Here is a 56,273-nt window from a genome sequence, read left to right as displayed (position 1 = left end):
GCTATTCAGCGCCAGCACGATCTGAAGATTGTGTACACGCCCCTGCATGGTACGGGCATCACGCTGGTGCCCCAAGCACTAGCTCAACTGGGCTTCACCAATGTGCACGTGGTACAAGGCCAAGCTACCCCCGATGGTAACTTCCCCACGGTACAGTCGCCAAACCCGGAGGAAAAGGTAGCCATGCAAATGGCTCTCGACGAAGCAAAAGCCCTTGATGCTGACTTAGTTATTGCTACCGACCCCGACGCCGACCGCGTAGGTATTGCCGTGAAGAACGACAAAGGCGAGTGGGTACTAGTGAATGGCAACCAAACGGCAGCCTTGCTCACTCACTACCTGCTCTCAGCCCGCAAGCACGCCGGCAAGATGACGGAACAGGATTTCATCGTGTACACCATCGTTACCAGCGACGTACTCGGCGACGTGGCCCGGGCCCACAACGTAACGGCCTACCAAACCTAACGGGCTTCAAGTACATTGCCGGCATCATCCGCGACTTGGAAGGCCAGCAGAACTACATCGGTGGTGGTGAGGAAAGCTACGGATACATGATTGGCTCCTTCGTGCGCGACAAGGACGCCATTTCGGCCTGCGCTATGATTGCCGAAATGGCGGCCGTGGCCAAAGACCAGGGCCGCACGCTCTACCAGGAAATGGTGCAGATGTACCTAACCTATGGTTTCTACAAGGAGAACCTGATTTCATTAACTAAAAAGGGCCAGCGCGGCGCCGAGGAAATTCAGGAAATGATGCGCGACCTGCGCGCCAACCCACCCGCTACCATTGCGGGCCTGGCAGTGGCAGAATTGCGGGATTACAAAACCGGCAAAATCCGGAACCTACATACCGGCCTTGAAACTGAAACCGGCCTGGAGAGCAGCAATGTATTGCAGTTCATTCTGGAAGATGGTAGCAAGATTTCGGCCCGTCCCAGCGGCACCGAGCCCAAGATCAAGTTCTATTTCAGCGTGCGCCAGCCCTTGGCCTCTGCCGTAGACTTTGACCTAGCAGATCGACTCGCCGGTGAAAAAATTCAAGCCATCATCGACGACATGCAGTTGAAGTAGCACAGCTTACTTATTTGATAAAGAAATGCTCGCTGTGGAAATGGCGAGCATTTCTTTATACATACAGTTCCATTATTGCTGATTCCTTAACTAGGTTGCACTGCCTATTCGAGGGCCTCTCATTCTTTTAGCTTATTGCTGCATTGAAAATACCTATACTACTATCTATTCTTGGATTGGCTACCTTACCTGCCTTTGCCCAACGCTCAGCGCCCGACTACATAGTGACAACGGCAGGTGACACGCTACGCGGCCGGATTCAGATTTTTGGTCCTCAAAACCAGATGGTGCGGCTGTTCCGGGAAGGCGCTGCAACCGCTGAATTCTCACCAACTGAAGTACGCAGCTATGGCGACAGATCTGGTCAGCTTGGGGTAAGCATATCCGTAGGGCCCCAAGGGGCTCCGCAGTTTGTCGTTCCGCTTGTGCAGGGGTACGTCAGTTTGTATTCAGGAGAAAATGAGCGGGGTAAATCCCACTTTTTTCTGCAACCCGCCGACTCCGCCTACCTTGTTCCGGTACCTCCAACTACTGCTCGCCTCGCGTACTTACGGGTGCTGTCTGGCTGCCCATCTTTGGATTTCGCGTATAGCACCACCGAAAAACGCTATCCATACACCGAGATTGGCTTAAAGCGGCTAGTAACTGCCTACAACGAATGTCGGCAGCCCCAGCAAACTAGCCGTACGCTACGAAATACATCTGCCCGCGTGGCTGTTGGCCTGAAGGCTGGCCTGAATTCCTCTAGCTTCAAGTACGCAGATGACCGCTATGTGGGCTCCCACACAAATACCATAGGGTATCAAGCGGGTGTGATGTTTCATCTAGGGTCCAAAACTCAGTTTTCGGTGCAAGGTGAAGTTTCGTACGTGGCACTCCGCAGCGTATATGGCCCCGTTAACTTTCCCAACGGCTATGCGGCCTACACAACCCTACGTACCCTCACTGTCCATTACTCACAGATTCAAGTACCGATACTATTTCGGTACTCCTTCGGCCACCAGAACCTACGGCCTTATGTAAATGCTGGCCCCGTGTACGGACTCAACTTTCAGAACAAATCAACGGACAGCTACCAAGACTCCGATAAACCTGCGCCGAATACTCGCGCTTACACCGTTGCTGGCAGCAATAGTTTTGGCTTGAGTGGTGGTGCCGGCTTGCTTTGGCAGGGCACTTCCTTTCCCAACTTGAGCTTAGAAGTGCGCTATGAAAAGATGCTAGATGCTACTGGCTTTTATAGGTCGGCCCCCTCGCACGAGTCGTTGCGTCTCGACTTAGGCATATGGTTTTGATGTAGTAAGAACGCCGGGGTTTCTCACTCCCGGCGTTTCTCTCCTTTCGAACCAAGAATAAACAGGATGAGCAACAGGAATGCGGCCACTCCCAAGCTATACCAGGTCACGAGGGGAAGGCCGCGGTAGTAACGCATCTGGCCCGCTGGGTAATGGCCGAGCAGACTCAGGCCGGCAAACAAGATCATGGCTACTGCCACGGCCGCTAGAATGCCCCGGCTGACCAACTGATCAGCCTTGCGCAGTAGTAAGTGGTAGCCGCTTAACTCCACACGTACGCGCAAGTCGCCCCGGGATATTTTGCGCATGATCTGCCGCACATCCGTGGGCAGCGTTTGCAGGAGAGCCAGCAGTTGCGTGCCCGTGTACAGGGCTTCGCTCTGGATGTTCTCTGCCGAATATTGCTCGGCAATAATGCGGGCGCCGTAGGGCCGCACGAACTCGAACGTGTTGAAGCGCGGGTGCAGCACCTTGCCAATTCCTTCCAGAATTACGAGGGCTCGCAAAATCAGGAAAACCGCGCCCGGCACTTGCAGCTTGTAGCGGTAAATAATGCCTTGCAGAGCGTCGGCCAGGTCCGACATGCTCATGTCCTTCACGTCGAGTGTAGCGAAGTCGTCAATGAGCTGCGTCAGGTCGGTTTCGAAGGCGCGCATGTCGGATATTTCTGATGTGAGGGCCAGCCGCCGAAAGTTCAGAGCCATACTGCGCGCGTCCTGCCGGGCCATGCCAATAAACACGCCGGCAAAAGCATACTTCTGCTGGCGGCTCAGGCGCCCAACCATGCCGAAATCAATCAGGACAATGGTACCATCGGGGCGCACTAGCACGTTGCCGGGATGCGGGTCGGCGTGGAAGGCACCAAACTCGAAAATCTGCGTCAGGTAGATGTCCATTCCCGTTTCGGCGACCTTTTCGGGGCTCAGGCCCCAGGCCAGCAGTTGGGGCTTGTCGGTGATTTTGCAGCCGCTCACAAACTCAATGACCAGGATTCGGCTTGTGCTAAGCTCCCGGTAGGGCTGCGGAATATAGAACGTATTGTAGTTGGCGTACAGCTTGCGAAACTGCTCCATGCTGCGGGCCTCCGAGTTGTAATCCAACTCTTTGGTCATGCTGCGCTCAAAAGCATCTACAATGTCCTGGGGATTAGCCAGGCCTTGCTTGCGCAGGAACGGGGCCGTGAGGCGCACGAGTTCGTGCAGCAAGCTCAGGTCGGTGCGTACTTTTTCCTCTACTCCCGGCCGCTGCACCTTTACTACTACCTCCTCGCCCGTCAGCAACCGGGCCCGGTGCACCTGCCCAATGCTGGCAGAGCCCAGCGTCACTTCATCAAACTCGGCAAATACCTCCTCCAAGGGCCGTCCTAGCTCTTGTTCAATTATCTGGCGGGCCTGCGCCACCGGAAAAGGTAGCACATTGCTTTGCAGCTTCTCAAACTCATCAATAAGAGGCTGGGGCAGCAGGTCGGCACGGTTGCTGAGGGCTTGGGCCAGCTTAATGAAGGTAGGCCCGAGTTCCTCAATAATCATGCGGATGCGCTGCCACCGGGTCGTCTCAAACACAGCCTGCTCCCCATCTTGCCACGATGCCTGCCGGCTTTTGGGCACCAGCCGCCGCAGGGCGGTGCTGGTTACTACATCCTCAAAGCCGTAGCGAATTAGTACTTCCGCTACCTGCCGGATGCGTGTAAGGTTAGAGATTGTGTTTTTAAACATGCCTTGCAAAATCGGAATAAAACCCGGACTACCCTACCCCGCGGACAGGAGATGTTAGCTTAGCAGCTTGGTTCTTCCCCACGCACCCGCTAAGCTGCTACCATACCTACAACAAAACCCCGCCTGCAGAGTGCAAGCGGGGTTTAGTAACAGGTAAGGCGCAGGAAACTACGAGAGTTGGCTGCCGCTGCTGGAGGTGTTATCGTTAGGGGAAATAGCCTTTTTAGCGGCTATCTTCTTGGCTTTGTCTTCGGGGCTGTCGGTTTTGCTAATGGTTGGCTTGCTGCTCTTGCTCTTGGCTACCTTGGTAGCAGCGGCTGTGCTAGCCGCCGTGGTGTTGTTGCGCACGGAAGTGGAACTAACCTTACCAGCGGCCGGTGAGGTTGCTTCCGCACTTTTCGAGTTGCCCTTTACGGTGCGCTTAAGCTCTTCCACGTCGTCGTTAGATGCCACTCCTGCCCCTTTCATCAGGCGCGACGCAAGGCCTTGAAACTGCTTTTCTAGCTCTTTGCGCTTGCTGTCCGTGTTCTTCTTCAGCTCGTCCATGATTTTGGCGCCTTCCGATTCTGACAGCTTGCTTTCCTGCACCAGCTTATCTATGGTGCTTTGAACTCGGTCGTTGGTAAGTGATACGAAGCCCACGCCGGCATTGATGAACTTCTTAAACAGATCTTCCATAACGCTGAATGATTAAAGGGAAAGGTTGGGTGAGAAGAGAGAACTGCACAAAAGATTCGGGGCGGTGTGCTGGTAGCCGTCAACTCCGAGCCCAGCGTTCCGCCCTACGCAAATAATACGCGGCTGCGGGCAGAAAGTAACGCATAATGCATAAATACCAAGACCACAACCCACTAGTGCTTAGCTAGTTTACGGGTCAAGCAGCCTGCTTGCTAGCTAGTTGCGCCGCCCAGATCGTATGCGTGAAATTTGCTACGCGGTCGAGGGCCAGGCGGGCTTCGGGCACGAACCGCCAGAACAAATGCCACCAATGCACTAGGCCTTCAAATACCTGCAACGTAACCGGTGTTCCGGCGGCGCGGGCTTTGTTGGCGAAACGGACTACATCATCGCTTAGTACTTCAGCGTCGGACACCTGAATGAGAAGGGGCGGTAGGCGGTGTAAATCTGCGTGCACGGGCGAGAGCAACGGGTGCGCCAAGGGTGTCTCGGCGGCGTAAAGCGGGCCCCAGCCCCGAATCTCGAAGGCTTCTAGCACCTGGCTTTCCTCGTGCGTTACCCGGCGCAGCACGGGCGGCGGCAGGGCCAGGTCCGTCCAGGGTGAAAGGCCAATGACGGCAGCCGGTAGGGCCTCCTGAGCGTCGCGCAGGGCCAAGGCCAGGGCAAAAGCTAAGCCTCCGCCCGCAGAGTCGCCGGCTACCATAATGTTATGCGCCGCGTAGCCTTGCTTCTGCAGCCACCGGAAAGCTAGGAGAGCGTCTTCAAGCGCAGCCGGAAAAGGATACTCGGGAGCTTTCCGGTAGTTGATGGCGAGCGTAGCAAGCTCGCAACGTTGGGCGAGGGCTCCTACCAAGCCGCGGTGCGTATTGAGCGAGCCGAGTACGTAGCCCCCACCGTGCAAGTACAGTAGCACCCGCTCGGCCTGGGCCGCTGCGGGCCGGGCCCACTCGGCGGCCATTCCATCCACATTGGCATCTTCCAGAAACACATTCCACGGCATCACCTGCCCCAACGACAGCACTTCAAACCCCAGGCGCATAGCGGCCAGCTTTGGCACCTTACCGGTTAGGGTGCCCGTGGCCGAAGCCAAAAGCTGTTTGAGAAGCAAATGTTGGGTAGACGGCATGGAGAAAGTAGTTAGAAAGCAGTGTGGCAATGCAGCGCACTAACAGTTTAGCCGGTGAACAGCAAGGGTAGCTGAGTACTAACCTAGCGCCCAGTAAAACTTACTTTTTAGTACGTAGCCGGTGGCCTTTGTAGCCCCGAATAGCAATAGGAATCCATCCTAATACGGGGATGAAGAAGGTGAGGGTAAACGGATTGCGCCATATCATGCGCCAGTACGCTCCGGGGCGGCGCAAGTCCAGGTCGAAGGCGCGGTGGCCGTTGCGTACGTACCGGCGTTCAAACTCCTGGAATAAGGCAGGCCACGACCACGGCAGGAAAAACGGGAAAAACCGCCAGTTTTCTTTGATCCGCTGCCATAGCTCCGGCCACCGGTAGGGCTGCCGTCCGTATTGCTGTACGGCGGCGTCTAGCTCGGTTTGCATGCGGGCCCGAACTTGGTTGGAAAGCTCCTCATAATCGGGACGGGTAAGCTCGGCAACGGGTTTGGTGGTCAGTTCATAGGGCCGAATGCGGGTGCCCAGCACAAACGTGAGCTTAGCCGGAAACGCCATGTAGAAAAACCACGGCTGCAGCAGCACCAGCAGCAGAATGGGCCCCACAGGAATAAAGGGAATACCTATTTTCTTACTTAGCCGGTTCACCCAATCCCAACTATAGGTGTAGGGGTTTAGGTATTCTCCGTTGATGGTATAAAACGGAATGATATCGGTGCGATGCTGAATGCCCAGCCGCACGGTGCTGGTAGCTAGGCGCTGAAACTGGTATTTGCGGTTAAAGCCCTTTCCGATGCCCGCCACGCCCTCCGGGTAAAGCATGAGGTTATGGTCGTTGTAGTGCATCATCGTCTCAAAATTGAGCGTGGTAGCATCTACGCAGCCCGCCTTCTTCCAGAAGTTTTTGACCAGAAAGGGGTTCATCAGCGCCGACTGCGACAACATGGGGGCCGACAACGGGCGGGGTAAGTCGCGCTTGTCGGGTAGGCGGCGCCACAGATGCGACAGGGCCACGATGGCATCCCAGGGGAAGGCCATGCCCGAGTGGTTGGAGGCGAAGATGAGAGGCTTATCGGGGTTGTTGCGCTCGGGATACTGCTCGAACCCTACCAGCTCAGACCGAAACCATACCCGATCAAGCAACTGCAGGATATTGCGGTCAAGTGTTTCTACGAACTCCTCGTCGAAGTGCTCGGAATAGATATGCTGATTAGCCTGAATAGCAGGTGGAGCAGAAGGATCGAGTGAGGCCGTGGACATTGGGCGGGAATACGGCAAACGAGGCTAAACGGGCGGGTAGGGCGCCAAGGTACCATTTTTGGTAACACTACTGCTACGCAACGGGGCGCTACCGTAGTTACAGGCGCCCCCTCAGATCTGACGCTTTAGCCGAATGGTGGTGGTGAACAGCTCCCCGTTTTCGCGGCGTACGAGCAGCAGCAGTGTGCGCCCATCGGCAGAATGAAACATGCGGCTCACCTGGGTCAGATTGAGCTGGCTGGCGGGCAGCAGGTTGATGGACAGCAGTTCGTCGCGAGGGCGCAACCCTGCCGCTTCGGCCGGCGAGTGGGGCTGAACTTTCATCAACAGGTAGCGCCGGTAGTTTTCGCCCGTGGCCATAATGTCCAAACCGCACATATCATGCTCGAAAGGGTCGCGAAATAGCCCATTGGGCCGCAGCAGCAGTTGGTTGCGGGGGTAGTCGATGATAACAACGAACCGCTTGAGCAGCTCAAAGCCCAGGTTCCCATTGCGGTACACATCCGTGCGCAGGGCCACGTCGGCAGCATCGGGGAAAGACGTAAGCAGGGAAGGCACTTGGTAGCGCCCGAGGCGTAGCGCCGCCACCCGGCCCAAGTAGCCATTAATGTAGCCACTCAGCCCCCGCCCCAGCTGGGTCCGCAAGCGCGTGGGTGGCACCCGCAAACGAGGGCTGGAAGTGGTTTCTAGGGAAAGCGCGTGGCCCGCACCGGTATCTAGCACCAGCTTCAGGGGCATGGTCAGGGAATCAGACAAAACTACTGGTACCGTCAGGTAGGGCTTGCTATTCTCTATTTCAAGTGGAATGCTCACCCACCGTTTGCTGCGGGGCCGGCGGTAGCGCGTAGGATGGCGAAAGACCAACTGCTCCTTCTCAGGCTGTACTTCCACGGCAAAGCTGCGAAAGATGGCGGACCCTAGCAGCCCGTGAATAGGCATGCCCACATAACCCGAGAGGTTGAGAATGTCTTCGGAGAGCACCAGAAATGAGAAGTTGTCGCTTGCACGCCCCGTAGCTCTACATTCACGCCCTCCACCTGGTACGCCTCTAGGGGAGCTTCCTCGCCGGCACCCGCAATTTGGAAACGCTGCCCCAGCCTAAGCCCCAGTTGGCGCTGCAACGAGATATCCGTAATGAGGCTGCTGTTGATGCCCGTATCCAACAAGAAGTTGAAGGGCCCTTGCCCGTTCAGCTTTACCTGCACTACGATAAGATTCCGCTGTAGGAAAAAGGGCACTAATGCTTGCTCTTGGCGAGGCCGCTTAAACTGAAAAGGCGCAGACTTTTCCTGGGCATGGCCCGCTACTACAACCAGTAGTAGGCCCCATAAGCACAGCGGCGCCCTCGCCCACGGGCGTAGGGAAAACAGCCAGAGCAGTGCGCAACGGAGCAGCATGGTGGGGAGGTGGTGGGCTTGGTAATTTACGCAAAAAACCTAGCCAGCACACCTACTCCCGTGCGCCTATTCTACTGTTTCCCAGCTTTCTTGGGGTAGGTAAAACAGGTGCCCATTGCGGATGTGCAACGGGGCCCCTATGTTGTTGTGGTAAAGCTGCCCCGTACCCAATCCTTGCGGAAAACCGGGGGCAGCATATGCCCCTGCCAGCTGGCTCACGGCGTTCAGGCCCACGTTGGATTCTAGGGCTGAGGTAAGCCACCACGCAATGCCCCGGGCTTGCGCCGCAGCCATCCACTCCAAGCTGGCGCCAAGGCCACCTACCAGGGTAGGTTTGAGAATAATGAAGGCTGGCTGTACGGTAGCCAGCAATTCTTGCTGTTGGGCTGGGTCCGTCACACCTATCAGTTCCTCATCCAGCGCCACGGGCACGGGGGAGTTGCGGCATATGGCGGCCATGGCGGCCCAGTTGCCAGCCCGAATAGGCTGCTCAATAGAATGTATCTGGAACGCCGCCAGTTGCTCTAGCTTGCCCAAAGCCTCTTCGGGTGAGAAGGCACCATTGGCATCTACCCGCAGCGTGAGCTGTTCAGGCCCGGCTACAGCGCGTATTTCACGTAGGAGCGCCAATTCGGTTTCAAAATCCAGGCTGCCTATCTTGAGCTTAAGGCAAGCGTAGCCTTCTGCTAGCTTCTTCTCAATTTGTTGGCGCATGAAGGCAGCATCGCCCATCCATACCAGCCCATTGACGGGAATGCCTGCTTCACCCCGGCCGAACGCGGTATTATACAGCTGCCGACGCCCGCCGTGCTGCAAGTCCAGCGTAGCCGTTTCGAGGGCAAACCGCAGGGCGGGCCACTCTGGCCCTACCAAGCTGGCCGCTTCCTCAGGTAGCAGTTCGCGTAGCTGCCGCCGGTTAAACTCGCGACAGAAGCCTTCCAGGGTGCTTTCGAAATCGGGCCGATGATCGGGGCTAAGCCCGGCTAGCGGTGCGGCTTCCCCTAGGCCCTCTACCCCCGACTGGGCAGTGTCCGATAAATGGAGGTAGTGCGCAACGTGCTCGGTGAGGGCGCCGCGGGAAGTACGAGCGGGAAAGTTGAAGCGGAGCGTACGCTGGGAAGTGCGGAGTTGAAGCATGAATGGGAATACGAACGCAAGCGTCAGAGAGGTACGTAGACAGAGCACTAGTAACAAGGTAGGCACAGAATTGGCTGCCTTGGCCTCAATCCTAGCGTAGGAGAGGGGCTGCCGCCTACCCCCAAACGCAACGCAGCCTCCGCACTCAGTGCGAAGGCTGCGTATGTAAGGCGAGCAGGAAGGAAACCCACCCTTCTCGTCTTCTTCAGAAAAGCGAATTAGCTAACGGCAGTGCCCTGATTACCGCGCCCACGGCTAGCTTGGCCCCCTTTTCGGCCGGCAGCACGTGCTTCCTCTGAAGTAAAGCGGTGGCCCCGACCACTCTGGTGCGAGGCACGTCCACCTTCGCTAGCAATGCGACGTTGCTGAGCGGGGTCCATGGCGGCGAAACCACGTGGACGCTTAGGGGCAGGAGTTTCTGCAGGAGAAGTGCTGCGCGAAGTGGTTGATGTCCGGTTGGTGTTCATAGCTCTACAAGAAATGTAGGTGGAAAAATGGTCGATGGCACTTAGCTCCTCTAACGGGCAGTGCCTCATCTAAGATGAGCTATTAGACCTTAAAAACCGCTTCTACACGTCAAAATACCGTTTTCTACCGAACAGCTCGTCCGTAGTAATACGCAACCATACGCGAAATACTGACGACCTTACCGGCGAAGAATTGGACAACCAGATAGGCCAGTACGTAGTTATACTCTGGTTCTTCCTCTCTCGTTTCGTATGTCTGTAGCTCCCCACTCCGCCGCCACTGCTGTGGCTTCTCCCTCTTCTTTGGCCGACCGCTTTCAGATGGTGCGCCAGCAATCAGAGGCCCTGTGCCGCCCGCTGCTCCCTGAGGATACGGTAGTGCAGCCCACCATTGATGTGAGCCCGCCCAAGTGGCACTTGGCTCATACCACTTGGTTCTGGGAAACCTTTTTACTGCGCGAGTACCTACCCGGCTACGAAGTATATCACCCCGACTACGCTTTTCTTTTTAACTCCTATTACAACTCTCTGGGCTCCCGCGTGAACCGCGCCGACCGGGGCACCCTCTCGCGCCCACCATTGCGCGACGTGTACGCCTACCGCACCTACGTCGACGAACACATGGCGCGCTTACTGTCCCTAGCAGATACTTTGCCCCCCACCGTTGGCGAGCTAGTAGAGCTAGGACTACAGCACGAGCAGCAGCACCAAGAACTGTTAGCCACTGATATTAAGTACATTCTAAGCACTAGCCCGCTCGCGCCGGCTTACCTGGAACCTACCCTTGCCCCCGCCCCCGCCATACTGGCGCCAGCCTCTTGGCTACCCGTACCCGGCGGCATGCACCGCATAGGGTTTGAGGGTGAAGGGTTTTGCTTCGATAATGAGTTGGCCCCGCACGATACCTACGTAGCGGACTTCGAACTACAAAATCGCCTCGTGACCAATGCTGAGTTCCTCGAATTCATAGAGGCCGGCGGCTACCGCGACTTCCGCTATTGGCTAGGGGAAGGGTGGGACCTCGTAAATTCCCAAGGCTGGGAGGCTCCTCTCTACTGGACTAAGCAGGCTGGGAATTGGCAGCGTTTCAGCCACCACGGGCTACAGCCCCTAAACCTGGCGGCTCCGGTCACGCACATCAGCTTTTACGAGGCCGATGCGTACGCACAGTGGCGCGGCTGCCGCTTGCCCTCCGAGCAGGAGTGGGAAATTGCGGCTCGTCACTTCGGCGCCACCCCTACGGGCGGTACCTTTCTGGAAAGCAACCTCTACGACCCACAACCCCTGCCCACTGATGCTGACCCCACTCAGTGCCACCAGCTCTTAGGTGATGCTTGGGAATGGACTTACTCAGCCTACCACCCTACCCCGGCTACCAGCGGGCGGCGGGCGCGCTGGGCGAGTACAACGGCAAGTTTATGATAAACCAACTGGTGCTGCGCGGGGGCTCCTGCGCCACTCCCGAAAGCCACATCCGTATTACCTACCGTAACTTCTTCCACGCCGACAAGCGCTGGCAGTTCACGGGTATCCGGCTGGCGCGCTAGCCTTGCCTGCTAGCTGTGGTGTATCCTTCCGTTCGTGCTTTCTCTCTGCCGATGATTTCTTCGCCTCTCTCGCCTGCTGCACCTACTACCGCCCCGCCGTTGGCCGCCGACCTCAGTCCTTTAGCCCAGCACGTGCGCCAAGGCCTACAGCAACCGTTCAAGACCTTGTCGTCAATGTATTTCTATGATGACGAGGGCAGCCGACTGTTCCAGCAGATTATGGCGTTGCCGGAGTACTACCCCACTCGCACCGAGTTTGGACTACTAACCGAGCACCAGGCGGCCATTAGTACTGCCTTACGGCCAATGGCTGCGCAGGAGCCATTTTATTTGATTGAGTTGGGGGCTGGTGATGGGTTAAAAACCAAGATTCTACTGCGTCAACTACTCGATACGGACGCCCGGTTTACCTACGTACCCGTTGACATTTCGGCAGGGGCCTTGGAAGGACTGATTGCCGCCCTGCAAGCAGAACTGCCAACCCTGGCCGTAGAGCCCGTTGTAGCTGACTATGCCGACGCCCTAACCCTTATGGCAACGCGCCCAGGCCGAAAAGCCGTGCTCTTTTTGGGTTCTAACATCGGCAACTTTCTTCCCTCCGATCGGCACGCTTTTCTGCGGCGCTTATGCCAGCCACTCACCCACGACGACCGACTGCTCGTAGGGTTCGACTTGCAGAAAGACCCTCGTTTTATTCGTGCCGCCTACGACGATACCCAGGGCGTTACAGCCGCTTTCAACCTTAACCTACTCCGCCGACTAAACCGGGAGCTAGGCGCCAACTTTGACCTGGACCACTGGCAGCATTACACCGACTACGACCCGCTTACTGGGGCCGTGCGCTCCTTTCTTGTTAGTACCCGCGCCCAGACGGTGCAGTTTGCCGCGTGGAAAGGCGCAGTGGACTTCCGGGCGTGGGAAATGATTCATACCGAAAACTCCTACAAGTTCACGCGCTTGGCATCACGCAGCTGGCCGTTGAAGCCGGCTTTGAAGTGCAGGAATTTTTCACGGACGGGCAGGAATTCTTTGCCGACGTTATCTTGGCTCCCCAAAGCTAAGCAGCATTTCCGCAGGGGCGAGTTGCTTGGCTACCAGTAACTCGCCCCCGTTTGTTTCATGGCTGATCTTATATCACTGGCTTCTGGCTACGGCTCCTTTCTTCCTCCACCGGCGGCCGTTGAAGCAGCTACCCAGCTTTGCAGGCCGTCCAACTGCCCGTGGCCCATATTGCGGGCTTGCCGGCCCTGCGCCAAGCATTGGCAGAGCGCTACCAAGGTGCAGCGGCCATTTCTTCCGACCAAGTAGTAGTAACGCCGGGCGCTAAGTCGGCGCTGTACGCCTTACTTGTCATGCTGCTCCGCCCTCAAGACGAGGTAGTACTCCCTACACCCAATTGGTTTGGCTTCGATAAGCTCTTGGCGCGCACTAGCGCCACTGTGCGCCACGTACCACTATCCGGGGCCGACAATTATGCCTTAACGCCAGCCGCACTACGGGCTGCTCTTACCCCACGCACTCGCATCCTGCTACTTTCCAACCCCAACAACCCCACCGGCCGGGTGTACCACCGGGCCGAGCTGGCCGCTTTGCTGGAGGTGACGCGCGAGTTTCCCGACCTCTACGTGCTATCGGATGAGATTTACAACCTTATCTCCTTTGGTGCCGAGCCAGTACCTTCCTTACTTGATTTCCCTGACCCGGCCGGACGCCACGTGGTAGTCAATGGTTTCTCCAAGTCGTTGGCTCTGATAGGTTGGGGCATAGGGTACCTGGTGGCCCCTGCTGCCCTAGCCCAAGCTTGCGCCGAGTGGCAATTTGCCACGAGCGTTGCCGTGCCAGTGCCTGCTCAGCAAGGCGCACTAGCTGCCACGCACGATGCTACTTCAATTGCAGCAGAACTTTGTCACCAGCTTCACCTCACCCGCCCGCTTTTACTCAACTACCTGGGCAGCTTGTCCCGCGTACCAACATTATTGCCGGAGGCCACCTACTATGCTTTCCCTGATTTGCGCGCTTATCTCGACCCGGCTCTCCCGCTCGCCAAGCTTCGGCGGCCCTAGTAGAACGCTTCAAGGCAGGCGGAGTAGAGGTAGTAGATGGCGGTACATGCCACGCACCTGGGTTCGTGCGCATCTCGTACGCCGTGCCCGAGCCACAGCTGCGGGAAGCCCTAACCCGGCTGAGCACTGTTCTTGCGCAACACGCTTGATAGTATAACTGTCGCTCGGGGCTGTTTGCTCGGCAGCAAGCAGTTATTGGGAGTGCTTCCTAGCTGATAGGTCCGCTTTTGGCAGAAAGGCCGGAACAGGAGTCGTACCTTTGCGGCGTTTTTTAGCTGCTACTATGCCTCTTTCCGCCCTACGCCCCCATCTGCGACCTACGCTAGCACTCGCTTACCCCGTGATGCTCAGCCAGCTCGGTCACGTGCTCGTAAACGTGTGCGACAGTATGGTGGTGGGTCAGACCGGCAAAGTAGCGCTGGCGGCGGTTTCCTTGAGCGTGAGCGTGTGCACGGTCGTTATGGTGTTTGGCATGGGGCTAGCCATGGGTATCACTCCGCTAGTTGCCGCCGCCGATGGCCGCCGCGACATTGCTGCCTTAGGACGCCTCCTGGTAAATGGCGTGTGGCTAACAACGGCCGCCGGCCTAGTGTTGGGCGGCTTGGGCTTGCTGCTGCCCCCCCTGTTGCCCTACCTGCACCAGCCGCCCGCCGTGGTAGCCCTAGCCGCCCCCTGGATTCGCGTCATTTTCTTGTCGCTGCTGCCGCTCATGGTATTTCAAGGCTTCAAGCAGTTCGCGGAAGGCTTGGGACTTACCCGCCAGGCTATGCTGCTATCAGTGCAAGCCAATCTGCTCAATGCCTTTCTGTGTTACGCGCTGGTATTCGGCAAATTTGGCTTTCCAACCATGGGCATGATGGGCGCGGCATGGGCTACTCTACTGGCCCGCGGACTCATGGCCGTGTTAATGGCCGCCTACGTGTTGATGGCTGTGCGCCTGCGCCCCTACCGCCAAGCTGCTGCTCACCGCCTGTTGCCGGATGCGGCAGGCGTGCGCTACCTTGTGGGCTTTGGGTCGCCTATTGGGGTGCAGATGATGTTTGAGATGGGCGCGTTCAGCTTCTCTGCCATCATGATTGGCTGGCTGGGGGCCACGGAGCTAGCGGCCCACCAGATTGCCATAAATGTAGCCTCCGTTACTTACATGGCGGCTAGTGGTATTGCGGCGGCGGCTACCATTCGGGTGGGCAAGCAGCGCGGCCTGGGCCAGGCCGAAGGTGCCCGGCAGGCTGGCTTTGCGGCCTATTTAATCACGTTTGGCTTCATGACCCTAATGGGCTTGCTGCTCATTGTGGCCCGCCACTTTATTCCGCAGTACTACAACGACGACCCTACCGTGGTAGCCCAAGCGGCCGGTCTGCTCTTGATTGCCGCCGCTTTCCAAATTTCGGACGGCGTGCAAGTAGTAGGGCTAGGTGCCCTGCGCGGCTTGGAAGATGTGAAGGTGCCATCGGTGGTGGCATTGCTAGCCTACTGGGCGGTGGCCCTCCCGCTGGGCTACGTGCTGGCATTTCCGCTGGGCCTGGGCGCCGTGGGAGTCTGGCTAGGCCTGCTCACGGGCCTTACGCTAGTAGCGCTGCTGCTGCTGCTGCGCTTTCGTTTTCGCAGCCGCGTACCCGCGCCGCCTCATCTGAACGAAGTAGCCTTGGCCGTACGTTAGCCGAGCACCAGCTGTCTTTGCCTAGGGAGGCGCCTACCCGTCGGTACGGCCCATTTCTTGCACGGGCAGCGTGCTAGCCCGCTTTTCCTGTATTTCAGATGCTGACCATCTTCTCGCTCCCTCTCTTCCTGCTGAGCCTACTGGCTCCTGCCGCCCAAGGCCCCACTACCCCAGCCGCGCCTGCTCCTCCTGCCCCCGTGGAGTGGCAGCCCAACCGCCCCCTTACCTGCTGATTTCAAGGCCCGACCCAACACCGACCGGCTGGCGGCCCTTACCTCATCTACCATTGATGCCAAGGTAGGCTGCATTGATTATCAGTTCTCAGCCAAGGTGCGAGCCGTATTTACGCCTACTGAGTCGTGGGTGCGCTACCCCGCTACGGCTACGGCAGCCTTGCTGAAGCACGAACAAACCCACTTCGACCTTACAGAATACCATGCCCGCAAACTGCGGCAGAAGCTTAGCTTAGTAAAGCTCGATTGCGAGCATTTGCAGCCCGCTTTCAACAACCTGACGAAGGTAGCTTTCCTGGAATGGCAGCGCGAAGAAGCCCGCTACGATCAGGATACTAACCACGGCCTGAATACGCCACGGCAGCTTTTCTGGGAGCAACAGGTACAGCAAAAGCTGCAGCAACTGGAGGCGTTTGCCGCAAAATAAATCCACTAGTCTCTCAACATCTGCCTTAGCTGCGCACGACTAATTCGTGCTTACCCAGTAGCTGGGGCGGGTGCCAAGCTCTGCATCAGGTGCATTTTGTCGCTACTTCTTGTAGGCTGGGTGCTACCTTCGCTAGCTCACCCTACTGCATATGGACTCTTCTGCTACAATAACCTGGTCCGATTTTGAACGGGTTGATATTCGAGTAGGCACCATTCTGGAAGCTCGGCCTTTTCCGGCTGCTCGCAAACCTGCCTATCAGTTACTACTTGACCTGGGGCCAGAAATTGGCTTCAAGAAGTCTAGCGCGCAAATTACGCATCACTACCAACCTGCCGACCTTGTTGGGCGGCAGGTGCTATGCGTGGTCAACTTTCCTCCCCGGCAGATAGCCAACTTCATGTCGGAGGTGCTGGTGACGGGAGCAGCGGATGCCGGAGGACACATTGTTTTGACGGCGCTAGCCGCACCAGTCCCCAATGGTAGCCGCTTAGTATAACACTGCGCCCACACCTTACGGGTGGCTGGGTCCTGGCTGAGTGCCACCCTGCCGCACTTCGCGCAAGCCCAGCGTATCAATCACTACCCCGTAAATTTCGTCCAGGTCTTTGCCATGCACGGCGTAGTAGCGGTAGCTTTGTTGAAAGCTAGAATCGGTGACCTGGTAGCGCCACAAGAGGCTCTTTTGCTGCTGCACGTACATGGCCCGCGCCGAATCCATGGGTAGGCCCGTAGCATCAATGCGGGCTTCTAGCGTATGTAGCTCTACCAGCAGTCCTGCCATCTTGTCCTTCGGGACAAGTTGCGCGGGCGGCACGGCCTCATCAGGCTTCTCGCAGGCCGTAGCCAGCAGGGTAAGCAAGAGAGATAAAAAGACGAAACGATTTTTCACGGTCGCAAAGTTAGGAGGAACGCGTAGTTTTAGGCCCCATGAATCTTGCTCCTTCTTCACCCTTTCAGCAGCTTGTCCGGCGCCTGCGCCAGATGGAAATACGCATTCTAAAAGCGGTGGATGCGCAGTTGCAGGGCGATTTTCATTCCGTATTCAAAGGTACTGGCTTGGAGTTCGACGATGTGCGCCTTTACCAGTACGGCGACGAGGTGCGGGCCATTGACTGGGCCGTATCCAGCAAAGGTCACGGCACGTTTGTCAAAACCTATAAGGAGGAACGCGAGCAGCAGGTACTTTTATTGCTCGATGTGAGCGGTTCCCAACAGGTAGGCGCGGCCACGCGGCGTAAAATTGACGTAGGCCGCGAAATTTGCGGGGTGCTGGCGCTGGCCGCCGCCCGTCAAGATGCGCAGCTAGGCATTCTTGCTTTTTCTGATCAGAAAGAACTGTTCCTTCCCCCCGGCAAGGGTATTCGCCACGCTTACGCCCTCATTAAGCGGCTTTTCGCACTGGAACCTCAGAGCAAGCAAACCGATGTAGCTGCCGGCATTAAGCAGGCCTTGGGGCTTCTGAAGCGCCGCACCATTGTGTTGCTCATTTCTGACTTCATTGATACTCCTTACGAACGGGAGCTAATCATGCTGGCGCGTAAGCACGACCTAGTGGTGCTGCAACTGCTGGATCAGCGGGAACGAGAATTCCCTCCCCTAGGCATCATTCCTCTGCACGACCAAGAATCGGGGCGCACGGTGTGGGTTAACACTTCCTCGCGCGCCTTTCGGGCCCGGTACCGCGCTACGTACGAGCAGAACCGGGACCAGATTAGCCAGATCTGCCGGCGCCACCGCACGGAGTATCTTTCCATTGCCACCGACACTGACTTCGTTCCGCAGTTGGTGAACCTATTCCGGCGGCGCAACCAGCGTGGAGGCCGTGGGTAAGCACCAAGGCTGGTACTGGGTAGGCCTGGCTGCCCTGCTACGAAGTTCAAGCGCCGCGGCCCAGGTACCAGCCGATACCCTTCCGCGGGGCCGCTTTTTGCATCCCACCACGCGGGTAGGCGAGCTGGTGGAATATGAGTTGAGCTACCATCATGCCCCAGCGCTGGAAGTTATCTTCCCTGATTCGGCCGCCAAGTTTGGACCGTTTGAGTACGCAGACCGGCAATTCTTTCCTACGTTCACGCGACAAGGCCGGAGCCTCGACCGCACCGTGTACCGGCTGCGCACCTTCTCCCTAGACTCGGTACAGAGCTTGAGCCTACCCATTACAGTACTGCACGGCGCCGATACGCTTACTATTCCCACGGAACCAGCACCGTGCGACTGGTACGTACGGCCCCTCCCATAACAGCCGGCCAAGTACCGGTACTCCGGCAGAACCTGCGGTTGCAGCCCGTGGAGCCTGAGTTCAACTACCCATACTGGCTAGCCGGGGCGGCGCTGGTACTGGCAATTGTGGGAGGCGTGGTGCTGGGATTTCGGCGGGGCTTACGCCTGCGCTACCGCCGGTACCGCCTGCGCAAAAACCATGTGTACTTTCTGGCCCAGTATGCCCGCCACGTGGAGCGCTTCAACTTATCCCGCTCGCTCACCAATATGGAGCGAGCCATTACACTCTGGAAGAACTACCTCTCGGCCCTTGAGGATAGCGCCATCAGTAGCCTGACTACCCGCGAAATTGTGATTCATTACCAGAACGACGCCGATGTTCGACTGGCCTTACGCCTAGCCGACCGGGTTATTTATGGCAATCAGTTTTCGGAAGATGATACTGAAACTGACCTGGCCTTCGTGCTCCTACGCGACTTTGCGGAGCGGCGGTATTCCTTGGTGATGGATAAGCTCACCGTTGGCCGAAAGCAGCTAGCGTAACCTACTACTCCACGAGGAACGGGCGCCACCGGGAGGGCGTTAGCATTTGCCCCTTGTGCTACTCGGTTCTCCTACCTGTTCCCTTATGGCGCGGCCGAGCAACATAACCGATACTTTTGCGCTTTCTTCATTATACCGCACGCTATGCAACAACTCTGGGAGCAGCTTCTGGCGCCGATTCTTGATAGTGTGCGCTATGCCACGCTGGCTAGCTACACTTGGGAACAGCCGCGCCTACTGCTGCTCTTGCCGTTGGTGCCGTTGTTGTTTGTGGGGCGTTGGCTGCTGGCACAGCGGCGCCGCTCCCGCTTGGGCGTTGCGTTCGTGCGCGGACAGATACCTCGTGACTGGAGTACTTTGCTGCGCTTTTTACCCGATTTGGTGCTGGCCCTTAGCCTGGCGTTTGGTCTCCTAGCGTTGGCCCGCCCCCAGCGTACCGACGAGCGAGTAGTGCAAACCGGCGAGGGTATCGACATCCTGTTGGTGCTCGACGTATCGGGATCTATGGAATTGCAGGATCTGCGGCCCAACCGCTTAGAAGCCGCCAAACGAGTAGCGCGTGAGTTTATTGACGGGCGCCACGGCGACCGGATTGGGCTGGTCGTGTTTGCTGGCGACGCCTACTCACTGGCTCCACTGACCACTGACTACGATTTGCTGCGCGACAACTTGCAGGGTTTGCGCCTGGGCATGATTCCTAACGACGGCACGGCCATTGGCACAGCCCTAGGCGTGGCTACCAACCGCTTGCGCGACTCCCATTCTCCCACGAAAGTCTGCATCCTGCTCTCCGACGGTGAAAACACGGCTGGCAGCCTCGACCCACTCACGGCGGCCCAGTTAGCCCACGTCTATGGGCTCAAGCTCTATACCATTGGGCTGGGCCAAGATGGCATTGTACCCTACGGCAAGGACGAAGCCGGCCAACCCCGCTTTGTGGAAACCCGCCTCGACGAAACGACCATGCGTCAACTGGCCCAAGCTGGCGAGGGACAGTTTTTTCGGGCTACCGACAACGCTGGACTACGCCAGGTATTCGGCCGCATCGACCAGTACGAGAAGTCCGAAATAAAGCAGACCCGCTACCGCAATACCCGCGACTACTACCGCATCTACTTGTTCTGGTGCGTTGGGTTGTGGCTTGTATGGCTGGGGCTGAAAAACACTTTCCTTACCAACGCGCTGGAAGACTAGGCATTTACCAAGTTGCCTGGGAAACGCTAGCTTACTTTTTACTCCATGTCCATAGCCGACAATCTTCACCGCATACAACAAGATATAGCGGGTACGTCTGCCCGCCTAGTTGCCGTTACGAAAACCCACCCAGTGGCGCTGTTACAGGAGGCGTATGCTGCCGGCAGCCGCTTATTCGGGGAGAACCGAGTGCAGGAAATGGCGGCCAAACAACCCGAGCTACCCGCCGATGTAGAGTGGCACCTCATTGGTCACCTGCAAACCAACAAGGTGAAGTACATTGCTCCGTTTGTGCACACTATTCAGAGCATTGATAGCCTGAAGTTATTCGTGGAGATTGAGAAGCAAGCTGCCCGCCATCAGCGCGTCATTGAAGGCCTGCTCCAATTTCATATCGCCGCCGAGGAAACCAAAACGGGCCTTTCCCTTTCCGAAGCCGAGGTAATTCTTCAGTCAGCAGAGTTTCGAGCTGCTCAACATGTGCGCCTTACCGGCGTGATGGGCATTGCCACCTATACCACCGATGAAGGTCAGCTTCGCCAGGAGTTCAGAGAGCTACGCGGCTATTTTGAACACCTGAAAACCCAGTACTTCGCCGATGCACCCTTCTTCCGGGAAGTATCCATGGGCATGAGTTCCGACTACCGTTTGGCATTGGAAGAAGGTAGTACGCTTATCCGGGTCGGTAGCGCTATTTTTGGTGCCCGATAACCTTTTCTCTGTAGCTCGCAGCCTGGGAGGTCCCCCTTGTCGCCTGCGCTTTGCGAGTACCCTCACTTACCACACCTAAGTACTTTTATGACAGCTCGACTCATCATCCAACTGGCCGGCCTTTTAGGCGCTCTTAGCGTAGGCATCGGTGCTTTCGGGGCCCACGGTCTGCGGGCCATGCTCACGGTCACCAACCGTTTAGAGACCTTTGAAACGGCCGTACGCTACCAGTTTTACCACGTGCTGGCACTATTGGCTATCGGCATTCTTTATCAGGTGCGGCCGGAGCTACGAGGCTTGGGCACGGTAGCTTGGCTGTGGTTGGGGGGCATGCTCATTTTCAGCGGCTCACTTTACGTGCTTTGCCTCACGGGCATTACCAAGCTAGGCGCCATTACTCCCATCGGCGGGCTGTTGCTTATTGCAGGATGGGTGATGGTATTTGTAGTAGCTATGCGCCAGCTGTAATAGTGACTTACAGAGCACCTCATACAAAAGGCGGCTCACCCTAGGGTGAGCGCCTTTTGTATGAGGTGCTCTAGCTATGCAAAAGCTTAGGAAGCCTTCTTCTTTGCTTTGATTTTGCTGTCACCGATTTTGACTTTTTGCTTAGCATCTTTCGTGTCGGCGGGGGCCGATACGTCTGATGATGCTTTGGGGGCGGTCATCATGCTAGCATCAGCCGTGGCAGCATCCTTCACGTCGCCTACCAATGAAACCATAGCGTTGCCGCTAGCTGAGTTTGACTCGATAGTCAGCACTTTGTTCTGCATGCCGATTTTGCCGGCGCTGTTGAACTTGGCCGTAATGATGCCCGATTTGCCTGGCATAACGGGCTCTCTGGTCCAGTCGGGGGTAGTACAGCCACAGCTTACACCAATGTTAGAAATGACCAGGGGCTGAGTACCCGTGTTCTTGAACTTGAAAGTATGTTCAACGATGTCACCCTGCTTAATGGAGCCGAAGTCAAACTTCATTTCCTCAAACTGGATTTGCGGACCGGCTACTTTGGCTTGCGCATTAGCAGGTTTTACGGCGGCCGTCTGGGCCTGGGCCGCGAAACCTGTCACCGACAGCGACAAGGCCAGTAGGAGTACTTTTTTCATGGTCAGGAATATTGAATGCGTTGGAGTAAACAAAACTACGATTTTCGACTGCGGGGGCAAGTTAAGTGCCATTTTTTCACTCCTAGTGGGAGGGGCTCATGCAGCACAACCCCTAGCCCCCCTACTTTTGTTCGGTTAAGCCTTTGATTTTCTGCGCCCACAGGCACAAAACTTAGTCAGCAGGCTCGTCGCCAATGAGCTTGGGGTTAAAGTTGAGCAGAAACAGCTTCTCGGAGGAGCGCGTGACGGCGGTATACAACCAGCGGGCAAACTCCGAGTTGACTATGTCCTCCTTGAGGAAGCCGTGGTCAACAAATACCGCTTGCCACTGCCCGCCCTGTGCCTTATGGCAGGTAAGCGCATACGCAAACTTTACCTGAAGCGCGTTGAGAAATGGGTCTTTGCGCAGAGCGGCCGTGCGGTCTTTTTTGGTTTCGAGGTGGGCGTAATCTTCACTCACGGCATCGTACAGCGCCTTGTTCTGATCAGCCGAGAGGGCTGGACTATCAGTATGCAGCGTATCTAGCAGCAGCTTCACCTCCATGTCGGGCTCGTCGGGGTAGTCTACTAGGCGCACGCGCGCATCGGCAAAACGGAACCCAAATTCCTCGGTGCGCCGAATGATTTTTACTACCTGCACGAAGTCACCGTTGGCCAAAAAGCCTATTTCCGAGTCTTTGGGCAGCCAGAAGTAGTTGTTGCGCACCACCATGAGGTAGTCGCCCGACTCTATTTCATCTTCGGCCTCAAACAAGATGCGCCGGATGTACTGGTTGTACTGGTTGGCGTTCTTGTTGGAGCGGCAAATGATGGTGCTATTTTCGTGGCCGAAGTTCTTGTAGGCCCAGCGCAGTCCGTCCTCTAGCTTGTCGCCTTGCATAGAAAAGATATCGGGGTAGCCTTTAGTGAAGAACTGAATATGAGGTTCTTCCTCCCGAAGCTCTTCACGCAAGACCGTAGCATTCATCAAAATACCCGACTCCTCGGCCTGACGCATTACCTGACGCAGCTCCACTGAAGCTACATCGGCCCGGAAACGGTGGCGCAGTATTTCAGGATCGAGTGCTGGGGACACCAACTGCCCCACCGGGGGCAGCTGAGCCGTGTCGCCGATAAGTAGCAGGCGGTTGGTCGGCTTCTCGAAAACGTAGTTGAGCACATCGTCGAGCAGGCCGTTTTGACCAAACGCCTTTTCATCAGAAATCATGGATGCCTCATCCACAATGAACAGCGTATCCTGGGCCCGATTGGGCTGGCGCTGGAAAGTAAGCCCCTGGCTGGGCGTACCGCTGGTTTGGCGGTAGATCTTTTTGTGAATAGTGCTGGCCGCAACCCCCGAGTAGGTACTCATTACTTTGGCGGCGCGTCCTGTGGGGGCCATGAGCGTGTATTTGCGGCCCATGCGGTGTAGCCATTGCACCAAGGCACTCACCACGGTAGTCTTGCCCGTACCAGCGTATCCGCGTAGTACAAAGGCTTTGCGGCCGGGAAGCTGGTCCTTCAGGAAAACATCCAATTGCTGAAACAGCAACGCTTGGTCCTGGGTGGGCTCGTAAGGGAAATAGTCGCGGACGGAAGGGGTTCTGACAGAAAGCATAGCAGTGTAATCGGTAGAACAAAGCTACGCTGGTTTAAGCTCCGACGGCGCCTCCTGAATTTTTCTCCCCAAATCCTCCTAGCGGCGCTGGCGCTGCTAAGTTCTTACTTTACGGAGTACGTGCTGGCAGTACCTGATGTAGCTACGGAAGCTACTCTTCGCCACTTCGGGGGGCCGTTAGGCAGGGAGGCGTACCACAAATTCGGTGTACTCCCCTTCCCGCGAAGCTACGCTGAACGTACCGCCGTGGGCCTTCACAATGTCGTGGCTGATGGACAGCCCCAACCCAGTGCCTTCTCCAATGGGCTTGGTAGTAAAGAAGGGCTGAAACACCTTCGCTTGCACTTCCGACGCAATACCGGGGCCATTGTCGCGCACCCGCACTTCTACCCATCCTGGCTCAGCGTGAGTACTAAGGCTAATGGTAGGCTGGTAAGTAGAGTCGCCGGCCAGTTGGTGCTGGCACACGGCATACAGGGCATTGGTGCATAGGTTTAGCAACACTCGGCCCATATCGGCAGGTACTACGGGCACCAGCGGCAGATTGGAGGTCAGCTGCATATCAAACACAATGCTATCTACTTCTTCGGCAGGTACGTGGCTTTGGCGGGCTAGCTGCAGGTATTCAGAAATGAGTGCATTCAGGTTAGTAGGCTCGCGCTGTCCAGTGCCGGCCCGGGAATGCTCTAGCATGTCTTTGATGATGGAGGAAGCACGCATACCGTGCTGACTGATTTCTTGTAGGTTCTGCCGCAGCCCCGATAAGATTTCCTGCTCTAGTCCCGCGTTCTTTCCTGCGTCTCGGTGGTTTATATCATCCACCATACTGGTACTTACCTCGGCAAACTTCTTCATGAAGTTGAGGGGATTTTGCAGTTCGTGGGCAATACCGGCCGAGACCTCGCCCACGAAAGCCCATTTCTCGGACTGGACCAGCTGGTTCTGCGTCTTGCGCAACTGCTGTAAGGTCTGCTTATGTATTCGCAACTGCCAGTAAATGAAGCCCCCCAAGCTACCTACTACTACCAATGCAATTAGCGAAACCGCCAGTAGTATGTTGCGCTGCTGTAGGCGTACTGCTTGCACTGCCCGCTCCTGCCGCAGATTGGCTATTTGCGCATTCTGCGCCTTTTCTATCCGCTCGCCGTCGTACTGCGCAACGTTGTAGCTGCCCCGGGCGGCATTGAGCGTATCAGAAAGAATGAGGTAGTCGCGGGCGTATTGCTGCGCAACGGCATCTTGCCTCCGCTTACCATAAAAATCAAACAACCGGCGCATGTAGCGCCACTTCAGCACGGTGAGCTTAGCGGCCGTAGCTTCCTGTAACGCCCGTTGCCAATACTTTTCAGCTCGCTGGTAATCGTGGATAGATTCGTAATACTGCGCCCAAGCAGCATCCAGCTCAAACTCGCCTTGGCGGCGTCCCGTAATAGTCATGGGTAGGGAGTCTGCTAGATGCTGTGCTTCTTGCAGTACCAATACAGCTGGCTCAGGGTTGTGCATGGCCACTAATACCACGCTTTTCTGCACCAATCCGTAGGCTTTTTCCTCCTGCCGGTTTAGGGAGGCTCGCCCCCGCACCGACAAGCCAGATTGGCGTATTCAAGCGCTTTGGTGTAATTCTGCTGGAGTAAGTAAAGCTTAGAAATATTACGATAGGTATAGGCATCTACCCCTCTGCCACCCTGCTTGGCATACTCCTGCGCCAGCGTAATAGACTGCAATAAGTACTCTAGCGCCTTGCTGGTATTGCCCCACTCAGCATAATTGGCCCCGGCTACCTTCAATTCACTGATGTAGTAGCTGCGGTTAAAGTTTTTAAACAGCTCGGCCGACTGCAAAAAGTTACTGATGGCCTGATCGTAGGCCCCCTTACGGCGGTAGTACCCCGCCACGGACACGTAGCAGGCCGCCATGTTTTCTTGCGCATTATGAACGCGGTAATACGCTAACTTATCACGGTAAAATTCAAATCGCTCTTCTATTTGATGGAGGCGGTTGAAGAGTGGTGCTATTTCAATGAGGATGGTAGGAATAGGATGACCAACGCGGTCAAATAGCTGTACGGCTTGCTTCACGTGGTGCAAGGCCTTGGCATTAGATTCGGGAATATTTTCGTCCCAATAGCGCATCGTCAGCTCCAACTGGCGGTACGGAGCGTCGTCGAGAGCGTGCAGCTGACGATTGAGCTTGTACAGTTCAGCAAATACGCCCAAAGCCTGCCGCCGCTCCCGGCTTTCATCCAAGCGGGTAATGTCGAGCAGATGTACAATCGTGCGTAGGCGGGCTGTATCGGTGCGTTGAGTAGCTAGGATATGATAGATAGAATCGGTTTCGGCATCCCAGTACCCGCGCTGTGCCAACAAAGGAATGCTGACTAGTAATAATAAAATGGTAATGAGATACTTCATACGCGAGAATATCGACCAGTGCTATCACGCCACACCGGCAAGCACGCTAACTCGTATGCCGACGCTACTGAGGCATACAGAGTGCAAGCACTAGCAAAAGTACTATTTTTCTCCGTCTTTACCCGCTGACTCTACTACTGCCATCGTGGCCGTAGCTTTGGCAATCAGCAGATTGTCGCACCACACCTCCGCCTCACAAAAATGCAAGCGGCGCCCCGCTTTTAGCACCCAGCCCACTGCCCGAAGGTGCTTCCAATACCGGGACGGAGGTAGCTGGTCTTAAGTTCTGCTGTCACTACCCCCGTACCATCGGGAACTAAGGTTACGGCGGCAAATCCAGCTACCAAATCAGCCATGGTAGCTACTAGTCCTCCGTGCGTAAACCCACTGTGCTGCTGATGCTGCTGCTGTAAGGTAAGGGTAGCCTCCACGCGGCCGGGCTCAATCCGAGTGAGGTCGGCCCCAATATGATGCATAAAATGCTGGCGCTGCAACTTGAGGCGGATACGAGATTCTAATGATTCGTTGGGAGAAGCGGATTGTAAATCAGTCATACCTCGTAAAGATACTGGCCTAGGTGTAGGCCCACCAAATGCTGGGTTTGCGTATCTTACTAGGGCCTAGCAGGAATATTGTTTCCCTGCGCCGCTTCAGTTCTTCCCACGTATTTTGCTACTGCCTTTCTCTATGGAACAGTTCGATTATCTGCTGGCTGTTGCCCTGGGGCTGGGGCTGGCTGCTTGCAGTGGCTTCCGGGTATTTGTGCCCTTGCTGGCTGCAAGCTTGGCGTACCGCACAGGTTACCTGACGCCTGCGGCGGGGTTTGCCTGGCTAGGCAGCTGGCCGGCCGTGGCAGCACTGGGCACAGCCACTGTGGCCGAGCTTCTAGGGTACTACGTGCCAGTGGTCGACAATATTCTGGATACAATTATGGGTCCGGCATCTTTTATTGCGGGCACTATCCTCATGACGTCCGCGCTACCTGACATGGCACCCATGGTACGCTGGAGCCTGGGTATCTTGGTGGGCGGCAGCACCGCGGGCCTTATCCAAACGGGCACTACGCTGCTACGGGCAGGATCTACGGCCACGACTGCGGGCCTGGGTAACCCCGTCCTAGCCACCCTAGAAAACATACTGGCCATTGTGGGGTCCATCTTAGGGTTGCTGCTGCCATTGTTGATGGCCGTGTTGGCACTTGCGGGGGTAGTATGGGTAGGGAGCCGGCTGCGCCAATGGCGCCGACGGCGGGCGGCCCGCAGGCGTCGGCAGTGTATCCGGAGCCAGCAGGCTAAGCATCTAAAGTGTGCTATATTTCAACCCGATGCCCCACCTTTGCCGTACGCAGGGGTCCGGCACCTGCATACTATAGGCCGGCCACTGCTTACTAATGGCTGACTTTCCTCCTTCTTCCCCCGATTCTTCTCTATTGCGTGCGTATGCCGGCCAAGCCCGGGTGCGCGTTTGTGGACTACTGGTGCGCGATGGTGCACTACTGCTAACTGCTCACCGAGGCATGCTGCACAATAATCTTCCGTTCTGGTCTCCGCCCGGTGGAGGGTGGCAATTCGGAGAAACCCTGCAAGAATGCCTACGCCGGGAGTTCCGCGAGGAAACTGGCCTGGACGTGACGGTAGGGCGCTTTTTGCACTTGCACGAGTTCCGAAGCGCCAGTCTTCAGGCATTGGAGCTTTTCTTCGAGGTACTAGCGGTAGATGCTGCCGCGGTTCCGCAGCTAGGAACTGACCCTGAGCATACTACCTCTGACCAGCTACTAACCCAGGTAGAATTCGTTCGGCCCCGGCACTTAGGGCTGCTACTGCCTACCCAGGTGCACCCGGTTTTGCGCGACATTATCAGCCCCGATGACGTGTTCATTCCTCAGCTACGCTTTCAGTAGCCTAACGGGCAGCGGCCCTGATTCTGTGTTCTAGCAGGCCTCCTTTGCTGGGCTTTTGTACCTTTAGCGGCCCGTTATTCGCCTGCCATCGTGTCTGTGTCTGCTTTTCCCGTTGCTCCCATGTCTGCTGCTGTTTCCTTGCCTGCTGCCTTATACCGCTTGCGCGATGAAACGCTGGCCCCTGATCAGCTAGCTGCGTACAACTTATATCTTACGGCTGGCCCCACCGGACTGCGCGTGGGTGTGGCCGATGTGCGCCGTAATAAGTTCGTGGTACTAGAAGATTACCCCGCCGTACCGGCCGTATCATTGGCTGCGCAGCTGCAAGCCCTTGCCACGCAGCACGACCTAGTAGGGCAAGCTGGCTGGAACCGCGTACGGCTGGCCGTGCAAAACCGCTATTTCACGCTGCTGCCCGCGCCTTTGTTCCGAACTGGTGATGAGAGTGCCTATTTACAGCTCCACCACACTCTCGATACCCAGCACGAAACTGTAGGGCACTACACCCACTCCAGCCTCGATATCGTCAGCATTTTTGCGGCGGAGAAAGCCTTGTCAGAGTGGTTCCACTACACCTACCAAGCGGGCAGTTTCTACACCAAACCAGTGCCTTGCTTACGGGCGTAGTACACCAGAGCGAGCAGGCTGCCCCGCGGCGCATTTACCTCAGCATTGGGCAGCAGGAAGTGACGCTCCTGGCCGTGCGCGATAAGCGCCCGGAGTTCTGCAATGTCTTCCCGTTCAGCACGGCCGAGGACCTTATTTACTACACCATCTTGGTTATGCAAGAGCTACAGCTCAACCCCGACCAAGATGCAGTAGTAGTCTGGGGCGACCTGATGCACGACTCGGAGCTGTTTACGGTGCTGCGCAAATACATTCGCAACATACGCTTCGGCAATCGTCCCTTCGACGTAGGCTATAGCTACCGCCTCAACGACGTTTTTGAGTACCGCTTTTTTGAGCTATACGCCTTGCATCTGTGCGAATAACTTATTAGCACGAAAAAGATCTGCGGCCTCTGGCATCAGCCATTAGTACTCTTTTTTCACTCCCTCTCCCTTTCTGATGCGTATCGCTCTATTTCCCGGCTCCTTTGATCCTTTTACTAACGGGCACCTTGATGTAGTGCGACGTGGAGTGACGCTGTTCGATGAGGTAATTGTAGCCATTGGCAACAACAGCAGCAAACAACGCTATCTACCTATCCAGCAAATGGTGGGGTTGATTGAGGGAGTATTTCATAACGAGCCTAGAGTGGCTGTACGCACGTACAAGGGACTCACCGCGGACTTTGCCCGTGAAACTGGAGCCCGGTTCCTGCTGCGCGGCCTGCGCAACACCACCGACTTCGAGTATGAGAATACCATTGCCCAGGCTAATCGGCACGTAAACCCGGAGCTAGAAACGGTTTTTCTGATTACCTCACCTGCTCTAGCGGCCATCAGTAGCACAATTATCCGCGAGATTCATCGGTTCGGGGGCAACGTGAACGACTTTGTACCGTTTTCGCTCCCTGCCTTCCAGCAAGACAACTAGCAGTAGGTAGCGGCAGCTGCTACCTACTTGCGGGCGACTATCCGCACCCCCAAAATAGCCTGGCTACTCTCCGGGTGAGCCACGGGCAGGATGATATAGTCTGGGTCCGTGAGGCTCAGATTGCCAGCGCGTAGCAGTTGGTCTTCGTCACTGCCAATGAGCACTAAGTCGCGCACTTTACGGGTGCGGGCATTAAACGTGACAACGATTGTGAGGCCATTGCGCTCGAACGTGTTGACCCAGTCTTCCCCGTTCGTCTTCTGCATCTGCTCACTAGTAGGCTCTATGCCAATTTCCTGATCCTTGGTTTCCTTCGGCGGCCCGAGGGAACGGCGCACTTGGTCAATGGTGTGCCCAATGAGCAGGGGCACATCAAGTGTAGCCGCCCGGGTCGATTCTGTACGGGTAGAGTTCGGGTTGTTGTTCTCGGTTTTGGTTTGTGTGCCTGTGCAGGCGCCCAAGCCAGCTAGTAACATTAGGGGGGAAAGGTAATAGCAGGGGCGCATAAACAAACAACAAAACGTAACGCTACTTCATGGACTCGTGGTCGGCAGGGGCTTGGCCAGCTGTTTCGCTGAGGTAATGCCGTACGACCAAGGCAATGCTGGCATACGACTCGTCTAGAACAGCTAGTGCCTGCTGAGGCGTCATCCACCGCACTTCCTCAATGTACTCTTCAGCTTGGGGCTTCATCAGCGAGTCGTCTAGACACCGCATGATATACCAATTCGTTTTTTTGAGAATTTTGTTGCCGTTGTAGGCGTAGGAATGCCAAGTACTAGGCAGCTTTTCTCCTAATTCAATCTGAATGTTGCATTCCTCCTCTACCTCGCGCAAGGCGCCTAGGGAAGGATCCTCTTCCTTCTTAAGCTTGCCCTTAGGCAAATCCCACTTGCCAAGGCGAAAAATCATCAGCACTAGGCCATCTTTCACTACCAAGCCACCAGCTGCCTTCACAATCTTGAACTGATCCTTCAGGTGCAGGATCAGGCGGTTTTTCTTGCGGGCCAGCAGCGTCAACGAGCGTAGCTTTTTCAGCTTCTTCACTTCCATTAGCCGTAGCAGCCGGTCAATGAATACGTCCGTAACGTCACGTACGAGCACATCCCCTACTAAATCCTTGGAAATAAACTCATCCTCCGGATTTAGAATCAGGTCGTACTTGTGCTTGTATATCTTCTCGCTGTTCTTTTTGATAATCAGCGGAATATCGTTGATGAAAACGTTCATCGCGGGGGTAATCTGGAGGGCAAAAACTAAGACCGGTCTGCTGCAAAGCACAGCATATTTCCCCGAAAACGAAAACGTCTACTGGGTCGGGCAAGATACGGGATGTCTGCCGTTGTGTTGTGTAGATGTTAAGAGGAAGTGCTAAGCCAGGAAATGTAGCACTAAAGGAGGCTGCTTTTGGAGGTCAGGCGTAGCACTTTTGCGCCGCCAGCAACCCACTACTGCTCACCCCATAGCCTAGTATACGCGTATCCAGCCACTCTACCTGTTACCTACGCTGCTTGCGTATACCTTCACTCATGAAAAAAATTGGCCTGCTCTCTGACACTCACAGCTACCTCGACGACCGGATTCTGCATCATTTGCGCGAATGCGACGAAATTTGGCACGCCGGTGACTTCGGAACGGCCGCCGTGGCAGAAGAATTAGCCGTCTTAGCGCCCCTGCGCGGGGTATATGGCAACATTGATGGCCGCGACGTGCGCCTGACGCAGCCCTTGATACAAAACTTTGAGCTGGAAGGCCTGCGGGTACTTATGACGCACATTGGGGGCTATCCAGGCCGCTACAGCCCCGAGGCGAACCTACTGGTGCGGCAAGAACGGCCCGGCTTGTTTATCAGTGGCCACTCGCACATTCTAAAAGTTATGCCCGATCCTCGGCTAGGCTTGCTTCATCTTAACCCAGGGGCAGCGGGCCGCCACGGCTTTCATAAAGTGCGTACGATGCTGCGCTTTGAGGTAGAAAATGGCAAGGTGCAGCAGCTGCAAGCCATTGAGCTAGGGCCGCGAGTAGGAAAGTAGAAGATACCCCTAGCTGTTTACTCATGGGGAGAACGGCCTACCAGGGCACAAAAAAGCGCCTTCTCGGCGAGAAAAGGCGCTTTTGAAATTTCTGACTGGAGCCCACCGACACCGGGGGGAGGGACGCCAGACGCGAAGTCCGGGTTAGGCGGCGGCTTCGGTCTTGGCTGCGCCCTGGGGGAAACGGGCTTTCAGCTCCTCAACGTCTACGTTCTTCAGAACGGGAGTGAGTAGCAGTTGCTTGATGATGCGCTGCTTGTTGTTAGCGCGGGCAATGTTCTTGCGGTGCTTCCGCTTCAGACGGGTAACGCTCATTTTTCCGGGTCGGTTTAGGTCTTTTGTAAATGAGGGGCAAAAGTAACGACTAAATTTGAAACCGGGAAACCTTTCCCATTTTTCCCTTCCAACCTGATGACTGATTCTTTGATCGATCTGCGCTCCGATACCGTGACGCGCCCTACCCCAGCCATGCTGGAAGCCATGTTCCGCGCCCCCGTCGGCGACGACGTATATGATGAAGACCCCACGGTGCGGGCACTAGAGCAGGAAGCTGCTGCCCGCTTTGGCTTGGAAGCCGGTTTGTTCTGTCCTTCCGGCACCATGACCAACCAAATTGCCATCAAGGCTCACACTGAGCCACTATCGGAGGTTATTTGTGAGCAGAACTCGCACATCTACCTCTGGGAAGTAGGCGGCATTGCTTTTCACTCGGGGGCCTCAGTAGCGCTACTGCCGGGCCGGCAAGGGCGTCTCACGGCCGCTCAGGTAGAAACAGCCATTCGGCCGGTTAACATTCACTACCCTACTACCAGCCTCATCTCGCTTGAAAATACCCACAACCGCGGTGGGGGTAGCTGCTACGATCTGGCCGACATTGCCGCCATTGCGGAGGTGGCCCAGCGCCACAGCATTCCCCTGCACCTAGATGGCGCCCGCATTTTTAACGCCTTGGTAGCGACGAGCCAGGATGCAGCAGAGTATGGCCGCCTGTTCGATACAATTTCGGTGTGCCTATCCAAGGGCCTGGGCGCTCCAGTTGGTTCGGTACTACTGGGCAGCAAGCAGTTCATCCAGAAAACGAAGCGGATTCGTAAAGTCATGGGTGGGGGTATGCGCCAAGCGGGCTACCTCGCCGCAGCAGGTCTCTATGCCCTCGAAAACAACGTGGACCGCCTAGCCGATGACCACCGCCGTGCCCGCCAACTAGGTAGCACCTTAGCTGCTCAGCCGTACGTGGCCGAGGTGCTGCCGGTGGAAACCAACCTAGTTATTTTCCGCCTACAAGACACCCTTCCTGCCGAGCAATTCCTGTCGCACCTAGAGCAACAGGGTATTAAGGCCTCTTCATTCGGGCCCCAAATGATTCGATTCGTCACGCACCTAGATGTGGACGACGCCAAAATCAGCCGGTAGAAGAAGTACTAGGCACCGTGGTCAGTAAGCTCCGGACAACACGTCCTTGCCAGACCGCGTACCGTTGACAGACTTGGGCTACTCCGAAGTACGGAGTGGTTTCCGATTAGCTAGCTGACCCAACGGTACGCGGTTTCCTGGTATTGCAGGCGCGCTCAAACCTTGGTAATCAGCTTACTTCTTTCTGATTACTAACTGGTTGCATGGAGCTATATAATACGTTTGCAGTACTGCTTGTGGTAGCGGCCTTATTTGGCTACGTCAACCACCGCTTCTTGCGGCTCCCCTCCACTATTGGCCTCATGATACTGGCCCTGCTCTCCTCGTTGGTAGCCATTGGGCTGGGCCGCTTGGGGGTCCCGTGGGTAGTAACGGTAAGTCAGCTGGTACAGCGCATTGACTTTCATACGGTGCTTATGCAGGTGATGCTTAGCTTCTTGCTGTTTGCTGGCGCCTTGCACGTAGACGTTCGCACTCTGGGCCAAGAAAGGCTTCCCGTTGCCATACTGGCCTCCGTGGGCACTCTGGTTTCTACGGTGCTGGTAGCGGGTGCTATATATGGCCTACTCCCTTTGTTTGGGCTACCCACCGAGTTTATTTATTGCCTGCTGTTTGGTGCCCTCATTTCTCCCACCGACCCCATTGCGGTACTGGGCATTCTGAAAGAAGCTCGCATTCCAGCTTCTCTGGAAATCAAGATTGTGGGTGAGTCGCTCTTCAATGATGGTATTGCGGTAGTGGTCTTCGTGAGCTTATTTCAGATTGCTCAGGCTGGTACCAGCGGCGACCTAAACACCATTGGCATGCTGTTTCTGCGCGAAGCAGTAGGAGGCCTGGCCTTGGGGGCAATGCTCGGCTACGCCGGTTTCTGGGCTCTGCGTAGCATCGACCACTACCAGGTAGAAGTGCTTATTACCCTGGCCCTGGTGACGGGGGGCACGGCGCTAGCTACGGCGCTCCATACATCTGGCCCCCTGGCCATAGTAGTGGCAGGCCTAATTGTGGGAGACAAGGGCCGACGGCACGGCATGTCGGACCTTACTCGGGAGTACCTGGATAAATTTTGGGAACTGCTGGATGAAGTGCTTAACGCCATGCTCTTCGTACTGATTGGCCTTGAGATGCTGGTGCTCAACATTAGCCGCACCATGCTGCTTGTGGGCGCTTTAGCAGTCTTGGTTGTACTGCTGGCACGGGCTATATCCGTAGGAGTACCCTTGGGCCTACTTCGCCGGCGCTATCACTTTGACCGCTCCACGTTGCGCATTCTTACCTGGGGCGGCTTGCGGGGTGGCATCTCCGTGGCGCTGGCCTTGTCCCTCACCCCAGCCATGCCCCGCGACCTGTTGGTAGGCATTACGTATGTAGTAGTGGTGTTCAGCATCGTGGTGCAGGGGCTTACTATCGGGCCGTTGGTGAAGAGGTTAGGGCTCAGCACCACCGCTGATTCTTCGCCCGCTTCGCATTAGCGTCTATTGTTACACTTGTTGGTTGGGTATGAATCTGTTTGTGATTGGCGATGTGCATGGGTGTTTCCATACCCTACAGGAACTGATAAAACACTGGCAACCGGCTACGGAACTACTGGTGCAAACCGGCGACATAGTTGACCGGGGCAATTATTCCCTGGAATGCTTAGAGCTGGCCCGCACTCTTGAAACCCAGGGCCCAACTGTGTTTTTGCTCGGCAACCACGAGCACGAAATGCTGAAGCACTACGCACCTAATGGCCCAAACGCTAATTGGCTGCGTTGGGGCGGCCGCGTCACGGCCCAGCAGTATCAAGGCCGCCCGTCACTCTTACAAGAGCACCTAGCCTGGATCAAGCAGCATCCTCTATTCTGGACAAACGAGCACTTGCTCATTAGCCATGCTGCTTTGCCGATACACCCAATCCACTTGACCTAGATAACGCTAACGGCGTTTTGTGGCGGCGGGGGCCACTCACTAATAAGGGCAAACGCCAGATTATCGGCCACACGCCTACCCAAGGCCAGCCAGCGTTTGACCGCGTGGCCAACGTGTGTAACATTGACACCGGGGCGTATCTGGGGCAGAACCTCACAGCGCTGCGCTTGTCTGCTACGGGGGAGCTGCTCGACGAATTTTTCGTTCCTACGCTCCCTATCGATATTGCCTAGTGCTGGCAGGGTCACCCCTCCCTAACCGATAATCTAATAGCTTACCCGTCTCCTCGTCCATGCCTACCTCTCCTGATGCCCTGCATCACCTTGCCCAAGCCGACCCCGTGATGGCTCGGCTCATTGCGCAAGGGCAGCCTATCATTCCCGCTCCGCACGAAGACTTATACTTAGCGCTGCTTCGGGCTATCGTAGGCCAGCAAATATCTACCAAGGCAGCGGCGGCCATCTGGCGGAAGGTGCAAGCCTTATTCCCGCCCGATGGCTACCCCGAGCCAGCCGTCGTGCTACTGCTCACGGATGAGGACCTGCGGGCTGCGGGCATTTCGCGCCAAAAAGCAGGCTACTTGCGAGCCATTGCCGACTTTGCCCAACGCAACCAGTTAGACCACGCTCACCTGAGCCAACTCGACGCCGAAAGCTTCACTACCCACCTCACGCAAATAAAGGGCGTAGGACGCTGGACTGCGCAAATGCTACAGATGTTTGCCTTAGACCAACCCGACGTATTTCCCGAGGGCGACTTAGGAATTCAGAATGCCATGCGCCGCCACTACGAGTTGCCCGAAACTGGTCGTGCCCTACTGCGCCGCATGACGGAGCTAGCCGAGCCCTGGCGGCCCTACCGCACCTTGGCCAGCAAGTACTTGTGGCAGTCTTTAGATAATACGCCGGCAGAGTCGTACTAGCTGATTGGGTCGGTGGGTGAAGGAGAAACTCCCGACTTAGGCCGGCGGGAGGCTCTTTCCGCTTGGCGGCGGGCGTCTTCTTCTGCCTCGGCCTGCCGGCTCTCCCGGCTTACGAGGGCCATAATCAAAAACACCGACACGAAAGGCAACACCAAGGCTATCAGCAGCCAGCGCCAACCCGAGCGGCCGTACATGCGGGCAACATAAACGGTTATAAGAGCCGGCAGCAACAACGCTAGTGCGGCGGCCAGGATGGTAATACCCGAGGGGTTGTGCAAATTCATATGGTTCTCTTCTTACCGTACTTTCCCGCGCTTCACTAGGTAAGCGTAGAGCACTTTATCGAACGGTTCACGAATATCGACGGGCACAAAATCAATCTTATACTGCCCGCACCGCAACGCTAGCTCGTGCTCGTATTGTTGCATGGCGGCGCGGTACTGCTCGCGCACTTGGTTGGGCTGCAACTTTACCAGTTGACCCGTTTCCAAGTCTTCAAACACGTAGGGCCGGTCAGAAAAGCTAAAGTCTGCTTCGGTGGCCCGATCCATCACGTGAAAGAGAAGCACCTCGTGGTGCTGGTGGCGCAAGTGTTGCAGGGCAGCCAACGCCTCGGCCTGTTCTTCCGGAGCTCGGCCCAGCATATCTGAAAACAGCACCACCAAGGAACGCTTCGGAATTTGCTGGGCAATCTGATGAATAACTCCAGCTACATCAGTTGTGGCCTTGCGAGCGGGCACCGTGCGTTCCAACAGCTGCTGTAGTGTAAGAAGCAAGGTGTGCCGATGCGTACTGGTGGAGCGCACGGGAGTTTGCAGCTCTACTTGCTCAGCAAACGTAACGAGCCCAACGGCATCGCGCTGCTTTTGCAAGAGTGTAGTAATAGCCGCCGCGCACAAAATGGAGAAACGCAACTTGTCGTGCCCCGGCGCTGGGTAGTACATGCTCGGGCTCACGTCTAGCAGCAGGTGGCAGCGCAAGTTGGTTTCTTCCTCGTAGCGCTTTACAAAGAGCTTATCCGTGCGGGCTAGCACCTTCCAATCGAGGTGGCGGGTGCTTTCGCCGGGGTTGTAGAGGCGATGCTCGGAGAACTCCACCGAAAACCCGTGGTAGGGCGACTGGTGTAGTCCCGTAATGAAGCCTTCTACGAGCTGCCGCGCCAGAAATTCTAAGTTTTCAAAGGAGCGGACCGCCGCCAAATCGAGGGGTTGAGCCATATAGGTTAGAAAGCAGGGAAGAACAAGGTACGCTAGAACCCGGACACTGCACCCCTACCCTGCTACATGCAAGAGAGTAGCGCCTGTATTTGTTCCCCGTGCTAACCCAATATGATTTTAGAAGGATATACAGAAAAAAAGATATAATCTTGTTTTTATCCCAGCTTCGGTTTTTGCCGTTTAAATGCATCCAGCGGCTTTTTTGAGCCATAGGCGTACTTTTTTGTGTTTGTTTGGCCGTAAAACAGTAAATTGCCAGACTTAAAATTTTTATATCTAACTGAAACGCTTTATTTTGCGCTGAACTTCAAACATCTTAGAATAATAAAATTTACCAGAAGGCCCTGTGGAAGACCGTCACGACCAGGAAGAAATTTACTCCCAACGCATTAAGGCTGGCAAGCGCACGTACTTTTTTGACGTAAAAGCCACCCGCGGCCAGGATTATTATCTGACCATCACAGAAAGCAAGCGTCGTTTGCGCGACGATGATACTTTCTCCTACGAGAAGCACAAGATCTTCCTTTACAAGGAAGACTTTTTGAAGTTCGTGGATGCCTTGCAGGATGCCGTAGATTACGTCCGTGAGGAGTTGCTAACCCCCGAGGAAGTGGCCGAGTTGGACCGCCCTCGCCCTGCCTACGACGCTGATGGCCGCGATGGTGGCTATAGCCGCGCCGAGGAGAATTATTAACCTTTTATTCGGAAGTCTAGCGAAACACTGTCTACTACGCTGTTTTATTACCGCTTCCCACCGCACGGCGCGCCCGGTTTCAGCCATGGCGCGCCGTCGTGGTTTGTGAGGCACTTCACGTTACTTGTCCTCCTTTCACTGGTTGCTGCCACCGGCCGACGCCAGCGAAGGGAGGACAAGTTGTTTAGCCCGTGCTTTCCCCAAAAAAGCCCCGTACCTTTGCCCCTCGAAGTGGGCCGCGGGCCTACTTCACCATTCCACTACTTCACCATTTCAGTATATGGGTCTCCGCTGCGGTATCGTCGGCCTGCCGAACGTCGGCAAATCCACGCTTTTCAACGCTCTTTCCAATGCCAAGGCCGAGTCGGCCAACTACCCCTTCTGCACCATTGAGCCGAACGTGGGCGTGATTACGGTGCCCGACGAGCGGCTTCAGATTTTGGAAGCACTTGTAAACCCCAAGCGGGTACTGCCAACCATCATTGAGTTCGTAGATATTGCGGGCCTCGTGAAAGGTGCTTCTAAGGGCGAGGGTCTGGGCAATAAATTCCTGGCTAACATCCGCGAGGTGGATGCCATCATCCACGTGGTGCGCTGCTTCGACGACCCCAACATTGTGCACGTAGCTGGTGGCGTTGACCCAGTATTCGACAAGGATGTTATTGACACGGAGCTGCAAATCAAAGATTTGGAGAGCGTGGATAAGAAGCTGGCCAAGGCCGAGCGTAGCGCGAAGAGCGGCGATGCGCAGGCCAAGAAGGAAGTAGTAGCCCTACAGCGCTTCAAGGAGGCACTGGAAGCGGGCCAAAATGCCCGCGCCGTGTCGGCTACCCCCGAGGAACTGGAAGCCGTAGCCGATCTGCAACTCCTCACCATTAAGCCGGTTATCTACGTGGCCAATGTGGACGAGGCCAGCATCACTACGGGCAATGCCCACACGGCAGCTCTCCAGGCCCACGTAGCCCAGGAAGGCGCCGAAGTAGTACTCGTATCGGCAGCCATTGAGTCGCAGATTGCGGAGATGGAAGACCCCGAGGAAAAAGAAATGTTTTTGGCCGAGTACGGCCTCACCGAGTCGGGTCTGAACCGCCTGATTCGGGCATCCTACTCCCTGCTCAACCTAATTACTTACTTCACGGCTGGCGTACAGGAAGTACGTGCCTGGACCATTCATAAGGGCGACAAAGCCCCCGCGGCCGCTGGTGTTATCCACTCCGACTTCGAGAAAGGCTTTATTCGCGCCGAGGTAATCAAGCTGGCCGACTACCAAGAGTACAAGACGGAAGTGAAGATTAAGGAAGCTGGTAAGATGGCCGTAGAAGGCAAAGAGTACGTGGTGCAGGATGGCGACATCATGCACTTCCGCTTCAACGTGTAACAACTGACGGGCTAACCTCTGGCATCATGGAAGTAAAAGATAGCAACGGCAACCTCCTCGCGGAAGGCGATTCGGTTACCATCACCAAAGACCTGAAAGTAAAGGGCATTGCGCAGGCCCTCAAGCGCGGCACCGTCATCAAGAACATCCGGCTTACCAACAGCCCCGCTGAGATTGAAGGCAAAGCCGGCGGAACCGTTCTGGTCATCAAAACAGAGTTCCTGAAGAAGGCATAACGCCGTTTCTCTCGAAGTTCTATAGGAAAAGCGCCCCGGTCGACTAGTGCGGCCGGGGCGCTTTGAGTTTATGCTAATAGGTGGGAGTCATCAACATCTAACTGAATAGCGCATCCGGTTGAACTGAACTCCGAAAAGGAACAGACGAGCATCCAATTGGTGATAGAAAAGCCAGACCTCAAAACTTGAGGTCTGGCTTTTCTAATGCCTGTAACAGCCAATAAACTACTTGCCTACCACTTTAAACAACATGCCCGCCGTCATTTTATCGGTGGTTTTCATACCATTCAGAATGGCCATTTCCTCGTAGCGCTTCGACGGAACGCCATTGGCCGCAAGAGCTGAGGCCAGCGTTTGGCCAGCTTTGGCAGTTTTGATGCGCACGCGCTCAGGTTGGCGGTTGATCTTGTTGGCATCGGTGAGGCGACGGAAGCCCTGGGCCACATTCTGGAAAGTACCACCGTAGGTGTTCAGCGTACCGGGGCCGCAGAGCCCAACCAAGGCGTAGAGCGTTTGGCCGTCTTGGATGACGTAGGACAAGGTGCTGGCCGTGATGCCCTGCTGGCCGGTTTGTTGATCTTGCCCTACCTGGTCACCTTGGATTACCACGGCAGGGAAGCTATTTACGGTGGTGCGGCTGGCTTGGGCATTTTGAAGCTTAAGCTGCTGGGCCAACGCCTGCGCCGTTTCATCCAAGGACTTATTGCCGGCGGGCAGGAGCACTATCACGCTTTGCCGTTGGGCTCGGCCATCTGAAACTGGCTGGGTGAATTCTGCGACTTCCAACCCTGGGGCACAGGAAACTGGAATTTCAGGTCGGGGTGGTAGAAGACGCTGTTTTCCACGTAGCCCTCGCGGGGGTTGTCGCCGTAGGGCAAGCCCTCAATCATGCGCAAGTACTGGTCGCGGTTGACGGCTAGCTGCCGACCGGCCTGCTGCTCGGCTTGCTGGGCCAACTTTTTCACGTTCTGGTACCGGTCGGCGGAGTTGGGGTGTGATGACAGGAATGTGGGCACTGTGGCGGCACCACTGCTTTGCTCGGTGCGCTGCAAAGTCAGGAAGAAATCAGCCATAGAAGACGGATCGTACCCAATTTTACTGGAGTACTTCACGCCCAGCTTATCCGATTCATTTTCGTCGTCGCGGCCGTATTTGAGCAGGCCGAGACCTACTACCTGCGAGGCCGGCTGAGCTAGGGCCGCAACGCGCCGTGAGAGTATGGAGCCCAGAATGAGGGCGCCATTGGCAATGGTGGAGCGGGTTTGCTGCTTTTGGCCGTGGCGGGCCGTAATGTGGCCTATTTCGTGGCCGAGAACTCCACTAAACTGAGCTTCATTGTTGAAGTGGGCCATGATGCCCCGCGTGAAGTACACGTGCCCGTCGGGGGTAGCAAAGGCGTTAATGATGGGTGAATCGACAATGGTAAACCCTTTGACATCAGCGGGACGGTCGGATATCTTGCCCATCTGCATGCCCTTGCTATCAATGTAACTCTGAAGCTTGGAGTTATCGAGCAGGCCAAACTGGGCAATTACCTGTGGGTCGGGTTGGGCACCTGTACGGGTAGGGAGGTACGGGGAGCGGGTAGCCGGGAGCCTCCCAGAGGCAGGAGAAGCGCTAGCGTAGCGCCGGTACGCAAAACGGAGGTGAGGATGGGTTGCATGGAGAGAGAGCTAGTGGTGGTAACAGGAGTAGGAATACGCCTGCAACGAAGCGCGGCGGCTGCAAGGTTACAGAAGCGCTACTTCGCTTATCCATATAGACTAATTCCATGCCGATTTGGCCGCGTCTACTTTTCTGCCTCCTGACGCATCTGCTCTTCCAGCTCCACCGCGGTAAGGCGCCCGTGCCGACGGTCGAGCCAGTCCATCACGGGGGTAGCCAGCACGCCGTGCAGAACAATGGAGGTGAGCACCGTGAAGCCCGTGATGGCCCACAGCTCTTTGCCATCGGCAAAATGGGCTTCGTGCATAGCAAATGCCAGGTAGAAAAACGAGCCGATGCCTCGGATACCGAAAAAGGAAATTACCAGTCGCTCGGGCCACGACACGCGGCTTCGGCCCAGGGTCAGAATACCACCTAATGGCCGTAGCAACAGCAGCAGAAAGAGACCTAGTGCGGCCCCGGTCCAGGTGAGAGGAGCCAGCAGGCCACGGATAATGGCCCCGCCAAACAGAATGAGAATCACCACAATAAGCAGGCGCTCCAACTGGTCGGTAAACTCGTGCATTTCGGTGTGGTACTCATGACTACGCTCGTGGGTGCGCAACGTCACGGCCGCCACGAATACGGCGAGGAACCCGTACCCGTGCAGCAACTCCGTGAGGCCGTAGGCGGTGAGCGTGACGGCCAGAGCTACAAAGCCGTAGGCATCGGGGTTTATCTGGACGCGGTGCGGCAAATCGAAGATCAAAAACGAAAGAACCTTGCCCGCCAGCCAGCCAGCCAGTACGCCCATGCCCGTGCGGTACAGCACGTCCATCCAGGCCCAGTGCAGCAGCCGATCTGATAACGGCAATGCAGCTACGGGCAGCAGCACCAAGGCCAAATGCACAAACGGGAAGGCCAGGCCGTCGTTCAGGCCCGCCTCCCCGGTAAGGGAAAAGCGTACGTTGTCTTCGCCGCCTTCGCCCGGCTTTCCCACTTGCACGTCGCCGGCTAGTACGGGGTCGGTAGGGGCCAGCGTGGCGGCCAGCAGCACGGCCGAAGCCGGTACCAGCCCGCCCAGGCGCCACGCTACCACCGTGAAGATGGCAATGGTAATAACCATGAGTACTAGCACCAGCTGCAACGGAGCCCGCCACCGCCACAACGAAAACTTGCGGTCAATCTTAAGGCCCGTGCCCGTGAGGGCCACCGTTGCGCAGATTTCGGTGAGGTGCATGGTAAAGGTGGAGTGCTCCACCGGATTGGGGTTGGGCAGGCCTAGGGGCAGCCCAAACACCAGCATGCCTAGCCCAACAAACAAGATGGGGTAAGACAAAGGAAATTTTCTCAACAAGGATGGCAACCAGGCCACGCCCAAAATAGCCACGCCTAGTATTACCAGAATCAGATTATAGTGCGACATGCAAGCAGATCAGGGGAGTAAGACCTTTTCTTACGCAAGCCTCTCTCTGCCGGACACCTCTACCCTATCGTACGCTTACGCTTAGAGTAACTGACTACCCGCCCGCTTGGCCCCTATGCTGCCGCTGGCGGTATCTCCATTCTATCCTGCTGGCCTCTTCTCGATGATTCATGCAAAGCTTCCCGGCCAACCTACTTTATGCCGGACGTGTAAAGCAAAAGCCCCCGGACACCACTTCAGTTGCTTAAAGTGGTGTCCGGGGGCTTTTGAGTAAGCCGAGCAAGGAAAGGCTTTATGGATTCCGGCTATTGACATCGATGCTCTGGTAGCCGATAAGCAAGTCGGTACGCGTGCCCGGGGGGCGGTAATACACGAGCAAGTCATACTGGTTTTCGGTTTCCTGGTGGCTACCCTCCCAGTACACGCTATTGGCTCCCTGGGCAGTTTGCACGGCATAGAGGTAGTTGTAGTAACCCTGCTTGAGCAGCGCCCCGCCGGTGTACTCGCCGGTGGCTGCGTCGTAGGTTAGCTTGTACTCATCCTTCAGCTGCCAGTCGGACAGGGCGCCTACCACGTACACGGGCCCTGGCGCAGCCTGCGGCGCGCGCAGGTGAAATGCTACGTTGAGGTAGTCAGCATTGGTAGCACCATTGCCGTACTCCCGGCTTTCAATTACACGCTGTCCATTAATGTCCTCATATTGGGAGTATGACTGGCCGTTGCGGGTGGCTTCGGGTTGCAAATCGGCGGTGCGGGGCGAGGCATTGGCATCTACCCGCGCCACGCCTACTCCTACCGAGCGGAACGTGCGCAAGTCAAAGAAGCGAAACTCGCTCAGGGCGGGGAAAGCGTTTTCGAAGTTGAAGTACTGGTAGTCGAGCTGGCGTTCGGCATCGCGCACGAAGGTGGGGCGCAGGTTATACTTGGCATTGTCCCACCGGAAGTTTTGGCGCAACACCACCTTTACTTCCTGGGCCGGATTGATGAGCTGCATGTTATAGCGAATCCCAAAGTCGATCTGCTGTAGAGTATAGCGCTCCTGCCCCGCTACTGGAATGCCCTGCTTCATGCTGATGGCCAGGGCCCCTTGGTCGTAAACCAGCACCCGCCGCGACAACAGCGGCGTGCCGCCCGTACCCTGCACCACCCACAAGTAGTTGCCCGAGAGTTTCACCTGGGGCATCTGTAGCCTGTAATGGTAGTAGGGCACCTTGGTGGCATTGGAAGCCCGGTAGTCGGTGATAGTTTGCTCGTTGATTTCGTTTAGAAATTGCATGTCTGTCAGCACCGAGGGCTGCCAGTTCACGTCGCAGTGCACCAGTTTGGCCGTGAGGCGCTCCCCCTGGCTACCCAGCACATCAAACTCCAGCAGGACGGGCTGGCCCTGGGCTAGTGGCACAATGGGGGGGTTAAAGATTTCAGTAACCTGCCCGGTAGGCACGTAGCACTGCACGGTGCGCACGTTGGGGTTATACACGTAGTCCTCGTACCGCAGGGTCTTGTCGGCGTAGTACTCGGTGGCGGGAGCTTGCCCAACAGTAGCGGGCCTGCGGGCAGCGTTTGGATCAGTAATGGGCGTACCCAGCGGCACGCAGGCGGTGGCAGCTAGGGCTAGGGTAGCAGAAAGGAAACGGTAGCGCATAGCAACGAATGTAGGCGTTAGGCCCCAGATACCAGCGAAACTCAGGGCACGAGATAGTGTGATACGGCTCCATTCTAGCACTATTCCGACATCTAGTAACCTTCTATTCATAATGCCTTCATGCAGCTTGATCTAGCCATAAACCAGACAACACACTAGGTTTCGTACTTGCGGCGCACTTCACCCAACCCGTATGAAACCTACTTCTACTCTACTTTTAGCAGCTGTACTGAGCGGCGGGCGCGCACTGGCGCAGGCTCCATGCCCTACCCTACCGGCCGACCACATCAGCCGGTTTACATCCGTGGAGCCCTCCACTCAGCCCCAAGACCTACGGTTGCCGACTACCCATGCCTTCCAAGTATTGGCCCAAGGTGGTGATGCCTACACCAACGCGACCGAGGGCAATATGCTGGAATCGTTTGACTTTACGGGGTATGCCCCCATCAGCGGAAGCAGCACCAACGGCTACCTCTCCATCAACCACGAGGGCTCCGGCACTACCTCGGGCGTGAGTATGCTCAGCCTGAACTTTAACGCTGCCACCAAGCTGTGGAATACATCGGCCAAGCACCCGGTAAACTTTGGGCCTGTAGTCGGTACAATCAATAACTGCTCGGGCACTGTTACGCCCTGGAGCACAATTGTAACCTGCGAGGAAAATCTGGGCCCCACGAATCCCGTCGATACCAATAATGACGGGTACATGGACTCCGGCTGGAATATAGAAATTGACCCCGCGACCCGCGCGGTAAAGGACCAGGATGGCAACGGCACCCCCGATAAGCTCTGGATGATGGGCCGCCTGAAGCACGAGAACATTGTGGTGGCTCCTGATCTGCGCACGGTCTACGAGGGTGCCGATGACGGTTCCGCCAACAGCTTCGTGTACAAGTACGTAACCGACACCCCCGGTCAGCTTGGCAAGGGTAAGCTGTACGCTCTGCAACTGAGTGGGGCCATCGGCACGGCTACTACCGGCACCTGGATTCAGATACCAAACGCTACCCCCACGGAGTGCAACAACACCACGGTAGCGGCCAGAGCCCTGGGCGCTACCAGCTTCAACGGCGTAGAAGACATTGAAATCAGTCCGCTGACGGGCCAAGTCTATTTCACGGCTAAAGGCCCCGGTACTATCTACCGCTTCACCGACTCGGGTGCCGCAGGTACTACTGTCAGCAACTTCGAAATATTTGCCGGCAACTCTCCTACGGTAACCAACCAAGCCTATACCATCAACTACGGTTCGGGCTCTATCTCGGAACTCTGGCGCACCGGCAACGACAACCTGACGTTTGACTCTCAGGGCAACCTGTACGTGTTGCAGGATGGTGGCCGCAACCACATCTGGCTCATCAAGCCGTGCCACACCCAGGCTGCTCCCGCCGTAGAGCTGTTTGCCGTGACGCCCGCGGGCTGTGAGCCAACGGGTATGACCTTCTCGCCCGACGAGCGGTTCATCTTCGTCTCTATGCAGAGCCCAGATGAGAAGAACACGCTGGCTACCACTGATGCGGCGGGCCAGCCGGTTGTATTTAACAAGTCTACAGCCTTAGTTATTGGCCGCAAAGGCACCTTAGGCACCGCTACCGCCCTGGCTACTGCCAAACCCGAGCTACACAAGGCAGATGTGTATCCAAACCCCGTAAGCACAGAAGAGCTGACCATCCGACTTTCGCACCGCCAGCGCGAGGAGGCTACCGTAACGGTGTACAACGCCTTAGGCGCCCGCGTCCTAGACCAGTCGGCTACTCTGAACCAGGGAGAAAATACGCTGAAGCTGCCCGTGAGCAAGCTGCGCAACGGCTACTACAACTTGGTTATCAAAACGGCTACCACCACCACTACTCGTCCGTTCATTAAGCAGTGAGGTCCCGCTTAGTATTCTTTCTCTCCGTACTCGTTGTTGCCCTGCAGTCTTTGCAGGGCAACACTTGTTTGGCGCAGTGCGCCACAAAAATCTCTTTCTCTCTGACTACGGCCCTCAGCCAACCAGCCTGCGTTACGGAGCTGAACCTGCGGGGCCAAAACCTGGAACTGCTGCCCCCGAGCCTAGAGCGGTTGCAGCGGTTGCGCCTGTTGTTTGCCCACGAAAACCACCTGCGCCATTTGCCCAGCAACCTCGCGCAGTTGGACAGCTTGCGGGTGCTGTTCGTGAACAAGAATAGCCTGCTGGACTTGCCCCCAGCTATTGGCAACCTACATCGGCTGCGGCAGCTGCAAATAGAGCAGAACATGCTTACGGAGCTACCGCCTAGCATTGGGGGGCTCGACAGCTTACGCTACCTCATGGGCGCCTACAACAACTTTACCTCTCTGCCCGAGCAGCTAGGGCAACTGGCTCGGTTGGAGTACTTCGATGTCTCGCACAATCAGCTGCTGTTTCTGCCCGCTTCCCTGGGCAGCTTGCGCAGCCTCCGCTACGTGTACCTGAACGACAACAAGCTGCAAAGCCTGCCAGCACACTTTGCAGGCCTTACCCAGTTGGAAGAACTGAACCTGTCCAACAATCAGTTAGAGGAGCTGCCGGCCAGCCTTGGTAGTTGCCAGAACCTTAAGGTGCTTATCCTGTCCGGCAATCAGCTCAAAACGCTGCCGAAAAGCCTGAGTAAGTTGCAGGCCTTGGAAATGCTCATCCTCAACGACAATCAGCTCACGGCCCTGCCCCGTTCCCTGCGCAAGCTCAAGAAGCTGAAAACTGTCATTGTGAAGCAAAACGCTTTTACCCCGGCGGCCCGGCGCCAAGCCGAAACGGCACTACCGGGCGCCAAACTCTATTTCTAATGCCCTCCCGTTTGATTCGCTACTCGGCAGCTAGTGGCCGCTTGTGGCTGCTAGGCTTTTCGGTGCTGCTGTTTTCGTTTGCTCTCCTGCGCAAAACGCCCGCCGAGCAGGTGAAAGTGTACTACGATGCTCATTTGCACCAACTGCACAATGCCCTCACCCACTTCCAGGAGCGTGCCTACCAGGCCGACACTATTGTACTCCGCACCGAGTTTGCGGCTTGCCGGCGGGAATATAAGGCCTTGGAATCTGCGGTGGAGTACTACTACCCGCACGCGGCGGGCCGCATCAACGGGGCGGCCTTACCCGAGACCGAGCCAGGGGAGCCGGGCGAAGTAATTCCGCCTAGTGGATTTCAGGTGCTGGAAGAATACGTGTACGCCGCCCCTGACGAGCGCACTACCCGTGACCTTATTTATCAGGAGCTCGACAACCTGCTGTTCCAAGTGCGCCAGCTAGAGCAGCAGGCGCCCCACTTAAGCTTTTCCGACGCCGAGGTATTCGACGCCGTACGGCTGAACCTGTACCGCCTAGCGGCCAAGGGCATTTCCGGCTTCGACTCACCAGCGGCGCACGCCTCCTTGCCAGAAGCCGCCGTTACGCTGCAAGCCACGCGGGAAGTGCTGGCTTTGTATGAGGTGCCCGCAGCCCTGACTTCGCAATTGCGCCGCTGTGAAGCCACCATAGCGGCCCCCAGGCAGGACTTCAACTCCTTTGACCGAGCTCGGTTTTTTACGCGCTGCTTCAACCCAGCGCTGGCCGCGCTGCACCAGGCGCAATTACAGCTACGCATACCTTTCGTGCGGGACCGACGCGCCGTGCGGCCAGATGCGGCGAGCTTTTTCGTAGCTGATGCCTTCAACTCTTCCTTCTTCGCCCCTACCGATGCGGCGGCACCTACTCCCGCAGTGCTAGCCTTGGGCGAGGCTTTATTCAAGGAGCCTGTGCTATCCGGCAAAGCGGGGCGTTCTTGCGCCAGCTGCCACGAGCCCAGCCGCGCCTATACCGATGGGCTGCGCGTGAACAGTTCTCTCCTGGCCGATGCTGGCCTAGAACGCAATACGCCTACCCTCCTCAACGCGGCCCTCCAACCCGACCAGTTCTACGACAGCCGGGTGCATTTTCTGGAAGACCAAGTGCACGCCGTGGTAACCAACAAGGCCGAAATGGGTGGTCAGCTCAGTCAAGCACCTGCTCTACTCCGCAAGAAGGCAACATATGCCAAGCAGTTTGCCAAGGCATTCGATAAGGAGAAGCAACCCATTACCGAGCGCAACATCCGGCGCGCCGTGGCTGCCTACGTCCGGTCCCTAGTCGGCCTCAACAGCCGCTTTGACCAGTTTCTGCGCGGCGACACGGCGGTGCTGAACAACCAGGAAATTTTGGGTTTCAACGTCTTTATGGGGAAAGCGCAGTGCGGCACCTGCCACTACCTGCCCCTGTTCAACGGCACCGTACCACCCCTCTACGACAAAACAGAAAGTGAAGTGCTCGGCGTGCCGGCCACCACCGATACCCTGCACCCAAGGCTGGATGCCGACCCTGGCAAGTTTTTGCTTTATGGCGTGGCCCACCAGTGGCACGCCTTCAAGACGCCCACCGTCCGTAATGCTGCCCGCACCGCGCCCTACATGCACAACGGCGTGTACCAGACCCTGGAGCAGGTGCTCGACTTCTACAACAAAGGCGGTGGTGCAGGCCTGGGCTTAGAAGTACCTAACCAAACCTTAGCCGAAGACCGCCTAAACCTGAGCACTGCCGAACAGCAGGCCATCGTTGCCTTCATTAAGGCCCTGAACGACACGCGAGAAGTGGCGTATTGACTTTGACGCAAAAAGCTTTTGCTAGCTACTTTCAGCACTTCACCTTGCAGCTGTTATTCGAGTTATTCTAACTCAGGACAGGAGCCGTGTGGTGGTAACGCGCCCCGTAGCAGTACTAGAATTCTAGCACTGTTACGGGGCGCGTGTTTCTTGTAACTTCTGAAGCTACAAAACTGCCCTTACTAGGCTGCGGTGACAGAAAACGATTTATAATAGACTATAAGCACAAGGCCAGTATTCCCCGACTGCGCTCGGAATGACGTCCCGTATTGGGCAGGCGCCAATAAGGCCTGTGATAAAGACTCAGCAGGCGAAGTCTGGCCTTCCGCAGCCACTATGGACCAGTAGAACACAAGCTGCGCCAGCCAGAACCGGTTTCCAACTACTTGCTTGGTAGTTGCTGAAAATTACATTTACTTTGAAATACAAAGTTCTTTTACCAAAAGAATTACTTCCTTCCTCTATCCAAGAAATCCGAAAATGGAAAAGCAGGCGCCCCTACCCGTGCCTTCACACTATTGGCCGTAACACTTCCTAACCCGCGTAATTCTCTTATAAAATGCTCTCGCTCAAATCGTATCGGTCTTATGTTTCCTTGATCTTACTCTTTGTCCCGCCTGTCTTGTTTGGCCTTCTATTGGTGGTGTTTCAAGGCAACGACAAGTTGAGGCTTACTCGTGAGCTGCCTTACTTACCCTGGCAATTCTTGGTTATGGGTGTTGCAGGGGCCATTGCTACGGCCGGTGGCGTACTAGACTGGCGCTACCACCGCAACCCGCTCAACTTAAAAATTCCTAAGAAAGAGCGGGACGCCGAAGCGGCGGCGCTGGGCCTGGGCGGCGTGCCAATGTTTGTGCTGATGTGGCTGGCCATGATGCAGTCCAACCCCACCACCTGGCTAATCCCCATCTTACTGGTGTTGATATACACCGTAGTGGCTATCAGCTACGATGAGTTCGTTTTTCACATCAAACGTTGCGGGCCGCTGGAAACCGCCTATCATCGGATGCTGGTGTTTGGCAACGGAGTTGCCTGGTTGGCCTGGTTTCATTTTATCTTCTGTTGATGACGGTCGGGCGCTTGCTAAGCGAGAGTAAAAGGCAGTTCGATAAGCGGCCAGCGCAAGTACAGCAGGTCTTTTCCAGCAATATGTTTGCCGCGGGTGCCCGCTGGATGTTCGAGAAGCTGCACGAAGACGACGAATTGGGAGCTGTAGCGGTATTTGATCCTTCTATCAATTTCAGGTATTACGGCTATTTGAAGTACGGCACTAGCTTGCTGGCTTTCCTAACTTCTTGCTTCGCCTTCGGAAAGCTGCACTTGTTGCTGATGCCGCTGGCGGTACTGGTTTTTTATGTATTCGAAGTGCATTTCCTGTTTTTGTTTCCCTTGCTGCTTGACCGGGTCGAGAACCCCATCCTAACAAGCATCAAACAGACCTACCTAACTGGCTTCATTAAAGCCTTGGTTTGGGTTTTCATCATAGCCATGTACATGCTGTCGGGGCTGCTGAATCCTCGAAATCCGTGGCGCAAATGGCATATCGGCTGTTTATCAATTGTACTCTGGTATAGGTATGAAGTTAGAGATAGGGTATAACCATGACTTTGAGGTGCGGGAAGAAACCTACCTGACCGCCACTGGACCCAACTTCACTGTCCTCTACCTCTCCGATCTGCACCTGACTCGTTGGAGCGGCCCCACCATCAGCAAACTCGAACAAACCATTACCCGGTTGAATCCTCGAATACTGTTGCTCGGCGGCGACTATGTGGATTGCGCCAAAGGCCTCCCGCACTTCGCCCGGCTCATGGAGTTCCTGGCGAACCGGGAGTTGGTATTTGCAGTGGCAGGAAATCATGACGTTTTCTTTGGCGTAGAGCGGCTGAGACAGTTGGCCGAACGCAACAACCTGGTATGGCTGACGGATACGGCGGCTGACATTACGCTCGATGGTCACCAGGTCCGGATTTCCCCTGCCCCCACTACCGAGCGGGTTGAGGGTTTGGGTTTTAGCATTCTATGCCTGCACAAGCCCCTTGACATAACCACGCTAGGTTGCCCTCCCGAGTTGGTATTCGCCGGCCATTTACACGGTAGCCAGTTTGTGTTTTGGCAATCCACCAAGGGCCTTTTTCCTGGCAGAGTATTCTACCGGTGGAATATTTTAAAAACCACGGTCGGCCGTAGCCTCTACCTCATCAGCAAAGGCTTAGGCGACACGCTACCAATACGGTACAATTGCAAGAAGGACGTTGTTTTCGTGACCGTCAAGCGCTTAGCCTGAATTCAACCATTCAGTCCAACAGCTATCAGGTACAAGTAATTAAAGCCTCCTACTCCTATTTACAAGCCCTATGAAATTCTTACTTGCCGTTACCCTGGCCGCCGTGTACGGATTGCTAATTCGGTTATTGTTTGGCTCCGCGAATGGCTTGCTGGAAATTATGAGTGTCACCTTCCTGTTTTTGGTGCCCTCGCTCATCGGATTTCTAACGGTTATACTGATGCCAGCCAGAAAAATAACTTCTGGCACCGCGGCCTTCTTTACGCCCTGGCTTACCAGTTCAGTACTGCTGGTAGTTACTATACTGCTGAATATGGAGGGTACTATCTGCTGGCTGATGGCTTTCCCAATTTTCGCGGTAGCCGCCGGCGCTGGGGGCGTATTGGCCTACTGGCTGCGCAAGCCTAAACCCAAAGACCTGAACGCAAACAACTGGCAACGGCCTAACACGCTGCATGTGTCCTTGGTGTTTGTTGTGCCATTGCTACTGGGTGCCGTTGAGGGAGAAAAAGCGTTAGCACCCAAGCAAATGGTGATTGAAAGGGCCGTAATCATCAACGCGCCAGCTGCGGACGTTTGGAAGAAGCTAATTAGCAACAAGCAGCTAGGCCAGCACACAAACAAAACGTCTTTTTCGACGCTGCTCGGCTTTCCCAAACACGTGAGCACTACCCTGGACACGCTGCTTGTTGGCGGCACCCGAATGGCTTATTACGAAAAAGGCCTGTACTTCAAGGAAACCGTAACCCAGTACCAGCCGGAGCGCCTGCTCGTGCTACGCGTCGATGCCAATCCCAACGCCACTCCTGCGGCTGTCATGGATGAGCACATCTTGATTGGGGGCAAGCACCTCGACATTCTGGAAGATGTGTATGACTTGCGCCCTCTACCTGGGGGCCGCACCCGGCTGGCACTCTCAAGCCGGTTTTACATTAACACCCCTTTCAACTGGTACGCTGGTATCTGGGCACACTACTTAATGACTGACATCTTGGAGGGCGAGCTTAATCTGATTGCGGAACAAGCACCAACTACCCTGTAGGTGGTGTAAAGCGCAGAGTTGCGAGAGAGGCGCCCGATCGCAAAGCCCGAAAACCTTGAAAATAAAACGCCCCGCCGAAAGCACGTATCTTTCGGCGGGGCGTTTTACTATGCGAAACTGCTGGCTACATCTCGGCCAACATTTCCCAACGGTCGTTAAGTTGAGCCAGTTCTTTCTTCACCTGCTCAAATTTTACGGTCGCGTCTTTTAGCTGAGCGGTGTTTTGGTAAATCTGGGGGTCGGCGAGTTGCTTTTCATAAACGGCCAACTCCTTTTCACGCTCATCAATCTTGGCCTCTACCTCTGCCAGCTCCTTCAACGCCTTTTTCTGATCGGGTGAAGGAGTTTTGGCGGGCGAAGCTTCCACTTTTTTCTCCTCCTTGGGCAGCGGCTTGGGTGCAGACGGCGAAGGCAGGCCAGCTTTCTTAGCTGCCTTTTCCCGGTCTTCCTGCCACTGCTCGTACTCGGCGTAGGTGCCGGGGTATTCCTTCAGTTGGTAGTCTTCGATGTACCAGATCTTGTTGGCCACGTTCTCCACAAAGAACCGGTCGTGGCTGATGACGATGTAGGTACCTTCATACTGATCTAGGGCCTGAATCAGGATGTTCACCGACTGCATATCCAAGTGGTTAGTCGGTTCGTCAAGCAGCAGGAAGTTAGCTTCCGAAATCAGGGTTTTGGCCAGGGCCACGCGGCTTTTCTCGCCCCCGCTGAGCACCTTGATTTTCTTGTACACCTCGTCGCCGGTGAACAGGAAGGAACCCAGCACTGAGCGCAATTCCATTTCGGTGCGCTTCGAGCCGGCCTCAATCATCTCCTGCAGAATCTCGTTCTCAATGCGCAGGCTTTCTAGCTGGTGCTGCGCGTAGAACGACATGATGACGTTGTGACCCAACTGGTGGTTGCCGTTGGTGGGCGCCTCCTGGCCCGCCACCAAGCGCATCAGCGTGGACTTGCCCTTACCGTTGGCCCCAATCAGGGCAATTTTGTCGCCCCGCTCGATGTGCACGTGGGTGTCGCGGAAGATGAGCTTTTCGCCGTATTTCTTGCCCACGTGCTCCATGCGCAGAATGTGGCGGCCGGGAGTCACGGTGAAGTTGAATTTGATGTTCACGCGGGCATCGTCGGCGGCCACATCCTCGATGCGCTCCAGCTTATCCAGCGCCTTCACACGGCTCTGGGCCTGCTTGGCTTTGCTGGCCTTGGCTTGAATCGCTCAATAAACCGCTCGGCTTGCCGAATTTGAGCTTGCTGGTTTTCGAAAGCGCCTTTCTGAATGGCGTTGCGCTCTTCCTTCTCTTCGAGGTAGAACGAATAGTTGCCCGCATACGGCACCAGCTTGCCGCCCGTCACCTCCACGGTGGTGTTGGTGGTACGGTCCAGGAACTCCCGATCGTGACTCACAATAATAACGGCTCCTTCGTACCCGGCCAGGTAGTTTTCTATCCACTTGATAGACGGCAAGTCCAAGTGGTTGGTGGGTTCGTCGAGGAGCAGCAAGGAAGGCTGTTGCAGCAGGATTTTAGCCAGCATCACGCGCATGCGCCAGCCACCCGAGAACAGTTTCAGCGGCCGTTGCAATTCTTCCGTGGTGAAGCCCAGACCTTCCAGGATTTCTTCGGCGCGGGCCTGCATGGTATAGCCGCCCAGCGCCTCGAAGCGCTCCTGCAGATTGGCCAGCTTCTCTACCAAGTCGTCGGTGTAGTTGGTTTCAAACTCCAACAGCACCTCGTCGATTTTTTTTCTGCACATCCAGTGCCTCAGCAAAGGCCTGCATGGCCACGATCAGAATTGATTCGTGGGAGTCGTAGCTGAGCAAATCCTGGTTTAGAAAACCCAGGCTTACCTCCTTACTCATGGAGATACTCCCCCCATCGGGCTTGTATTCGCCCACCAGAATACGTAGCAGCGTGGATTTGCCCCGGCCGTTCAGCCCAATGAGGCCAATCTTATCCTTGGGCTTGATATGGAGGCTGGCTTTGTCGTAGAGCGTACGCGAGCCGAAATGAAAGTCGAGGTCGGTAATGGAAATCATCCTACTTTGCTATGAAGCTGCAAAGGTACGAGGTTTAAGTAGAGGAGCTTTATGTACGCTGCCCTAAAGAATACAAGATACCCGTTGGGCACCCCCTCCTGATATTAGAGCTGCCGTACTGTGCTGTTGAAACTTGTACGACCGTTTACATGTCGGGCATAGAGAGGGGCAGTACCAACCAAGGCCCCTTACCTCTCCTGATAGTACCGGCGCCCTAGCACTGGGCTGCCAAGCACCATCTGCGTACTCATCCCTTACGTATCTGCTGATGGTAAATACTTGTTATATAACAAGATATACAGGTTTAGTTCGTTGGCGCAAAGAGTTGCATGAAACACTTTATTCTCTGGGTAGCACTGTTCCTGCCGCTGGGCGCTTCAGCCACAGATACGCTGAACATCCGGCTGTACCGGCACGCGCTGGAAGCGCCCGAAACCCGAAACGTTCCTAGCTTGGTTACCTACCTCGTGGAAGCCGCGCGTACTAAGCAGGAGCGGGCTGAGGTTATCTTCTACTGGATAACGAGTCACATTGCCTACGACCTTAGCTCGCAGGAGTACAGCACCTATGCCCACGTGGCGGCTGAGACGACCTTGCGCCGACGTAAGACTATTTGCTCGGGCTATACGCAGCTATATGCAACCATGGCGAGCTACGCGGGCTTGCAGTGCCGCACCATCATTGGCTACACCACTACCCCGTATCAGAGCGGCTCCCACGCCTGGAATGCCGTACTGCTTGACAACCGGTGGCGCTTAGTAGACGCTACGTGGGGTAGTGGCGGCACGGTAGCCGGAACAGCTACCTTCGTTCAGCAACTAGACCTGCGCTACTTATTTGCGGACCCCGACTTTCTGCTTACCACGCACCTGCCCAACGATAATCGCTGGCAATTGGCTGCCAACCCAATCAATCTGGGTATTTTTCGGGGGCAGCTTTGGCAGCGCAAGCGAGAAGTCCTGTATCAAGACGAAGCATACTTGGCCTTCTCGCAGCGCACAGCCCTCCTGCTAAAAAAGAATCTTAACTGAGCTGCTTCCGCGGGCCCTCCCTCCTAGGCAGTACTAACCGCTTGGGCCTACCCTCGTACATCTGCGCATGAACCGTCGTCTTTTCCTACCCTTCGCTCTTCTCCTAAGCCTTGCCGCCGGTTGCCGTTCCGAGCAAGAAACCGCCGTGGCGGAAGCCCGCGACACCGTTCCATCGAACCTGAACCGGGAGGTTTCGAAAACCGAAAAAGTAGGCAAAACGGCCCGGAGCCATGCCTATATTAAGCGCTTCTACCAAGAACAAGGCGACTACTTTGTAACGGTGGATTACATTCAGTACCTAACTGGCAATGCCGCCATAGCTACCGCCCGCCGCCGGGGCGACGCAGCCGCGGACGTGCAAAACGGCGACACGGTGTACTCTGTTTTCAATGACTACTACATCATCAACGACGACACCAAGCAACGCATCTTGCAGCTGAGCCCGGAGGCCGCCTTTATGCTGTGGGATAAGTCGGCGGCACTCCGGCGCTACACCGCTACTCCCGCCGAAGTAATGGCCCTCGATACGGCTCTTCTGCGCTACGCCCCATTCATTGTGGAAACCAAGCGGGGAATCGTAACCAACCTCACGGAGCAGTTTATCCCCTAAGCTTGCCCCCTTTTCAACCCACTGCGGGCCGTACCACCTAGTTGCAGTTCCCGGCATTTGCGCCAGTATAGAACCACAGCTAGGGCGTACGGCCCGCCTTTTTAGGCTACCCCCTACCCTACAAACGGCGCCTTGAACGTTGGCGCGGTGCGTTTCTTAGATGCTTGCTCGTAGGCGTACGCCAGGGTCAACAATGGGCCCTCCTGGTAAGCGCCACCCACAAATGAGAGGCCCACGGGCAGCCCGTGCACCTGGCCCATGGGCACCGTAATGTGTGGGTAGCCCGCCATAGCTGCCGGCGATGAGAAGCCCGGCCCACCTCCGGAGTCGCCGTTAATCAAGTCGATGCACCGGGCGGGAGCATTGGTAATGGCTACGAGGCCGTCGAGCTTGTTTTCGCGCAGTACCGTGTCAATAGCGGTGCGGGCGCCCTGGTGCGATTTGCGCAGGGCGGCCTGGTACTTGGCACTTTCCAGCCCCTCCAGCTTGTCGGAAGCTTCCAGAATTTCCTGCTGGAAGAAGGGCATGGCTTTGGCCTTGTTCTCGGTGTTGAAGCGAATGACATCGGTGAGGGTTTTTACACCCGCCCCGGCCGTAGCCAAGTACTTGTTTACCCCGTCTTTGAACTCGTAGAGCAACACGTCGTACTCCGCTTCGCCCAGCGGATCGGTCAGCTTTTCTACCTCTACTTCCACCACAGTAGCGCCCTGCGCCTTGAGCAGTTCCACGGCCTGTTTCAGCAGCGGAATGGCATCGGAGGCTCCCTTCAGGTGACCCTTCTCCACGCCTAGGCGCTTGCCCTTGAGTCCGTTCGGGTCCAGGAAGGTAGTGTAATCGGGCTTGGTTTTGCC

The 56,273-nt window shown here is 56.1% G+C and carries 59 protein-coding genes and 4 pseudogenes (1 of these 63 running past the window's edge); 37 read left to right on the top strand and 26 right to left on the bottom strand.

The window, feature by feature from the left end; genetic code table 11:
• Together VI25_RS03380 and VI25_RS03375 are read left to right on the top strand one after the other, a co-directional pair.
• Positions 1–1,070 (top strand): annotated as a pseudogene (locus tag VI25_RS03380) (phospho-sugar mutase) (it extends 666 nt beyond the left edge of the window).
• Between the two features lie 176 nt (positions 1,071–1,246).
• The gene (locus VI25_RS03375) at positions 1,247–2,365 is read left to right on the top strand and encodes a porin family protein (RefSeq protein WP_055562267.1); all 1,119 of its coding nucleotides are present in this window, start codon (positions 1,247–1,249) and stop codon (positions 2,363–2,365) included.
• Between the two features lie 23 nt (positions 2,366–2,388).
• On the opposite strand, the gene VI25_RS03370 is transcribed toward VI25_RS03375, so the two are convergent.
• From VI25_RS03370 to VI25_RS03335, 8 genes are all read right to left on the bottom strand, one after another.
• Entirely contained in the window at positions 2,389–4,080 is a 1,692-nt protein-coding gene (locus tag VI25_RS03370; RefSeq protein ID WP_045688977.1) for an ABC1 kinase family protein, read from the bottom strand.
• Between the two features lie 168 nt (positions 4,081–4,248).
• On the bottom strand, positions 4,249–4,758 hold the full coding sequence (locus VI25_RS03365; RefSeq protein ID WP_045688978.1) for a phasin family protein: 510 nt from the start codon (positions 4,756–4,758) through the stop codon (positions 4,249–4,251).
• A gap of 196 nt (positions 4,759–4,954) precedes the next feature.
• Positions 4,955–5,884, bottom strand: coding sequence for an alpha/beta hydrolase (locus VI25_RS03360; RefSeq protein ID WP_045688979.1), 930 nt, complete (start codon positions 5,882–5,884; stop codon positions 4,955–4,957).
• Positions 5,885–5,984: 100 nt separating this feature from the next.
• Complete coding sequence (locus VI25_RS03355) at positions 5,985–7,139, bottom strand: hypothetical protein (RefSeq protein WP_045688980.1); 1,155 nt, start codon at positions 7,137–7,139, stop codon at positions 5,985–5,987.
• A 111-nt stretch (positions 7,140–7,250) separates the two neighbouring features.
• The gene (locus VI25_RS03350; RefSeq protein ID WP_152981475.1) at positions 7,251–8,120 is read right to left on the bottom strand and encodes a PDZ domain-containing protein; all 870 of its coding nucleotides are present in this window, start codon (positions 8,118–8,120) and stop codon (positions 7,251–7,253) included.
• Complete coding sequence (locus VI25_RS03345) at positions 8,057–8,536, bottom strand: aspartyl protease family protein (protein ID WP_055562265.1); 480 nt, start codon at positions 8,534–8,536, stop codon at positions 8,057–8,059. Before VI25_RS03345 ends, VI25_RS03350 begins: the two co-directional genes overlap by 64 nt.
• A gap of 66 nt (positions 8,537–8,602) precedes the next feature.
• A complete protein-coding gene (locus VI25_RS03340; protein WP_045688982.1) occupies positions 8,603–9,673 on the bottom strand; it encodes an o-succinylbenzoate synthase in 1,071 nt (356 codons plus the stop codon).
• 218 nt (positions 9,674–9,891) lie between these two features.
• Positions 9,892–10,140, bottom strand: a complete 249-nt coding sequence (locus tag VI25_RS03335) for a KGG domain-containing protein (protein WP_055562264.1) — start codon at positions 10,138–10,140, stop codon at positions 9,892–9,894.
• Positions 10,141–10,461: 321 nt separating this feature from the next.
• On the opposite strand from VI25_RS03335, the pseudogene egtB reads away from it, so the two are divergent.
• The 7 genes and pseudogenes from egtB (at position 10,462) to VI25_RS03305 (ending at position 16,569) form a co-directional block, all read left to right on the top strand.
• Positions 10,462–11,687 (top strand): annotated as a pseudogene (egtB, locus tag VI25_RS03330) (ergothioneine biosynthesis protein EgtB).
• 51 nt (positions 11,688–11,738) lie between these two features.
• On the top strand, positions 11,739–12,788 hold the full coding sequence (egtD, locus tag VI25_RS03325; RefSeq protein ID WP_236704857.1) for an L-histidine N(alpha)-methyltransferase: 1,050 nt from the start codon (positions 11,739–11,741) through the stop codon (positions 12,786–12,788).
• Positions 12,789–12,886: 98 nt separating this feature from the next.
• A complete protein-coding gene (locus VI25_RS03320; protein ID WP_055562263.1) occupies positions 12,887–13,750 on the top strand; it encodes a pyridoxal phosphate-dependent aminotransferase in 864 nt (287 codons plus the stop codon).
• A 283-nt stretch (positions 13,751–14,033) separates the two neighbouring features.
• Entirely contained in the window at positions 14,034–15,410 is a 1,377-nt protein-coding gene (locus VI25_RS03315; protein ID WP_045688985.1) for an MATE family efflux transporter, read from the top strand.
• 98 nt (positions 15,411–15,508) lie between these two features.
• Positions 15,509–15,643 (top strand): hypothetical protein, encoded by a 135-nt coding sequence (locus VI25_RS27590; protein WP_262489911.1) that lies wholly within the window; start codon positions 15,509–15,511, stop codon positions 15,641–15,643.
• Positions 15,644–15,740: 97 nt separating this feature from the next.
• A complete protein-coding gene (locus VI25_RS24990) occupies positions 15,741–16,070 on the top strand; it encodes a DUF922 domain-containing protein (protein ID WP_055562262.1) in 330 nt (109 codons plus the stop codon).
• 151 nt (positions 16,071–16,221) lie between these two features.
• Positions 16,222–16,569: a tRNA-binding protein gene (locus VI25_RS03305; protein ID WP_045688988.1), complete on the top strand. Its 348-nt coding sequence runs from the start codon at positions 16,222–16,224 to the stop codon at positions 16,567–16,569.
• A 15-nt stretch (positions 16,570–16,584) separates the two neighbouring features.
• Here the strand turns inward: VI25_RS03305 and VI25_RS03300 are convergent, their stop codons facing one another.
• Entirely contained in the window at positions 16,585–16,962 is a 378-nt protein-coding gene (locus VI25_RS03300) for a DUF4296 domain-containing protein (RefSeq protein ID WP_143437122.1), read from the bottom strand.
• A 38-nt stretch (positions 16,963–17,000) separates the two neighbouring features.
• Between VI25_RS03300 and VI25_RS03295 the strand changes: the two genes are divergently transcribed.
• From VI25_RS03295 to VI25_RS03270, 6 genes are all read left to right on the top strand, one after another.
• Positions 17,001–17,903, top strand: coding sequence for a DUF58 domain-containing protein (locus tag VI25_RS03295; protein WP_045688990.1), 903 nt, complete (start codon positions 17,001–17,003; stop codon positions 17,901–17,903).
• Positions 17,896–18,312, top strand: a complete 417-nt coding sequence (locus VI25_RS03290) for a hypothetical protein (protein ID WP_152981474.1) — start codon at positions 17,896–17,898, stop codon at positions 18,310–18,312. The genes VI25_RS03295 and VI25_RS03290 overlap by 8 nt, the downstream gene beginning before the upstream one ends.
• Positions 18,282–18,836: a hypothetical protein gene (locus tag VI25_RS03285; RefSeq protein WP_045688992.1), complete on the top strand. Its 555-nt coding sequence runs from the start codon at positions 18,282–18,284 to the stop codon at positions 18,834–18,836. The genes VI25_RS03290 and VI25_RS03285 overlap by 31 nt, the downstream gene beginning before the upstream one ends.
• Before the next feature lie 144 nt (positions 18,837–18,980).
• The gene (locus VI25_RS03280) at positions 18,981–20,030 is read left to right on the top strand and encodes a vWA domain-containing protein (protein ID WP_045688993.1); all 1,050 of its coding nucleotides are present in this window, start codon (positions 18,981–18,983) and stop codon (positions 20,028–20,030) included.
• Between the two features lie 45 nt (positions 20,031–20,075).
• Entirely contained in the window at positions 20,076–20,741 is a 666-nt protein-coding gene (locus VI25_RS03275) for a YggS family pyridoxal phosphate-dependent enzyme (RefSeq protein ID WP_045688994.1), read from the top strand.
• Between the two features lie 87 nt (positions 20,742–20,828).
• On the top strand, positions 20,829–21,209 hold the full coding sequence (locus VI25_RS03270) for a DUF423 domain-containing protein (RefSeq protein WP_045688995.1): 381 nt from the start codon (positions 20,829–20,831) through the stop codon (positions 21,207–21,209).
• Between the two features lie 86 nt (positions 21,210–21,295).
• On the opposite strand, the gene VI25_RS03265 is transcribed toward VI25_RS03270, so the two are convergent.
• From VI25_RS03265 to VI25_RS03245, 5 genes are all read right to left on the bottom strand, one after another.
• Positions 21,296–21,847 carry a DUF1573 domain-containing protein gene (locus tag VI25_RS03265; protein WP_072144748.1) on the bottom strand — a complete coding sequence of 184 codons (552 nt, stop codon included), beginning with the start codon at positions 21,845–21,847 and terminating at the stop codon, positions 21,296–21,298.
• Between the two features lie 172 nt (positions 21,848–22,019).
• The gene (locus VI25_RS03260; RefSeq protein ID WP_055562260.1) at positions 22,020–23,444 is read right to left on the bottom strand and encodes an ATP-dependent RecD-like DNA helicase; all 1,425 of its coding nucleotides are present in this window, start codon (positions 23,442–23,444) and stop codon (positions 22,020–22,022) included.
• A 177-nt stretch (positions 23,445–23,621) separates the two neighbouring features.
• A complete protein-coding gene (locus VI25_RS03255; protein WP_152981473.1) occupies positions 23,622–25,025 on the bottom strand; it encodes a sensor histidine kinase in 1,404 nt (467 codons plus the stop codon).
• A complete protein-coding gene (locus tag VI25_RS03250) occupies positions 25,004–25,855 on the bottom strand; it encodes a hypothetical protein (RefSeq protein WP_152981472.1) in 852 nt (283 codons plus the stop codon). Before VI25_RS03250 ends, VI25_RS03255 begins: the two co-directional genes overlap by 22 nt.
• Positions 25,856–26,076: 221 nt before the next feature.
• A complete protein-coding gene (locus VI25_RS03245; protein ID WP_236704856.1) occupies positions 26,077–26,409 on the bottom strand; it encodes a PaaI family thioesterase in 333 nt (110 codons plus the stop codon).
• Between the two features lie 133 nt (positions 26,410–26,542).
• On the opposite strand from VI25_RS03245, the gene VI25_RS03240 reads away from it, so the two are divergent.
• From VI25_RS03240 to coaD, 4 genes and pseudogenes are all read left to right on the top strand, one after another.
• Positions 26,543–27,253: a DUF4126 domain-containing protein gene (locus VI25_RS03240; protein ID WP_072144747.1), complete on the top strand. Its 711-nt coding sequence runs from the start codon at positions 26,543–26,545 to the stop codon at positions 27,251–27,253.
• On the top strand, positions 27,246–27,755 hold the full coding sequence (locus VI25_RS03235; protein WP_055562259.1) for an NUDIX domain-containing protein: 510 nt from the start codon (positions 27,246–27,248) through the stop codon (positions 27,753–27,755). Before VI25_RS03240 ends, VI25_RS03235 begins: the two co-directional genes overlap by 8 nt.
• Positions 27,756–27,875: 120 nt before the next feature.
• A pseudogene (locus VI25_RS28770) lies at positions 27,876–28,747 on the top strand (DUF3822 family protein).
• A gap of 73 nt (positions 28,748–28,820) precedes the next feature.
• Positions 28,821–29,294 (top strand): pantetheine-phosphate adenylyltransferase, encoded by a 474-nt coding sequence (gene coaD, locus VI25_RS03220; RefSeq protein ID WP_045687709.1) that lies wholly within the window; start codon positions 28,821–28,823, stop codon positions 29,292–29,294.
• Positions 29,295–29,317: 23 nt separating this feature from the next.
• On the opposite strand, the gene VI25_RS03215 is transcribed toward coaD, so the two are convergent.
• Positions 29,318–29,770, bottom strand: coding sequence for a hypothetical protein (locus tag VI25_RS03215; protein WP_045687710.1), 453 nt, complete (start codon positions 29,768–29,770; stop codon positions 29,318–29,320).
• 52 nt (positions 29,771–29,822) lie between these two features.
• Entirely contained in the window at positions 29,823–30,524 is a 702-nt protein-coding gene (locus tag VI25_RS03210) for an NUDIX hydrolase (protein ID WP_045687711.1), read from the bottom strand.
• 299 nt (positions 30,525–30,823) lie between these two features.
• Between VI25_RS03210 and VI25_RS03205 the strand changes: the two genes are divergently transcribed.
• Positions 30,824–31,327 (top strand): metallophosphoesterase family protein, encoded by a 504-nt coding sequence (locus VI25_RS03205; RefSeq protein WP_045687712.1) that lies wholly within the window; start codon positions 30,824–30,826, stop codon positions 31,325–31,327.
• A gap of 144 nt (positions 31,328–31,471) precedes the next feature.
• Here the strand turns inward: VI25_RS03205 and VI25_RS25585 are convergent, their stop codons facing one another.
• Positions 31,472–31,642 carry a hypothetical protein gene (locus tag VI25_RS25585; RefSeq protein ID WP_173664780.1) on the bottom strand — a complete coding sequence of 57 codons (171 nt, stop codon included), beginning with the start codon at positions 31,640–31,642 and terminating at the stop codon, positions 31,472–31,474.
• Positions 31,643–31,738: 96 nt separating this feature from the next.
• On the opposite strand from VI25_RS25585, the gene VI25_RS03200 reads away from it, so the two are divergent.
• The 5 genes from VI25_RS03200 to VI25_RS03180 all read left to right on the top strand — a co-directional run bounded on the left by VI25_RS03200 (position 31,739) and on the right by VI25_RS03180 (position 35,570).
• Positions 31,739–32,740 (top strand): threonine aldolase family protein, encoded by a 1,002-nt coding sequence (locus VI25_RS03200; RefSeq protein WP_045687713.1) that lies wholly within the window; start codon positions 31,739–31,741, stop codon positions 32,738–32,740.
• A gap of 203 nt (positions 32,741–32,943) precedes the next feature.
• Entirely contained in the window at positions 32,944–34,209 is a 1,266-nt protein-coding gene (locus tag VI25_RS03195) for a cation:proton antiporter (protein ID WP_045687714.1), read from the top strand.
• 28 nt (positions 34,210–34,237) lie between these two features.
• The gene (locus VI25_RS23885) at positions 34,238–34,648 is read left to right on the top strand and encodes a metallophosphoesterase (protein ID WP_052695052.1); all 411 of its coding nucleotides are present in this window, start codon (positions 34,238–34,240) and stop codon (positions 34,646–34,648) included.
• Between the two features lie 17 nt (positions 34,649–34,665).
• Positions 34,666–34,881 (top strand): hypothetical protein, encoded by a 216-nt coding sequence (locus VI25_RS23880; protein ID WP_055562258.1) that lies wholly within the window; start codon positions 34,666–34,668, stop codon positions 34,879–34,881.
• Between the two features lie 59 nt (positions 34,882–34,940).
• A complete protein-coding gene (locus VI25_RS03180; protein ID WP_045687715.1) occupies positions 34,941–35,570 on the top strand; it encodes a DNA-3-methyladenine glycosylase family protein in 630 nt (209 codons plus the stop codon).
• Here the strand turns inward: VI25_RS03180 and VI25_RS03175 are convergent.
• Together VI25_RS03175 and VI25_RS03170 are read right to left on the bottom strand one after the other, a co-directional pair.
• On the bottom strand, positions 35,567–35,854 hold the full coding sequence (locus VI25_RS03175) for a hypothetical protein (protein ID WP_045687716.1): 288 nt from the start codon (positions 35,852–35,854) through the stop codon (positions 35,567–35,569). The two genes, VI25_RS03180 and VI25_RS03175, sit on opposite strands and share 4 nt — an antisense overlap.
• A 12-nt stretch (positions 35,855–35,866) precedes the next feature.
• Positions 35,867–36,787, bottom strand: a complete 921-nt coding sequence (locus VI25_RS03170; protein ID WP_045687717.1) for a DUF58 domain-containing protein — start codon at positions 36,785–36,787, stop codon at positions 35,867–35,869.
• 346 nt (positions 36,788–37,133) lie between these two features.
• Between VI25_RS03170 and VI25_RS03165 the strand changes: the two genes are divergently transcribed.
• The 3 genes from VI25_RS03165 (at position 37,134) to VI25_RS03155 (ending at position 39,095) form a co-directional block, all read left to right on the top strand.
• Positions 37,134–37,481 carry a DUF3276 family protein gene (locus VI25_RS03165; protein ID WP_045687718.1) on the top strand — a complete coding sequence of 116 codons (348 nt, stop codon included), beginning with the start codon at positions 37,134–37,136 and terminating at the stop codon, positions 37,479–37,481.
• A gap of 280 nt (positions 37,482–37,761) precedes the next feature.
• On the top strand, positions 37,762–38,859 hold the full coding sequence (gene ychF / locus VI25_RS03160) for a redox-regulated ATPase YchF (RefSeq protein ID WP_045687719.1): 1,098 nt from the start codon (positions 37,762–37,764) through the stop codon (positions 38,857–38,859).
• A gap of 26 nt (positions 38,860–38,885) precedes the next feature.
• Positions 38,886–39,095, top strand: coding sequence for an alkylphosphonate utilization protein (locus VI25_RS03155; protein WP_045687720.1), 210 nt, complete (start codon positions 38,886–38,888; stop codon positions 39,093–39,095).
• 225 nt (positions 39,096–39,320) lie between these two features.
• Here the strand turns inward: VI25_RS03155 and VI25_RS26395 are convergent, their stop codons facing one another.
• From VI25_RS26395 to VI25_RS03135, 5 genes are all read right to left on the bottom strand, one after another.
• Complete coding sequence (locus VI25_RS26395) at positions 39,321–39,824, bottom strand: hypothetical protein (RefSeq protein WP_236704855.1); 504 nt, start codon at positions 39,822–39,824, stop codon at positions 39,321–39,323.
• Positions 39,821–40,561 carry a M48 family metalloprotease gene (locus VI25_RS26390; protein ID WP_236704854.1) on the bottom strand — a complete coding sequence of 247 codons (741 nt, stop codon included), beginning with the start codon at positions 40,559–40,561 and terminating at the stop codon, positions 39,821–39,823. The genes VI25_RS26395 and VI25_RS26390 overlap by 4 nt, the downstream gene beginning before the upstream one ends.
• A 65-nt stretch (positions 40,562–40,626) precedes the next feature.
• On the bottom strand, positions 40,627–40,758 hold the full coding sequence (locus VI25_RS27585) for a hypothetical protein (protein ID WP_262489910.1): 132 nt from the start codon (positions 40,756–40,758) through the stop codon (positions 40,627–40,629).
• Positions 40,759–40,884: 126 nt separating this feature from the next.
• A complete protein-coding gene (locus VI25_RS03140) occupies positions 40,885–42,165 on the bottom strand; it encodes a cation:proton antiporter (protein WP_045687721.1) in 1,281 nt (426 codons plus the stop codon).
• 292 nt (positions 42,166–42,457) lie between these two features.
• Positions 42,458–43,807, bottom strand: coding sequence for a DUF5103 domain-containing protein (locus VI25_RS03135; protein ID WP_055562257.1), 1,350 nt, complete (start codon positions 43,805–43,807; stop codon positions 42,458–42,460).
• A 193-nt stretch (positions 43,808–44,000) separates the two neighbouring features.
• On the opposite strand from VI25_RS03135, the gene VI25_RS03130 reads away from it, so the two are divergent.
• The 7 genes from VI25_RS03130 to VI25_RS03100 all read left to right on the top strand — a co-directional run bounded on the left by VI25_RS03130 (position 44,001) and on the right by VI25_RS03100 (position 51,746).
• Positions 44,001–45,680: an alkaline phosphatase PhoX gene (locus VI25_RS03130; protein ID WP_052695162.1), complete on the top strand. Its 1,680-nt coding sequence runs from the start codon at positions 44,001–44,003 to the stop codon at positions 45,678–45,680.
• Positions 45,681–45,730: 50 nt separating this feature from the next.
• Positions 45,731–46,594, top strand: a complete 864-nt coding sequence (locus tag VI25_RS03125; RefSeq protein WP_052695161.1) for a leucine-rich repeat domain-containing protein — start codon at positions 45,731–45,733, stop codon at positions 46,592–46,594.
• Entirely contained in the window at positions 46,594–48,417 is a 1,824-nt protein-coding gene (locus VI25_RS03120) for a cytochrome c peroxidase (RefSeq protein WP_045688272.1), read from the top strand. Before VI25_RS03125 ends, VI25_RS03120 begins: the two co-directional genes overlap by 1 nt.
• A 622-nt stretch (positions 48,418–49,039) precedes the next feature.
• A complete protein-coding gene (locus VI25_RS03115; RefSeq protein WP_236704853.1) occupies positions 49,040–49,483 on the top strand; it encodes a hypothetical protein in 444 nt (147 codons plus the stop codon).
• Positions 49,483–50,016, top strand: a complete 534-nt coding sequence (locus tag VI25_RS23875; RefSeq protein ID WP_045688270.1) for a hypothetical protein — start codon at positions 49,483–49,485, stop codon at positions 50,014–50,016. Before VI25_RS03115 ends, VI25_RS23875 begins: the two co-directional genes overlap by 1 nt.
• Entirely contained in the window at positions 49,994–50,704 is a 711-nt protein-coding gene (locus tag VI25_RS03105; RefSeq protein ID WP_045688269.1) for a metallophosphoesterase, read from the top strand. Before VI25_RS23875 ends, VI25_RS03105 begins: the two co-directional genes overlap by 23 nt.
• Before the next feature lie 70 nt (positions 50,705–50,774).
• Positions 50,775–51,746, top strand: a complete 972-nt coding sequence (locus VI25_RS03100; protein ID WP_045688268.1) for a hypothetical protein — start codon at positions 50,775–50,777, stop codon at positions 51,744–51,746.
• 124 nt (positions 51,747–51,870) lie between these two features.
• Here VI25_RS03100 and abc-f read toward each other — a convergent pair.
• Positions 51,871–53,781: pseudogene (gene abc-f, locus VI25_RS03095) on the bottom strand (ribosomal protection-like ABC-F family protein).
• Positions 53,782–54,110: 329 nt separating this feature from the next.
• On the opposite strand from abc-f, the gene VI25_RS03090 reads away from it, so the two are divergent.
• Both VI25_RS03090 and VI25_RS03085 read left to right on the top strand, forming a co-directional pair.
• The gene (locus VI25_RS03090; protein WP_045688267.1) at positions 54,111–54,812 is read left to right on the top strand and encodes a transglutaminase domain-containing protein; all 702 of its coding nucleotides are present in this window, start codon (positions 54,111–54,113) and stop codon (positions 54,810–54,812) included.
• A gap of 67 nt (positions 54,813–54,879) precedes the next feature.
• Complete coding sequence (locus VI25_RS03085; RefSeq protein WP_045688266.1) at positions 54,880–55,422, top strand: hypothetical protein; 543 nt, start codon at positions 54,880–54,882, stop codon at positions 55,420–55,422.
• 113 nt (positions 55,423–55,535) lie between these two features.
• On the opposite strand, the gene VI25_RS03080 is transcribed toward VI25_RS03085, so the two are convergent.
• A partial coding sequence (locus VI25_RS03080; RefSeq protein ID WP_262489909.1) for an amidase family protein occupies positions 55,536–56,273 on the bottom strand: 738 nt, incomplete at its 5' end.

The sequence above is a fragment of the Hymenobacter sp. AT01-02 genome (assembly GCF_000961955.2).
Lineage (GTDB): Bacteria > Bacteroidota > Bacteroidia > Cytophagales > Hymenobacteraceae > Hymenobacter > Hymenobacter mucosus.
The sequence above is the reverse complement of the archived record's forward strand: the minus strand, read 5'-3'. Positions and strand labels throughout refer to the sequence as shown.

What these genes read in the sequence shown, in the direction of transcription:
- VI25_RS25585 (WP_173664780.1), bottom strand. Translation starts at nt 31,642, where the DNA reads ATGAGCGTTACCCGTCTGAAGCGGAAGCACCGCAAGAACATTGCCCGC.
- VI25_RS03120 (WP_045688272.1), top strand. Translation starts at nt 46,594, where the DNA reads ATGCCCTCCCGTTTGATTCGCTACTCGGCAGCTAGTGGCCGCTTGTGG.
- VI25_RS03170 (WP_045687717.1), bottom strand. Translation starts at nt 36,787, where the DNA reads ATGGCTCAACCCCTCGATTTGGCGGCGGTCCGCTCCTTTGAAAACTTA.
- VI25_RS27585 (WP_262489910.1), bottom strand. Translation starts at nt 40,758, where the DNA reads ATGCAACCCATCCTCACCTCCGTTTTGCGTACCGGCGCTACGCTAGCG.
- VI25_RS03315 (WP_045688985.1), top strand. Translation starts at nt 14,034, where the DNA reads ATGCCTCTTTCCGCCCTACGCCCCCATCTGCGACCTACGCTAGCACTC.
- VI25_RS03270 (WP_045688995.1), top strand. Translation starts at nt 20,829, where the DNA reads ATGACAGCTCGACTCATCATCCAACTGGCCGGCCTTTTAGGCGCTCTT.
- VI25_RS03205 (WP_045687712.1), top strand. Translation starts at nt 30,824, where the DNA reads ATGAAAAAAATTGGCCTGCTCTCTGACACTCACAGCTACCTCGACGAC.
- VI25_RS03370 (WP_045688977.1), bottom strand. Translation starts at nt 4,080, where the DNA reads ATGTTTAAAAACACAATCTCTAACCTTACACGCATCCGGCAGGTAGCG.
- VI25_RS03345 (WP_055562265.1), bottom strand. Translation starts at nt 8,536, where the DNA reads ATGCTGCTCCGTTGCGCACTGCTCTGGCTGTTTTCCCTACGCCCGTGG.
- VI25_RS03135 (WP_055562257.1), bottom strand. Translation starts at nt 43,807, where the DNA reads ATGCGCTACCGTTTCCTTTCTGCTACCCTAGCCCTAGCTGCCACCGCC.
- VI25_RS03250 (WP_152981472.1), bottom strand. Translation starts at nt 25,855, where the DNA reads ATGAAGTATCTCATTACCATTTTATTATTACTAGTCAGCATTCCTTTG.
- VI25_RS23875 (WP_045688270.1), top strand. Translation starts at nt 49,483, where the DNA reads ATGACGGTCGGGCGCTTGCTAAGCGAGAGTAAAAGGCAGTTCGATAAG.
- VI25_RS03210 (WP_045687711.1), bottom strand. Translation starts at nt 30,524, where the DNA reads ATGAACGTTTTCATCAACGATATTCCGCTGATTATCAAAAAGAACAGC.
- VI25_RS03365 (WP_045688978.1), bottom strand. Translation starts at nt 4,758, where the DNA reads ATGGAAGATCTGTTTAAGAAGTTCATCAATGCCGGCGTGGGCTTCGTA.
- VI25_RS03240 (WP_072144747.1), top strand. Translation starts at nt 26,543, where the DNA reads ATGGAACAGTTCGATTATCTGCTGGCTGTTGCCCTGGGGCTGGGGCTG.
- VI25_RS03265 (WP_072144748.1), bottom strand. Translation starts at nt 21,847, where the DNA reads ATGAAAAAAGTACTCCTACTGGCCTTGTCGCTGTCGGTGACAGGTTTC.
- VI25_RS23885 (WP_052695052.1), top strand. Translation starts at nt 34,238, where the DNA reads ATGAATCTGTTTGTGATTGGCGATGTGCATGGGTGTTTCCATACCCTA.
- VI25_RS03085 (WP_045688266.1), top strand. Translation starts at nt 54,880, where the DNA reads ATGAACCGTCGTCTTTTCCTACCCTTCGCTCTTCTCCTAAGCCTTGCC.
- VI25_RS03275 (WP_045688994.1), top strand. Translation starts at nt 20,076, where the DNA reads ATGTCCATAGCCGACAATCTTCACCGCATACAACAAGATATAGCGGGT.
- VI25_RS03105 (WP_045688269.1), top strand. Translation starts at nt 49,994, where the DNA reads ATGAAGTTAGAGATAGGGTATAACCATGACTTTGAGGTGCGGGAAGAA.
- VI25_RS03215 (WP_045687710.1), bottom strand. Translation starts at nt 29,770, where the DNA reads ATGTTACTAGCTGGCTTGGGCGCCTGCACAGGCACACAAACCAAAACC.
- VI25_RS03140 (WP_045687721.1), bottom strand. Translation starts at nt 42,165, where the DNA reads ATGTCGCACTATAATCTGATTCTGGTAATACTAGGCGTGGCTATTTTG.
- VI25_RS27590 (WP_262489911.1), top strand. Translation starts at nt 15,509, where the DNA reads ATGCTGACCATCTTCTCGCTCCCTCTCTTCCTGCTGAGCCTACTGGCT.
- VI25_RS26390 (WP_236704854.1), bottom strand. Translation starts at nt 40,561, where the DNA reads ATGGGCAAGATATCCGACCGTCCCGCTGATGTCAAAGGGTTTACCATT.
- VI25_RS03295 (WP_045688990.1), top strand. Translation starts at nt 17,001, where the DNA reads ATGAATCTTGCTCCTTCTTCACCCTTTCAGCAGCTTGTCCGGCGCCTG.
- VI25_RS03245 (WP_236704856.1), bottom strand. Translation starts at nt 26,409, where the DNA reads ATGACTGATTTACAATCCGCTTCTCCCAACGAATCATTAGAATCTCGT.
- VI25_RS03360 (WP_045688979.1), bottom strand. Translation starts at nt 5,884, where the DNA reads ATGCCGTCTACCCAACATTTGCTTCTCAAACAGCTTTTGGCTTCGGCC.
- ychF (WP_045687719.1), top strand. Translation starts at nt 37,762, where the DNA reads ATGGGTCTCCGCTGCGGTATCGTCGGCCTGCCGAACGTCGGCAAATCC.
- VI25_RS03180 (WP_045687715.1), top strand. Translation starts at nt 34,941, where the DNA reads ATGCCTACCTCTCCTGATGCCCTGCATCACCTTGCCCAAGCCGACCCC.
- VI25_RS03175 (WP_045687716.1), bottom strand. Translation starts at nt 35,854, where the DNA reads ATGAATTTGCACAACCCCTCGGGTATTACCATCCTGGCCGCCGCACTA.
- VI25_RS03280 (WP_045688993.1), top strand. Translation starts at nt 18,981, where the DNA reads ATGCAACAACTCTGGGAGCAGCTTCTGGCGCCGATTCTTGATAGTGTG.
- VI25_RS03200 (WP_045687713.1), top strand. Translation starts at nt 31,739, where the DNA reads ATGACTGATTCTTTGATCGATCTGCGCTCCGATACCGTGACGCGCCCT.
- VI25_RS03260 (WP_055562260.1), bottom strand. Translation starts at nt 23,444, where the DNA reads ATGCTTTCTGTCAGAACCCCTTCCGTCCGCGACTATTTCCCTTACGAG.
- VI25_RS03340 (WP_045688982.1), bottom strand. Translation starts at nt 9,673, where the DNA reads ATGCTTCAACTCCGCACTTCCCAGCGTACGCTCCGCTTCAACTTTCCC.
- VI25_RS03130 (WP_052695162.1), top strand. Translation starts at nt 44,001, where the DNA reads ATGAAACCTACTTCTACTCTACTTTTAGCAGCTGTACTGAGCGGCGGG.
- VI25_RS03100 (WP_045688268.1), top strand. Translation starts at nt 50,775, where the DNA reads ATGAAATTCTTACTTGCCGTTACCCTGGCCGCCGTGTACGGATTGCTA.
- VI25_RS03335 (WP_055562264.1), bottom strand. Translation starts at nt 10,140, where the DNA reads ATGAACACCAACCGGACATCAACCACTTCGCGCAGCACTTCTCCTGCA.
- VI25_RS03155 (WP_045687720.1), top strand. Translation starts at nt 38,886, where the DNA reads ATGGAAGTAAAAGATAGCAACGGCAACCTCCTCGCGGAAGGCGATTCG.
- egtD (WP_236704857.1), top strand. Translation starts at nt 11,739, where the DNA reads ATGATTTCTTCGCCTCTCTCGCCTGCTGCACCTACTACCGCCCCGCCG.
- VI25_RS03305 (WP_045688988.1), top strand. Translation starts at nt 16,222, where the DNA reads ATGGACTCTTCTGCTACAATAACCTGGTCCGATTTTGAACGGGTTGAT.
- VI25_RS03090 (WP_045688267.1), top strand. Translation starts at nt 54,111, where the DNA reads ATGAAACACTTTATTCTCTGGGTAGCACTGTTCCTGCCGCTGGGCGCT.
- VI25_RS03195 (WP_045687714.1), top strand. Translation starts at nt 32,944, where the DNA reads ATGGAGCTATATAATACGTTTGCAGTACTGCTTGTGGTAGCGGCCTTA.
- VI25_RS03235 (WP_055562259.1), top strand. Translation starts at nt 27,246, where the DNA reads ATGGCTGACTTTCCTCCTTCTTCCCCCGATTCTTCTCTATTGCGTGCG.
- VI25_RS03355 (WP_045688980.1), bottom strand. Translation starts at nt 7,139, where the DNA reads ATGTCCACGGCCTCACTCGATCCTTCTGCTCCACCTGCTATTCAGGCT.